The sequence below is a fragment of the Photorhabdus akhurstii genome, assembly GCF_018448925.1.
GTDB classification, from domain to species: Bacteria; Pseudomonadota; Gammaproteobacteria; order Enterobacterales; family Enterobacteriaceae; genus Photorhabdus; species Photorhabdus akhurstii.
Genome location: NZ_RCWE01000036.1, coordinates 1 through 44,663, shown reverse-complemented (window position 1 = coordinate 44,663; position 44,663 = coordinate 1). Strand labels below are relative to the sequence as shown.

Genomic DNA, 44,663 nt, shown 5'->3' with positions numbered 1-44,663 from the left:
TCAGCGGATTACATCGAGGCCCGCAGCTCTGGCTGCAATAAGGCCGGATATAGAGCTGCAACCTACCGTCGATGCCAGAGTAATTTTTGTCTTGCAAACGGGATGCGTTCATATAGAGCATAAAAAAGTCTGGGGCACTTGAGTTATTTAGCGGTAAAGTGGGCAACTCAACCGGACTATTACCCATTATCGGCCCATGAATACTTATACGTTAAAGTGGCTTCTTTAGCTGCTTTGCTACATAAATGCCCCACACTTTTTTACGCTCTCCTATTAAGTGCTTGAGTTAGTGCTTTGTAATATTTTCGAACCACGATTTTTCAACTCTGTAGTATGTTGAATCGGAATAGTTTGAACTGGTGTCACAGGATATTGATTTGATCTGCCAGATTAGCAACTGCAACTGGCTTGTACTTCACACTTTTTTGTATATGATATTGGTAATCATTATCATTTAACTGAGTGCGAGTTATGGTCAGAATGAAAGACAGAGAGAGATCGCTTTTCTGGCAGGGTATCACCAGCTTGTGGGGAATCGGTTTATCTAGCCTGGCTGGCATGCTATTCGTCATCGTCAATCCTGGAATTGAGCAGTTCAAAATTGGAATGGTATTAGCGATGTTGCTGACGCTATTTATGTTGTTAAACCAGAAGTCACGCCATTTTTTGTTGATACCATCAGGGTTTGCTGTGTTGTGTGCTTTATTGGCTGGAATGCACCGATTTGGCTGTTTTTGACGTTTTATTGAAGAAAGAATGGATGAGAAGCGCGATTATAGAAATAAAGAAAATGAACAGATTGGTGCGAAAGGAGGGACTTGAACCCTCACGTCCGTAAGGACACTAACACCTGAAGCTAGCGCGTCTACCAATTCCGCCACCCTCGCAGGTACTGTCATTTTATTTTTTTATGCCAAATTTAATCAGCGGTTGTCTGATTTGGTGCGAAGGGGGGGACTTGAACCCCCACGTCCGTAAGGACACTAACACCTGAAGCTAGCGCGTCTACCAATTCCGCCACCCTCGCAAATTCAGACACTATCAATCTGTTGATTGATAGCATGGAGGCGCATTTTAGAGGTTTTGTAGTCGGCGTCAATCATTATTTATAAGCGTTGCATGGTTGCCGTAAAAATCGTCACCCTTCTATTATGTTGTTATCAAAAATAACCTGCCCTTGAATCAAGGACAGGTTAAGTCAATTAGAATTTTTTTGTTGCCTGATAAACCTTGAATTTCCCGGTCTGGGCAATGACTTCATGACTGCCGAAAGTTTTATCCAGTAAATCGGGATAAGGCAGGAAGGCATTGGCGACAATCCGCAATTTTCCTCCGGGTTTTAGGTGGTTGGGAGCTTGGCGGATCAGATCATCGGCTGCCAGTAAACTGGTTTTTAATCCATCATGGAAAGGAGGATTAGAGATAATCCAGTCGAATTTACCTTCAATATTGGAATAAACGTTACTGACAACAACGTGGCCTTCCAGTTTATTAGCTTTTAAGGTCGCTTTACTGGAGGCAATGGCTGCTGCATTAACATCACTGAGAGTAAGTGCTAACTCAGGATTTTTCTTACCCAATACGGCTGCCAGAACACCCGCACCACAGGCGATATCCAGTAAATTGCCAGAGAGAGGTTTGTCAAAGGTAGAAAGCAATAAGCGGCTGCCAACATCCAGCTCATCCTGGCTAAATACACCCGGCAACGTATTCACTATGACATTTTCCACCTGATAACTGTTCCACCAGTTATCCTGTTCGAACTGTACTTCATGTTCTAACTGGCCGTAGAACAGGCTGCAACGACGGGCGCTGTCGATTTTTCGAAACGTTGCCATACCTTCCATCAGTTTGTCTACACTACGTACTCCGCTACGGTTCTCTCCGACAATAAAAATATTGATACCTTTTGGCAAAATAGAGAACAGGCTGCGTAATTGAAAGCGAGCTTCCTGCTTACTTTTAGGCCAGTAGTAGATTAGGGTGTCACAACCCTGGGTAAATGCTTTTTCGGCTACCAGTCCAAACCAGGCATGATCACCTAGAGTGCGGATCAGTGATTGCCAGTGATGATATTGGTTAGTGTGCACTCGCACACTGGCAGCATCAATTTGGGTTGCCAGTGTGTCCTGAATATCACCGGCGAAGAGCAGGTGATGAGAGCTAAGTTGCTCACTGTGACGCAAAATAACTTCACTGGCGGGGGTTAACGCAGACATTTGTCTATAAGCTCCTTTATGTTCTGTGTCCAAATATCAGGAAATAATAAATTTAACACCCAATATTGGCGCAGATCGTGGCCTCTGATAACATGTTACCGATTATTTTTTACAGCAGGTGGATAGATATGGTAACCCGGCGCGATAGGTTATTAGCTCAACTGGGAATTACCCAATGGACCTTACGTAACCCGACGGTTTTACAAGGTGAATTAGCTGTTCACTTACCTGATACCACCCGTCTGCTGATTATTACCAATGACCACATTGATTTAACTAATTCATTATTAATAGATATTTTCACCGCTATGGGGTTGGATAAATCTTCTGTTTACTGCATTACAGCAAATAATGTTGCAATGTTAGCGGAACAGGTTAAGTGCCCATATTGGTTGTTAGGTGTGGATATTACACTATCATGGCCGGGCATTTCTTTGAGAAGCCCGGCATTAAATGATTTATATTGTGATGGACAGGCAAAACGTTCTCTCTGGCAACAGATTTCTCAACATGAACAACATTTCTCTATTAACTCCCGCTGATCTCCCGTCCGCTTTTCTGGTTGAGAAAGCCAGTCACGCGTTCCCGTGGAGTGAGAAAACATTTTTCAGTAATCAGGGTGAGCGGTATTTGAATTATAAAATAGCGATTAATGAACAACTTATTGGCTTTGCGATAACCCAAGTGATATTGGATGAAGCAACCCTGTTTAATATCGCTATTCATCCTGACTACCAAGGTAAGGGTTATGGTAAAGGATTATTAGCGTATTTAATATCAATTCTGCCGGGTAAAGGGGTGAATACCTTATGGCTTGAAGTCAGGCAATCGAATCATTCCGCTATTGGATTGTATGAACAATCAGGGTTTAACCAAGTCTCTGTGCGTAAGCGTTACTATCCTACCGCGACAGGTAAAGAAGATGCCATCATCATGGCGTTGCCGCTGTTTGCCTGATAAGTGCTATAAAATTGATTGATTGTTTATAACACCAATTTCAGCGAAAATGAGCGCCAATTTTTCATTCACCCACGGGTTTGGCAACTGTTTTCCTTGCGGGGAAGCGTCTGATGTTGAATACAAGCCCGTATATAAAGCAGAAGATTGTTATTGATGTCAAATTCCCCTTTTCAGCAGGAAGTCGCTAAACGGCGAACTTTTGCTATCATTTCTCACCCTGACGCAGGGAAAACGACGATTACTGAAAAAGTGTTGCTGTTTGGACAGGCGATTCAGAAAGCCGGTACAGTGAAAGGTCGTGGCTCAAACCAGCATGCGAAATCTGACTGGATGGAAATGGAGAAACAGCGTGGTATTTCCATTACCACTTCTGTGATGCAGTTTCCTTATCAAGATTGTCTGGTTAACTTGTTGGATACGCCAGGGCATGAAGATTTCTCCGAAGATACTTATCGTACATTAACGGCGGTTGACTGTTGCTTAATGGTCATTGATGCCGCTAAAGGGGTTGAGGATCGGACACGTAAATTGATGGAAGTGACCCGTCTGCGCGATACCCCGATTCTAACATTCATGAACAAGCTTGACCGCGATATCCGTGATCCAATGGAACTGATGGATGAAGTGGAAAATGAGTTGAATATCGCTTGTTCTCCGATTACCTGGCCGATTGGATGCGGTAAGTCTTTTAAAGGGGTTTATCACCTCTATCTTGATGAAACTTACCTGTATCAGACCGGAAAGGGGCACACGATTCAGGAAGTCCGCGCAATTAAGGGGCTGAATAATCCTGAACTGGATGCCGCTATTGGTGAAGATCTGGCTGAACAACTGCGTCAGGAACTGGAACTGGTGCAGGGGGCTTCCCATGAGTTTGATCATGAGGCATTTTTGCAAGGTGAACTGACACCAGTATTTTTCGGTACTGCGCTGGGTAACTTCGGCGTTAACCACATGCTGGATGGTTTGGTGAAATGGGCGCCTGCGCCGATGCCGCGTCGGACAGATGTCCGCGCAGTCTCCGCTCAGGAAGATAAATTTACCGGGTTTATCTTTAAGATCCAGGCCAATATGGACCCTAAACACCGTGACCGCGTGGCTTTCTTGCGTGTCGTGTCGGGTAAATATGAAAAAGGCATGAAACTGCATCAGGTAAGAATTAAGAAAGATGTGGTGATTTCTGATGCGCTGACATTTATGGCGGGTGATCGTTCTCATGTGGATCATGCCTACCCGGGAGATATTATCGGTCTGCATAACCACGGGACAATTCAGATTGGTGATACCTTTACGCAAGGGGAAGATCTGAAATTTACCGGTATTCCTAACTTTGCTCCAGAATTGTTCCGTCGTATTCGCTTGCGTGATCCTCTGAAACAGAAACAGCTCTTGAAAGGATTGGTTCAATTATCTGAGGAAGGCGCTGTACAGGTATTCCGTCCACTGACAAATAACGATTTGATTGTGGGAGCCGTTGGTATTCTCCAGTTTGATGTCGTTGTGGCCCGTTTAAAAAGCGAATACAACGTTGAAGCTTTATATGAACCGGTAAACGTCTCAACGGCGCGTTGGGTTGAGTGTCATGACGCTAAGAAGCTGGAAGAGTTTAAGCGTAAGAATGAGCAAAATCTGGCGCTTGATGGCGGTGACAACCTGACCTATATTGCCCCAACGATGGTTAACCTAAATCTGACGGGTGAACGTTATCCTGACGTCAATTTCCGTAAGACGCGGGAACATTAATATTTTTAAGGCTAACAATAAGTTAGCCTTTTTCTTTACAAAAATATATGTAACACAAGAATAATTTATAATTTAGTCGGGTAAGATCGGTCTTATTTTATAGCGCTTTGCTTTATTTTCCTGTTACTATTTCCTCGGTCTTTACTGTGTTGATGTGCTTATTTCCCGATTTAGCCTCTCAGCTATTGGGAGCGATAACCTGTTTTTAATTCTAATGTGGATTGCGACTCTTTGTGTAAAGAAGCATTAGTGTAAAGACGGTTTGAATGGCTTTATAGATTCAGAAATCTAACCGGCAATTAAGGAAGGTATAGGATGAAGAATGTTAAATTGGCTCACTTGTTGATGGCTATTGCCTTGGGGACCACCTTGATTAGCAGTAGTGTATTGGCGGAAGAGTCTTTTAAAAATAAAGCGACACAAGCACTCGACAGTGCTGGTCAGAAAATCGATAGCTCAATGAAAAGCATTGATGGTTATATGGGTGATAGTGCTACCACAGCAAAGATTAAAAGTGAGCTGTTGGCGGCAAAAGGTATCAACAGTAGTGATATCTCTATCAAAACAGAGAAGAGGGTCGTTTATATTTCTGGTTTCGTGAACAGTGAGGAACAATCTAGAAAAATTATAGAGATTATCTCTCAAGTGGAAGGGGTCAAATCTATTCAAAACGGTTTGACCATAAAAAAATAATATATTTTATTAATTGAGTGGTTGTTTTCCATTCAAATGATTTTTCTTTGTAGTAACTGGATTTGTAGTAACCGGATATGCGCCCTCACCAGGGGACTTTTATCAAAATATTGACTATGTAGCACCATAATATAATGACGGATAATAACTTCCCAAGTTATGCTCTCTATCCGTCATTTATTTTCTTGGGGGCTGTGTGGGGAAACGTATACCGATAACTTTGGGGAATATCGATCTATTATCCTATAAATATAAGTCACATATTAAAACTGGAAAGGTTGCACTGGTTTGTGAAGGTGGAGGGCAACGCGGCATTTTTACTGCGGGTGTGCTGGATGAATTTATGCGCGTTGAGTTTAACCCGTTTGATCTCCTGCTTGGCACTTCGGCAGGCGCTCAGAACCTTTCAGCTTATATTTGCGGACAGCGTGGATATGCCCGGCGAGCCATCAGTCGTTATACAACTAATCCAGCCTTCTTTAACCCTTTGCGTTTTGTACGTGGTGGTCATTTAGTTGATTTAGATTGGTTTGTGCAGACCGCTTTTCAGGACCTGCCATTGGATATCCCGACAGCTTTGCGCAGATTGGAGGCCGGATGTGAATTTTATACGTGTGCATGTCGTGCGGATAATTTTGAACCTACCTATTTCCAGCCTGATGAGCACAACTGGCTGGAAGTGATTAAGGCATCAAGCGCCATTCCTGGGTTTTATCGTAATGGTGTGACGATCAATGGTGTTGTTTATTATGATGGCGGCATCAGTGACGCGATTCCGGTAGAAGAGGCGTATCGGCGAGGTGCTGACACTATAGTGGTGATCCGCACAGTCCCTTCACAGCTCTATTACACGCCTGATTGGGTGCAACGAATGGAACGTTGGTTGGGAGACAGTGGTCTGCAAAAGATGGTACGGATGCTACAACAACATGCGACAAGCTACTACCGCACCCAGAAATTTATTGAAAATCCACCTGATGATGTACAGATTTTTGAGATCTATCCGCCAGCATCCTTAACGACCAGCGCATTAGGTAGCCGTTTGCCGGCGCTGAATAGGGATTATCACCTTGGACGTCGTTGTGGGCGCTATTTCCTGGAGACAGTTGGTCACTTATTTATTGGTAATAAGTTTAGCCTTGCTAAGGATAACAACGACCGCTTAAGCGATAATATTTTGTGCCAGAACGAAGAAAATAGCCCGTTGGCGTTGCCGACTGACTTAGCTGTATTGTCAGAACAGATTGATAACGGATAGTTTGATGTTTATTGATACCCACTGCCATTTTGACTTCCCTCCATTTTGTGGTGATGAGCAGCGAAGCCTGCGACTGGCGGCACAGGTTGGTGTGGATAAAATTGTTGTCCCTGCTATTAGTAGGGACAATTTGCAACGGGTATCTGAACTGGCTCATTCTTATCCAGCGATTTATGCCGCATTGGGTTTGCATCCCCTTTATATCGATCAACATCAGGAAGCGCATCTTGCGGATCTGGAACACTTTCTGAAACAGAAACACGAAAAGTTGGTGGCGGTTGGGGAGATTGGGCTCGATCTCTATATGGCTGAATCCCAATTTGAAAAGCAGAAAGCGTTGTTATGCGCTCAATTGCGGTTAGCAAAACAGTATGAATTACCGGTTATCCTTCATTCCCGAAAAAGCCATGATCAAATGGCAGCGATCCTAAGAAGAATCAACCTTCCCCGTACCGGTGTAGTACATGGATTTGCTGGTAGCTTATCGCAGGCAGAAACTTTTATCCGTTTGGGATATTACATTGGGGTAGGGGGAACCATTACTTATGAAAGAGCGCAGAAAACACGTCGTGTGATGGCTGAACTCCCGTTAACGTCTCTTGTGTTGGAAACCGATGCCCCGGATATGCCACTTTTCGGCTTTCAGGGAGAACCTAACCGACCGGAAAGAGTTGCCGGAGTTTTTGCTTCGTTATGTGAGCTTCGTCGCGAATCTCCTGATGAAATTGCTAACCAACTTTATCATAACAGTGTTGAATTATTTGGATTTGTTATATGATTGAGAGATTAAAAAAACGGTGCCCCAACCGTGAGATTTAGTTCCCAACATTTGAGGCGCCGTTCATTTTCTAAGTCATCTTAAGGAATTTTATCTTGGTATTGCACAAATCAACGATACAGTTATTCGTAAAATCTGCTTTTACCTAAATATTAACCATACCTCCATCGATGATAATGTCAGTTCCCAACAAAAACTTAGATTCATCTGAAGCGAGGAATACGGCTACATCTGCGACATCAGCCGGGGTTCCTAGATGTCCAGTTGGAATCATAGCGCTCACTTCCTGATATACACGTTGAGTATTGTTTATCCCTAGTTTGTCGAATGCCGGAGTCATGATTGGTCCGGGGCTAATACTATTAACCCGAATCTGACGATCGACAAATTCCGCAGCCAAGGCACGTCCCATAGCTAATAAAGCCCCCTTACTTGCTGAATAAGTTGCACTTGTGCCACTTTTACCAATATGACCACTGACTGAACCGGACAAAATGACAGAAGATGGTCTGGCAAGAAGAGGGAGCATAGATTGTAAGAGGAAAAACGGCCCTTTTAAATTAATCGACATCAGGCGATCAAAACCCTCTTCACTTTCTTCTTCTAATTTATGACTCGTCACAATTCCGGCATTCAGGAACAGAGCATCAATCTGCGGCCAACGCTCTCTAATTGTATCCCTTAAGATTACTTGTGATGCCAAAGACCCGGCGTCACTGGGTATAACCCAAACATCCTTACCAAAGAATCTCTGGGCAAAATCTAATGTCTCTGGATTGTTTCCAGTAATTGCAACGTAAGCTCCTTCAGCATGAAATTTTTTTGCCGTTTCGAAACCAATACCGGTTGTTCCTCCGGTAATTAATGTATATTTCCCTGATAATCTAAACATGATTGTTTTATTCCTCTTAGAAAACGCCTACTGTAATAGGCTCTTAATGTATATCCGGCTAAATTCAAAGTTCTTCACGAACTGCAAGACCCAAGTTTTGCAACATGGGGGCATTTTCACATGCAATATAGAGAGCCTCGTCAGTGACACTGCTATTTGTATGTTGATGCCATGCCCATACAGGCACATATATTGCGTCACCGGCTTTCCATGAAATACGTTGTTCGCCAATTAATGAATATCCCTCGCCATTCACGATATAGATTATCGTTTCATAGCTATGTCGGTGTTTACGTGTGGATTCTCCAGGTTGTAATCCTCCTAATGTCATACTCAAAACTTTACTGGGCAAATTAACCATCGCCACTTTATGACGTCTTTCATTTGAGAAATTCAAATCTTGGCTAACGTCGGAATTCAATACATTTTCATGAATTAATTGCGTTGGTTTATCTTCAACTAATTCACCGGGAACTTTATTAAAGTCTCCAGAGGAGAAATAACTCTTTTTCACCATAATTACCTCTGATATCATCTCTTATCCCAAAATTTTTATTTTTTTTACTATTTTGAAATAACGTTAAAATCACTTTATTTTAAAAGTAACTTAGTCATATTTTCCGCCAAGCGTTTATCATGCTCTCTATTATCCCGGCAATACCATGCGATATGTCCATCAGGTCTGACAAGAACACAGGAGTTTTCATCAAAATGACAGCGACCATAAAAATCACCATAAATATCGTCAATTTCCTCGCCAGGGCCAATAATATATGCATTTATTTGGCAAGCATGCTCTTGGTTATATTTTTCTACTGCTGAAATCCATTTCTTCCCCGCTATTCCGGTGAACAATGAAAATTTCCCATGACCAACCAAATTAATTGAGGATATAATTTTTCCCTTTTGGCTTAACCAAACATGTGGAATTCGTGCCCCAGGTGTAAATGTAGAGTGATACATGAAAAATAGATCGTCACTTTTTTCTTCTTCGTTAGAAACTTTTTCTCTCAAAATAGCTGCCGATCTATAGCAATGGTTTAGCTCAGCTCCGTGTCCATTAAGCTCATAGTTCTTTAACCTTAATGCTTTATAAAATCTATTCCTTCTCGCTATACCAATATCATCATCAGTGGAAAGAAATTCTGCGGTAGAAATGGTAGGTTTATCCAACCCCAATGAAAGACTCAGTTCTTGGCTTTCACTTATACTCTGCATTGCTCGGGCAACGACCGCTTTTCCTACTGGAACTCTCTCTTGACTATAAGTTTCTAACAATTCCTGTCCTGCATAGTGTTTGAGAACATAGGCAAGTTTCCAACATAAATTATAAGAATCTTGAATAGAGGTATTCGATCCTAATCCATTATTCGGTGGATGCCGGTGAACAGCATCGCCAACACAAAATATTCGCTGATTAGCATATTCCTCCGCATACATACTATTTACCGTCCAGGTCGATATTGACTTAATATCTATATCCACATCATAATTACCGATAAGTTTTTTAAGAATATTGACCGCATCGTTCTTTGTAATTATGGGCGGTGGTTTAGCGATGTCGTAATTCCATACCCCTAACCACTCTTTCCACGGACGCACCATCCTTAACGCACCCAAGCCAATGCCACCAGAAATAGCCTCGTTATTGAAAATGAGAAATAATGCTCCGGGCCGATGAGAAACTAAAGCAGATAGATCAGCGTCAAAGAAAATATTTATACAGCCAGCGAGGTTCAATTCGCCTTTCATCGGTAATTGTGCATCGGAACAAACTTTACTTCTGGCGCCGTCAGCTCCAATAAGATATTTAGCCCGTATTTGATACTCCCGCTTTTCTAAACGATCAAAAGCCGTTACCGTAATCCCCTGTTTATCTTGTGTGGCTTGTATATATTCTGATGAAAATTTAACGTGTGCTCCATTTTTAATAGCACGGCCAATCAATATCGGCTCAAGGTAAGTTTGCGGTATATCACAGATACTAAATGGGCTTGCTATTTTATAGTCACTCAAACGTTCTGGATGCGCTCCCCATGATTTTATTCTGGCAATTTCGTTTCCTGCTAACGTCTCGCAGAATATACTATTGCCCATCACCTCATTTAGTACCGAACTCGCCATTAATTCATCACCAACGCCAAACTCCGATAATATTTCTATTGTTCTCTGATTTGTTATATGCGCACGAGGTGTATTAGCCAACCACCGATGTTTAGTGATGACCATTGTATTAATCCCATAAGTACTCAAAAATAAAGCTGCTGCGGAGCCAGAAGGACCGCTACCTACGATAAGAACATCTGTCTCAATCATAATATTGTGTTCCGTATTTAATTCATGTTAATACCCATATCCCCGGAAAATCATCTCTTACTTACCTATAATCTTATCCAGTATTGAACCTATATTGTTCGGCACCTTATCACCTTTCCAGGCGATATATTGGTCAGGACGTACCAAAAGGAGCCTTGCTTGATATAATTGCCAGGCATCATTACCGGAAAGATCAATAATTTTGATCGGAATTTTACGTTGATATGCCTGATCTAATAGTTCGGATATCGCTGGAAAATAAGTCCCTACCCGAAGTAAGCTAAAGCCAGTGCCTAAAATATCGAATAGCGATATTCTTGTTCCAGGAACAGGTGTGAGCCACAGGTGCGGCAATCGGCCTCCTGGCACATGACTTGGCTGATAATGAATAAAGTCATCATCCGGTATTGGCGCGCTATTAATAATATGAGGAGAATGGTCATATCGGGCGCCAAGTTCAACACCGATAGAAGAAAATTGACTGCGGAATGTATTCAGCTCAATCCCCATTTTTTTACGGGCCAAATTCCCAGCGGAATCTGCATTTTCTAGATTTGCCGGTATGGATAATGATGAAACCCGCTGCGTTAAAAAACGTGCGGCAGCGGTATTTCTCAGCGCAATTGGACGGCGCTCGCTTTCATAAGAATCCATTAACGCATTACCTGACCAACCTTTGAGAGACGCAGCAATTTTCCAGGCTAAATTACTCGTATCATCGATTCCAGTATTCATGCCAAAACCGCCGGTAGGAGAAAATAGATGAGCGGAGTCGCCCGCCAAATATATTTTGCCGTCAGAAAATCTTTCAGCGACAAGGGCAACGCCACCTTTCCATACCGAATTACTCAGAACGGATACTTCAATATCTGAGCCTATTCCTGCCTGAGCTATGCGAATTAATTCCGACTCATTGATAGCCTTTCCATGTTCACTCTGAGTCATCAGTAAAAAATCATCTTTGCCATCCAGACTGATAAATAACATTCTCAACATGGGGGAGATAATATTATACATCCAAGATTCTTTGCCTTTTAATATCCCTTGGTGAAGCTCAGGGATACGGATATAGCTGGATATCATGCCGCCAGTCAGAAAACCTATTTTGGCTTCAACCGTTCCTTCATAGGCGATACCAAGCTTGGAACGAACAAAACTTTGCCCACCATCACAGCCAATCATATAACTGGTGTGCCAGATTTCATCGGAATGTTTTCCCTTAATACACTCCGCATAAAGTTTTACTTGATCTTTAAACTGAATAAAATCTTTAACGCGCCAGCCATATCTCATGGTGATATTTGGACGACTACGGGCATGCTGTAGTAAAAACTTTTCGACATACATTTGATTGACTCGCATCAATGGTTCTGGAACCGGATCGGTCGAAATAGCATGTTTGAGTCTGGATATTTTCTGCATTCCCGACGGCATATTGATACGGGCGAGTTCCCATCGATTAAGCCGGGTAAAATATGATATATCCAGAGGAAACTCTTTTGGCAATCCTAATGCCCGAATAGACTGAGATATCCCTAAGCGACGATAATGTTCCATCGTGCGAGCATTATGGGTATTACCCTTAGGGCGCCATCGAGTTTCCTCATCTAAATTAAAAATAACGGAACGAATACCGTATAAATCCAGAAATAAAGCCAGCATTAAGCCAACGGGTCCGCCGCCGACGATGGCTACTGGTGATTCATTTTCTAAAGTCAAAATTAACCCTCCTTAACCATGACCCGTGGTAATAAACTGTTTAGATTAAAGATGTTAGCTGGAAGATTTTATATATCTGGGCATTTTCACCTTTTCCTTTTTCCTCATATAAAACAACATAGTTGTAGCCATGCTCCGAGAGTAACTCACTAAATGCGGCTTCATTGCCCTGGCTGCTAAACCCGATGAGTATCTTTCCCTGAGGATTAAGATATTTTCTTGCATCCTGAAGGAAACGTTTATGAGTTATATATCCCGGATCGTAAAATGCGTGATAAATTTCTTCTTTAAAAGTGTAATTTTCAGGAACAAACAAAAAATTAGAGTTCCAGAAAATAATATCAAAACTTTCACCGTCTTTTAATATGTCAAATAAATCTCCATGCCTGACAGAAATTAAATTATTTACCCGATGCCGGGTCACATTAAATAAGGTGTTTTTCACTGCTTCCTCACTAATATCAGAAGCAACAACGGGATAACATCCTTCTAGCGCTGCTGTAATAGCGGTTACTCCCGCACCACAGCCTAATTCTAAAAAAGAGCTATTTCGCACATAAGGAATATGCCGGGTAAAAATACCGGTGGACTGAAAATGAGTGGGTGGAAACACATTTTTATGAATATTAAATAGCCTTCCCATACATTCAAACTCAGAAATACCGGAGGATTCAGCAAGAGTCAGTTTTTGTTTTATAGCGGCGATAACCGGTTTTTCATAAAGATCTTCATTCACTGTAATTTACCTTCTTTATTATTAATGTTAATTAGTGGGTATATAGCGAGTGATTGCTAGAATTCCTTTTGGAATTTCTCTACTTGTTTTATATTTCTCAAGAATATTGGGCAGAAGATCCCTTAATCTGCGTTTCAAAACTTTACCGGTTACGCCAAGGGGAATCTGATCGAAACTATTAACAACAATAACAATATATTCTCCAATAGAGTTCTCTATTCCATTCTTTTCCTGCATGAGTTGAAGAATTTTTTCTGCAACAATATCGACATCCTCAGTTAATTTCTTACTCAATAGAATCAAGGCAAGTAATGTTATTTTTCCATTTTCAGCATAAGGTAAATTTAATCCTATAATTGTTGCATCATATACACTTTCGATTGTCTGTATCGTCTCTTCCAGTTGAAGGGTATACAGCGAGCCGTCAGGGGTATGAACAACATCAACCACACGATCAATTTGATAAAAAACATTGCCTTTGCAATATCCGATATCTCCGGTCAAGAAATATCCATTTCGCCATGTATCAGCGGTTTTTTGGTTCTGTTTCCAATAGCCAGAAGTAATTGTTGGTGAACACACCGCGAGCGCTCCGACACTTCCCTGCGGCATTTCATCACCGGAAGCCATGTCCACTATTTTGGCCGTAACGATATCAACAGGACGCCCAATTGAACGAGACGGTGCAATTCGATCAGCCGTGGATACACTTTGAAACAAAGCCATACCAAGCTCCGAACTGCCAAACGCATCGATAAAACGCGCACCCGGCGAACCCGCCAGTAAACGGCTAATGTGACTCTGATGGGCGGCATCCCCCATGCTAAACCAGCGCCGTATTGATGGGAATTCAGCATACGATACCTCGCGTTCCAGCAAAGAAACGTAGCTTTTGGGAAATGCAACAACCGTCGTAGGCGAAAAATCTTTTATCGCTTTTCTTACCGATTCCCCTTCCTGGCTACTGAGGACATAAGTTGGGAGACCATGCAATATAGCCGTTTCAAGATGGCTGATAGCAGAGGAGTGCGACTGCGGCAAAACGGTCAGCAAACGCTCATCTGGTGATTCGACAAAACGCCCAAGTCTTGCGCGTTTTCCCATAAAAAATTGACGATGTTCAAATTTTACCGCTTTAGGAACGCCTGTCGTACCAGAAGTATGGCTCAACATCAGTAATGTTGTATCCACGGGAATATACGGCCACCAAGAAGGCAAATTATATTCCACCTCGGTATTGAAATTTGAAACATTGAGAATTTCACATATATCACCGGCATTCCGTAAACTCTTTATCAGTGAATTATGATTAAGAAAAGATTCATCGGTGACGAGTTTATTAAAACCGTTCTCTTTGATATAAGAGATGCCAATATCTGACGGCATCGCCGGATTAATTAACGCGATTGTAGCGCCGATACTCGTGATTGCAATGTAATGCAGAAATGGACCAATTCCATCTTGCACACAAACAGCAACGACATCCCCGGTTTTAATCCCATTAGCCAAATACCAACCCGCAAGCTCACGTCTAATACTTACCAAGGTATTCAGGCTGAATTGTTGGATATTACGTTGACTGGCAATGGTTATAGGTTTATCTGTAAAAATAAAATCCACAGTCGGGGTACTACTTAGCGATAAACAGCGGTCAAGAAAATTACCGCTACCTAACATGTTATCATTACGCAAACAGACTAAATCACGTTCAGATAAAAGGGTCGTTACGTTCGAATTTACCCCGACGCTACTTTGATATATCTCATTTAGCATCGCCATCCGAGAATGTATTACTGCTTCACCAAAAGCCATAACTTCTGCCTTGCCGTGAGGATTTCCTGCAATCATGCGATCAATAATTTTCCTCATTACTATGGCATGCTCTTCATCCTCCTCAACATGGATTTTGAAGAAATGCAATGCGTCATCAGGCGCTTTCATTGCTCGTAATGCATCTAAAACTGGACCATAAATTAAAGGTACGATTGCCTCAGCGCCTAAGCACAGAGCAGCGAGTCCCCTTAAAGAATTATCACTTCGGCAGTGCTCAAACATAATATTAATCAATTGCTGAGTACTTTTAAGAATTGGATAACTTTTAGGAACCGCATTAATCGCCGCCATCGCCTTTTTATATAACTCTACGTGAGATATCTTTGCAGCATCGGTTCCTGTTAGCTCTTCCAGCAAATTATGAGAAAGGAGCGTAAAATCATTTTGATCAACTAAGTTTCCCATCAGCGAGCACAGATATCGGGTGAAATATTGTGAATAGTACTGGTGCTGGATCATGAATTTTCTGAGTAAATTCTGGCTGGCTTTCCCGGAGCGGCAAGTCACTAAAAATACATTGGTATTAATTTCTTCCAATAGTTCTTTAGAAAAAATGTCTTCCCATAATGGTGATAAAGAATAACTTGTTTCTTTTTTAGGTTCGTTTTGAGTATTGATAGCGAGTTCCATGATAGACCCTTTTAGTCATATTCAACTGCATGAAATCTATGATATATAGGCTTTTTTTAAGCCAAAGATATTGACTCTGAATTTATACATTCATATAAATGGTGAAGCAGGGATTGTGGGTTGAGATTTTGAAAAATATTTCTGCCAACACATAACCCGCAAGCTCCGGACGAAATAGCGGCTTTGGTATTATTAATCAGTATTTCGTCAGATGTTTTTTCTCCCCCGGCGAAGAAAATTTTAATATCAGAACCATGAAGGTCAACGATTTCTGCAATAGCGGACTCCGAATCAGGGAAGCCTATTTTTATTGCATCAGATCCCAGTTCGGTGACAATTCTTATCAGATGGTGAAGCCTTTCCATCTTTATTTCTGACGATTCGGAAACAACTTTATCATATAGCATTGTGAGTACAGGCAGCCCGGCTTCATGCGCGATATCTGTGACAGAACCCAATATAGATAAATTATGTTCGAAATTTGTTTCAGTGAAATTTACCTGTATAGAAACAGCATCCACACCAAGCTGGAGAGCGGCTTCTATACTCGCCACTAATATTTTCGTGTCCGGTGATTCTGATATTGTTGGCATGCCGCTCATATGGAGAATAATACCTGTTGAAGGGCGTAACATTCCACGCAGAATGAGCTTTTCCAATATCCCTTTATGGGCCAGAACAGCGCTTACATAGTTGCTATTGATCCACGATTCAACCGCATAAACACTTTGTAAACCAGAGATAGGCCCCATAGTTAACCCATGATCAATCGGCACTATTAATCCTCGGCTTGATTTGGGAAATAACAGTCTGCTTTCTCGTAATTTTCTTCCGATGTATCCCATAATCATCACCTACTTTTCAATAATAGATTCGTTAATTTTAATGCCAACATGACGACCCGGCTCTGTAATATAACCAAGCACCTTATCTCCAGGTTTAAGTTCAGAGATGTTTAAAGGTTTTGCTTCGCTAGAGAAAATTCTCACATGCCAATCATCTTGCATCAAAACATTCACCCGTTTTTTCCCTGGAAACTCTGCTTCAATTAATCGAAGAGGGCGTTGCTCTATTTTTACGCGACCAACCGTTATATGCCGTACTTCCCCCTTTGAATTGACTGCCATTACCGATGAGCCGGCTTTTAACTCGCTCATATAATCGGTTCGGTTATTAAAGTTATATACATAGGAGTGTATCGCTCCGGCATTAATACGGAATGGTCTCAGTTCCATATAAGGCAGAAAGAATACTTCCGGGCAGCACAACAGGGCGCCTTGGGAGGTACTGCCTACCAGCATGCCTTCGTTCTCGCTGAATAATGTGGATGTATCGATACAAGCTCGATATCCCATACCGACAGGACGACTTTCTGTAATAATTCCGACTTGTAGTTGCAGTGATTCTTTTTTGTTATATGATAAACGATCGATAAAGTCGCTCATAACATCATGTTTATTGGGTGAGAAAATAACACCTTCAGCACCATATTCCATCACACCATAAGAGACTATTGCATCATCGACATCATCAGGATCGCTAATTTCTTTTAATAAAATAGTCCCGGTAGACTGTAATGATGCAATGACCAGCTCAAGAGGAATATTAGTTGGATCACGAAAAAGAATCCAAAGAAAATTGAATTCCATTCCTTCATTGATTGTTTTAAGCAGACTATCTTGATCATCAACATAACTTTCATAGCAAGTCGCAATAGACTCTGCTTTAAGTTTCTTCAAAGTGGCTATGTCATTGGAGCAAATACATTTATTTGAGTTGGTATCAGAAGGTTTAAATAAAGCGAAATGTTCGCTCTCTTTAAATTTATTAAGCTCTTCATGGGTTTTCACTTTCAGAACTATTTGCATTCTTTTGGGTATTGCATTAATGAAAGTTGAAATATTATTTGGATATAAAACTATACCACTATAAAGAGAATTTATCACCCTGATGAAAATAGTATCGTCTGGCCTCTGGGCTGATAGTTTTGCAGTATCAAACCAAATGACTGGTCCATTTAAATCTTCACGCTTAGAATTATACTCTTTGCCTGGGCTGCTTAATCTTATAGACGCTCTTTTGGCAATCATTTCAGGCGTTTCAAAATTTCCAGACGCGATACTCACTGCCTCCTTTGGTACGCTAACGATATTTTTGCTCATATTAAAAATCCCCCGTAAAATATAAGATAATTTCTTCAATTGGTAATTTTTTTAATAAATAGTAATAAATTGTTATCATATCTTCGGTTTTTTTCATATCGATAAACACCCAAACTTTAAATTTTTATTTAATAATGTCATAAAGGTGTGTAATTATATTCTCCTGAATGTGTTGTTTGTTATTTTTCCAATGTGGGAAAGTGTGTAGGAAAACTTAATTCTGTTTGCAAGGGTAATAGATAGTGTCGGCATTTCTCCTGATGATAAAATAAAGTTTCTCAAATTACAGAATAATTAACATTTAGTGATTTTATTATTAATATCAATTGTTTTTTCTATTTACTTTCACCGTGGGATTTTACTTTACCCAATAAAATAAACACTAACATTGCGGTAATTGCCGCCGCTACTGCAAGTGCAATGAATTGATATCGAAATGCTTCTTCGTATACCTTATGGAGCAATGACTTATCTAATGAAGGGGAAATAGCGACAGCATTACTTAAATCGCTCATTGCAAGACGTGTAGATATTTCAGATAAAATATCAGCCGGAATATTGCTTAATGTACTTAAACCCGAAGATATACGAGCAGAGAGAATAGCCCCTACCACCGCTAAGGCGATACCATCTCCGGCTAAACGGACAGCATTGAAAATCCCAGTCGCCATACCCGCTCGTTCTTTAGGTACGACACTCACCGCCAAACCGTCCATCAATCCCCAAGGCAGGCCAATTCCGATGCCGATAATCAACATTGGCCATAATCTTTCAGCCGTTGTATCGCCAGAGATCCCATAACCTAGCCAGAATAAGCCACCAGCAGCGATGATAAGTCCCATACCTGAAATGATGCCGACATTAATCCAGCGAGCTAATTGACCGGCAATAAAGGGGACTATTAGCAACGGCGCGGACAAGGTAATCATCATTTGGCCCGCTTCGAATGCGCTGTACCCTTCGACACCAATAAAACGTGCCGGCAATATAACGAGCAACACAACATAAGCATAGGCTGGCGCGATGGCGAGAAGTTGCACACCGACAAAGCGCGCATTGGCAAATAACGAGAGATCTAACATGGGCCTTGAACGTTGTCGTTCAATAATAATAAATATGATGAAAATAATAATGGAACAGATCAGTGTCGCAAGTACCGTACTGTCTCCCCATCCTTTTTCAGGAGCCAGAATGATCCCATAAGTGAAGGCCGCTAAAGATGAGGTAAATGTTATTGCGCCGGGCCAATCTAGCCCTTCTGCGTTGGGATCGCGCGTTTCTCGTGCATAAAGACTCACTAATATACTGGCAACTAATGCCACTAAAGCCGGTAGCCAAAAAACCCAAGGCCATCCTAACGAATCAATAAGTAGCCCGGCCAAAAAAGGACCAAAAGCTGCTCCTGCCCCAAATGTTGTGCCAATCAGGCTGAAAATGCGTGTACGTTGATGACCATCAAATTCCTGAGTCAACGCTGCCATTGAACCGGCAAAGGCTGCCGCCGCTCCCAACCCCTGTATGAGCCGTAAAATATCAACCCAAAAAACGGATGGCATATAAGGTATCGCCGCAGTAACAACAGCAAAGAGAAATAAACCGAATAGCCAGAGTTTCTTGCGCCCATGAGTATCGGCTAAGCTACCCGCAGCCATTGTTGCACTGCCGTAAGTAAGAATGTAAGCATTAATTACCCAACTGAGTTCCACCGCGCTTCCACCAAGGGCTTTGTTGATCGAAGGCACCACGACGGCAGGTCCTGCAATGCTCAAAGGAATCACAGCGGCGGTAAGACAGGCAGTCAAGACCAGCGGCGCTTTATTTGCGCTTGATCCAATATTTATTTGAGATTTCATCACCATTTCGATTTTCTGCCCTGAGTACGTATGGCTTGTCGCTGTATAGCAGCTAGAGCAAGATGTATTTTATTTCATACTACAGATTCACTAATGGCAGATAAATAGGCTTATAATCATTTCTGAAGTGACTATTTTGTCATTAATCGTGATGTAAAAAAGCCCAGGAAACCCAGATGAATAGTTTGAGTAGATTCATGATTTTCATTCGTGTAGCCGAAGCTCGTAGCTTCACTGCCGTAGCCAATCAACTTGGGCTATCCCCTTCGTCCATCAGTAAAAGCATCTCCCGGTTAGAAGAGAAGTTAGGTGTACGCTTGCTCCAACGCAGCACTCGTAGCGTCAGTTTAACGACAGAAGGCACTCTATTCCTTGAACGTTGCAAACGCATCTTGGACGAAATCACCTCGGCGGAAAACGAATTATTGAGTTCTATCTCTGCGCCTCAAGGCCGCTTGCGGGTGAGTCTGCCGCTAGTCAGCAGCTTGATGCTGCCCGTATTGTCAGCCTTTACTATGCGTTATCCACAAATAGAATTGGATTTGGACTTTAGTGATCGACTTGTGGATGTCATTGATGAAGGGTTTGATGCCGTGGTGCGAACAGGAGAACTCAATGATTCACGACTGATGAACAAACGTATCGGATCTAGCCGTTTTTTATACGTTGGCGCTCCCAGTTACTTTGCACAATATGGTAAGCCATCACAACCTAAAGATTTACTCCATCATGCATGCTTGATGCACCGGTTTCCAACAACCAATCTTTTGGAAAAATGGCCGCTATGCTTAGGAGCATCCGGGGTAGATATACATCTTCAAGCAAAGATGACCTGCAATCATGTCGAAACACTACTTTACATGACACTTCAAGGTCACGGCATCGCCTGTTTGCCTGATTTTACCGTTAAACAAGCATTAGCCAACGGTACATTGTTGGCCGTGTTGGATAAATGGTCTGATACTTCGAGTACTTTCCGTGTCCTATGGCCATCTAACCGCTGGGTACTCCCCAAAGTCAAAGCTTTTGTCGATTTCATGGCAGATAACTTATTCCCACAAGGGCGATAGAAATATTGATTAAAAAATTAATCCATTAAATCAAGTCGCCTTTAATTTCGCTTGAGAGTTTGCTCAAAAAATCAACCAAATATTGGGCGTTCGATTGTGCGATCTTCTTGCCTTCGGTGGTGTTCATCTTTTCCGGGAGCTTCAATAGCTTGGTCTGAAAGTGATCGATTGCATAGGATTTATCATCCAAGGGGCGATTAAGCGCAAAGGGATCATCATGATGAAAAAGCCCGTGGCCGAGCATACCTGCTACATAAAATACTCTGGCGAGTCCGATGGCTCCTAGCGCATCTAATCGGTCTGCATCTTGGAGTATCTTCGCTTCTATTGTTTCTGGAGTTAAGGCTGCGCTATAGCTGTGGGTTAGAATGGCATGTTTTACCGCATCATAAAGTTCTTTTGGGAACTCTGGAAATTCAGTAGACAGAATTCTGGCGGCTTCCTGTGCTGCAAGCTTTGAGGACTGTTTTTTCTCTGGATGATTCTTTGGTAATGACACGATGTCATGTAAGTAACTTGAGGCAATAATGATTAAAGGCTCACCTCCTTCTTTCTCCATAATCCTTTTCGCATTATTTGCGACACGGATCAGATGCCCAATATCATGAGCATTATCATTAGAGTTTGCGAGTCGATATTTTAGAAATGCTCTTAAGCGCTCTTCTAGTATATTGGCTTTCATTATTTTCACTTACCTAAAGATATTGAATTAATTTTTATTATACAACCGTTTGATTGTTATTCAAAAAAATAAATTGTTATCTCCATAGAGGAATCACTCGTAATTTAAATATGGGCTTATTTCCTTAGAGTTATCTTTGGAACATTGCTTCGTTTGCTTATCTATGGATGTGAATATTATGTCAGAGTTGTTGTCTGAGGATTATAACCGCTACACTTTAATTGCGCTTACCTGATAATTATTCCTTAATTGTCGATTATTTTGCCATTCCGAGATTAGATTATCTATTGCAGATTATTTTTGTAATTTATGTGATTCGTATCACATTTATCATTTTTTTATTGCTTTTTTCAGTAGATATTTGTGATGTCAATAGCTTGTTCATTCCGATGACTGAGTATAATCAGCGCCGACTCATCGTCAGTGAATGATTTACATTCAACTGGCATATTTAATTTATTATTAAGTGAACAGGGATTCTTCCAATGCAACTCCTTATGAGCCTGGTCGGGATGGCAGTGCTGATCTTGATCGCAGTACTCTTTTCCAGTAATTATCGTGCCATTAAACTTCGTACTGTCCTTGGGGCCTTTTTGATTCAGGTCGCTATCGGTGCTTTCGTACTTTATGTTCCCGCAGGTAAGAAAATATTAATGGGTATGTCTGAGGGAGTTTCCAGTGTTATCCAGTATGGTCAGAAAGGAATGGATTTTATTTTTGGTGGATTAGTTTCCCCCAAAATGTTTGAACTGTTTGGTGGCGGGGGATTTGTTTTCGCCCTGCGTGTACTGCCTATTATTGTTTTCTTCTCTTCATTGATCGCTGTGTTGTACTACATTGGCGTTATGCAGCTAGTTATCAAAATATTGGGTGGTGGTCTGCAAAAAATTCTCGGCACTTCACGTACAGAATCTTTGTCTGCGACAGCCAATATTTTCGTGGGCCAAACTGAGGCGCCGCTGGTTGTTCGCCCTTATATTGCTACCATGACTCAATCTGAACTGTTTGCGGTAATGTGTGGTGGTCTGGCATCCGTTGCGGGTTCGGTACTGGCGGGTTATGCATCAATGGGTGTTCCTTTGGAATATCTGATTGCGGCTTCCTTTATGGCGGCGCCAGGCGGCCTGTTGTTCGCTAAATTGATGGTGCCTGAAACTGAAAAAACATCTGATACCGTTGATGCAATGTCTTTGGTTTCGGAAGAGGAACGTCCTGCTAACATCATCGATGCCGCCGCCTCTGGCGCCGCTTCTGGTATGCAATTGGCATTGAACGTCGGTGCAATGTTGTTGGCGTTTGTGGCCTTGATTGCATTGTTAAATGGTATTCTCGGTGGTATCGGTGGTTTGTTTAAATATCCACAACTTTCTCTTGAACTGATGTTGGGTTGGGTTTGTGCGCCGATTGCTTACCTGATTGGTGTTCCGTGGAATGAAGCAACCGTTGCGGGTTCTTTCATCGGTCAAAAACTGGTTGTGAACGAATTTGTTGCCTTTATGAACTTCGGTGAATATTTGAAACCGGATGATGTGGTTGCGGCCGCTGGTTTGCAGGTGCTGTCAGATCACACCAAAGCAATTATTTCCTTCGCATTGTGTGGCTTCGCTAACCTTTCTTCCGTTGCTATCCTGCTAGGTGGTTTGGGCGGTATGGCGCCGAGCCGCCGCGGAGATGTTGCTCGTTTGGGAATGAAAGCCATTATAGCGGGCACATTATCCAACTTAATGAGTGCAACTATCGCAGGCTTTTTCCTGGCTCTATAACGTTGTTGAAATAGGCAGGTGGGATAATCCCGCCTGCAATCTATTTTCCTACCGGTTTATTCTTAATTCGTGAGTTATATTTTTTGTCGTGTATTATTTGACGATAAGTAAGTTGGATTTGCTGGTAAATCCCATGATAAATATAGTTTTATGTGATAAAAATCACATTTGAAATTATTATCTTGCAAATTACATGTAGTTAGTGTGATTGTTAGCACAATTTTTTGAACGTTGAAATGTTCAAATATAAGATATGCCAAATTTCAAGGATCAAGGCGAGGCTCGCATTAAGGACCATAAGCCGAAGAGAGCATAGTGCGGTGAAAAGGAATTCAATCGTCGTGGTAGGCATACTATCGCGACATCTTTAGGGAACAAGTCCGCTCGCCAACAAACAATCGTTTAACAGAATGTGTGGTTCTAGCAGAAGCTGGCCGCGATAATAACGTTGGAGAGTTTTATGACCGATTTAACCGCAGCAGCGCAGCGTGCGCTGAGTTTGATGGATTTAACGACACTCAATGATAATGATACCGATGAAAAAGTGACGGCGCTTTGTCATCAGGCGAAAAGCCCGGCGGGTAATACCGCAGCTATCTGTATCTACCCTCGTTTTATTCCTGTGGCGCGTAAGGTATTACGTGAACAGGGCACACCTGAAATCCGCATTGCAACAGTGACAAACTTCCCACACGGCAATGACGATATTGATATCGCTTTAGCCGAAACCCAAGCGGCTATCGCTTATGGCGCTGATGAAGTCGATGTGGTTTTTCCATACCGTGCATTGATGGCCGGTAATGAACAAGTCGGTTTTGACATGGTAAAAGCGTGTAAAGCCGCCTGCGCAGAAGCGGGGGTGTTGCTAAAAGTTATTATTGAAACCGGTGAGCTGAAAGAAGCATCCCTGATCCGTAAGGCGTCTGAAATTTCAATCAACGCGGGTGCTGATTTTATCAAAACGTCTACGGGTAAAGTGCCGGTTAACGCCACTCTGGCAAGCGCTGAAATCATGATGAAGGTGATTCATGAGATGGGAGTGGGTGAAATAGTTGGTTTCAAACCGGCTGGTGGCGTGCGTACCGCGGAAGAGGCTGCACAATATCTGGCATTAGCTGATCATATTATGGGTGGCAAATGGGCTGATGCCCGTCATTTCCGGTTTGGGGCTTCCAGCTTGTTGGGCAGTTTGCTAACCACTCTGGGGCATCAGAATCAAGAACAAAGCAGCAATTATTGATAATCGAGTACCGCGTCAATCAGTGCGTAACCACTGAGTTTTTCCCGATTTTAATCATGATTAGGAGAATGCTTTGTTTCTGGCACAGGAAATTATCCGTAAAAAGCGTGATGGATATCCACTGAGCGAAGAAGAGATCCGCTTCTTCATCAATGGCGTGCGTGACAATACCGTTTCCGAAGGACAAATTGCCGCGCTGGCGATGGTTATCCACTTTCAGGATATGGTGATGGAAGAACGTGTCGCCCTGACGTTGGCTATGCGTGACTCCGGTACCGTGTTGAACTGGCAAAGCCTGAATCTGAACGGCCCGATTGTGGATAAACATTCGACCGGCGGTGTTGGTGATGTGACCTCCCTGATGCTTGGCCCGATGGTGGCGGCCTGCGGTGGTTATGTTCCGATGATTTCCGGTCGTGGTTTAGGCCATACCGGGGGAACGCTGGACAAACTGGAAGCGATTCCGGGGTTTGATATTTTTCCTGATGAGCGGCGTTTTCGTGACATTATTCAGGATGTTGGCGTGGCGATTATCGGCCAGACTAATTCATTGGCGCCGGCAGACAAACGCTTCTATACAACTCGCGATATTACCGCGACGGTGGATTCTATTCCCTTGATCACCGCCTCTATCCTTGGCAAAAAACTGGCTGAGGGGCTGGACGCATTGGTAATGGATGTCAAAGTTGGCTCTGGTGCGTTTATGTCAACGTATGAAGCGTCACAGCAACTGGCGGAATCAATTGTTAGCGTGGCTAACGGCGCAGGTTGTAAAACTACCGCGCTGTTGACGGATATGAATCAGGTTCTGGCATCCAGCGCGGGTAATGCGCTTGAAGTTCGTGAAGCTGTTCGATTTCTAACGGGGGAAAATCGCAATCCACGTTTACTTGAAGTGACAATGGCGCTAGGTGTTGAAATGTTGGTATCCGGTCATTTGGCAACAGGCCGTGAAGACGCTCGCAATAAACTCCAGTCTGTCTTAGATAACGGCAAAGCAGTCGAAATCTTTGGTCGCATGGTCGCGGCACAACAAGGTCCGACCGATTTCGTCGAGCGTTACAACAGCTACTTGCCAACCGCTGTTTTCACTAAACCCGTATTGGCTGAACAGCATGGATTTATTACACATATGGATACCCGTGCTTTAGGGATGTCTGTAGTTTCCCTTGGAGGAGGGCGCCGTAAGGCCGCAGATCCCATTAATTACAGCGTGGGGCTGAGTAATATCGTTGCTCTGGGTTCAGAAGTTAATATCGGTACACCCTTAGCTATTATTCATGCCAACAATGAGAATGAGTGGCAGGAAGCGGCGGAGGCAGTACGTAAAGCTATCGTTCTGGGTACAGAAGCCAAACCAGCCACACCGATGGTTTATCGCCAAATTGGCGAATAATAACCATACTTATTATTAGATAATGGTGGCATTTTCGCATTTTTAGTGTGATTTGACGCAGGAGAAAATTTATGAAACGAACATTCATCATGGTATTGGATTCTTTTGGCATTGGCGCCAGTGAAGATGCCGAAAAATTTGGTGATAAAGGATCTAACACTTTGGGGCACATCGCGGAAGCGTGCGCCCGTGGTGATGCTGATGTCGGTCGCAAAGGGCCTCTGTATTTGCCGAACTTAAGCCGTTTAGGTTTGGGTAAAGCGACTGAGGAGTCCTGTGGAACTTTCCCTGTAGGTTTGGATAAAGACGCGGACATTATTGGCGCTTACGCTTACGCCAGTGAACTCTCTTCCGGTAAAGATACACCGTCAGGTCACTGGGAAATTGCCGGAGTCCCGGTGCTGTTTGACTGGGGTTACTTCAAAGATGAAGAGAACAGCTTTCCGCAGGCATTGTTAGATAAACTGGTAGAACGCGCAAATCTGCCCGGTTATCTCGGTAACTGCCACTCTTCTGGTACGGTTATTCTGGATAAACTGGGTGAAGAGCATATGAAAACGGGTAAACCGATTTTCTATACCTCTGCTGACTCGGTATTCCAGATTGCTTGTCACGAAGAGACTTTCGGTTTGGATCGTCTGTACGAACTGTGTGAAATCGCCCGTGAAGAATTGACTGATGGCGGTTACAATATCGGTCGGGTGATTGCGCGCCCATTTGTTGGAGACAAGGCGGGTAACTTCCAGCGTACCGGTAATCGTCATGACTTAGCTGTAGAGCCGCCTGCTCCTACCATACTGAAAAAATTGGTCGATGAGAAAAATGGCGAGGTCGTTTCTATTGGTAAAATTGCCGACATTTATGCGAATGTCGGCATTACGCAAAAAGTAAAAGCGACCGGCATCGATGCACTATTTGACGCGACGCTGGTGGAAATGGAAAAAGCGGGTGACAACACCATCGTATTTACTAACTTTGTCGATTTCGACTCTTCTTATGGTCATCGTCGTGATGTTCCGGGTTATGCGGCGGCCTTGGAACTGTTTGACCGTCGTCTGCCTGAAATGCTGAAACTGGTGAAAGATGATGACATGTTAATCCTGACTGCCGACCACGGTTGTGATCCAACGTGGTCTGGTACTGACCATACTCGTGAGCACATTCCGGTGCTGATTTATGGACCAAAAGTGCAACCTGGTTCATTGGGGCACCGCGAAACTTTTGCTGATATTGGACAGACAGTCGCTGAATATTTCGAACTGTCGCCAATGGAATATGGCAAATCAATGCTCTGAACCTACTTACTGGCTGCTTTTGGGCAGCCATATATTACTAAAATAACCATTAAATAAAAAAATAAGGAATTTAATTATGGCCACGCCTCATATTAATGCTGAGATGGGTGATTTTGCAGACGTTGTTCTGATGCCTGGCGATCCATTACGTGCGAAATATATTGCTGAAACTTTTCTGGAAAATGTGCGGCAGGTAAACGACGTACGTGGCATGTTGGGGTTTACCGGTACTTATAAAGGCCGCCCGATTTCTGTGATGGGGCATGGTATGGGTATCCCATCCTGCTCTATCTATGCGAAAGAACTGATCACCGATTTCGGCGCTAAAGTCCTTATCCGTGTAGGTTCCTGTGGTTCAGTACGTCAAGATGTTCAGCTGCGTGACGTAATTATTGGTATGGGGGCATGTACTGATTCTAAAGTTAACCGTATACGTTTTAAAGATCACGATTTTGCGGCAATTGCTGATTTCGATCTGGTCCGTAACGCGGTTGATGCTGCTAAAGCAAAAAACATCAATGTGCGTGTAGGTAACATCTTCTCGGTAGAGCTGTTCTATACACCTGATCCACAACTGTTTGATGTAATGGAACAATATGGCATTCTGGGCGTAGAAATGGAAGCCGCGGGTTTTTACGGTGTTGCGGCTGAATATGGCGCAAAAGCGCTGACTATCTGTACCGTTTCTGACCACATCCGTACTCATGAAAAACTGACCGCCGAGGAACGCCAGACAACTTTCAATGAAATGATTGAAATCGCCCTGGAGTCTGTTCTGTTGGGTGATAAATAATCCGGTTCTACATTTGCTTTTGATTGCATAAAAAGAGCCGCTTTTTATTTAAATGCCAGCCAGTTGAAAAAATTGGCTGGCATTGCTCTTTTATTGAGCGGCTTTTTCCAACGCTTGAGCTAAATCGGCGATGAGATCCTCTGCATCCTCTATACCTACAGAAATACGTATCAACTGTGGCGTAATCCCGGAAGCAAGGCGTTTTTCTAATGGAATAGAAGCGTGGGTCATACTAAATGGTTGGCCGATCAGACTCTCCACTCCACCCAGACTTTCTGCCAATGTAAATAGCTTTAGCTCTTGAATTAACCGGCGGGCATAATCATCATCACCTTTTAAGTGAACAGAAATCATACCGCCAAAACCCTTCATTTGACGTTTCGCCAGTTCATGCTGTGGATGGGAAACGAGGCCGGGATAGAAGACGGTTTCGATCTGAGGCTGCTGTTCCAGCCAGTGTGCGATCTTTGATGCACTGTCGATGTGACGCTGCATACGCAGCGCAAGAGTCCGCATGCCGCGCAGTACCAGGAAACTACTAAATGGATCGAGCACGCCGCCGACAGAGTTTTGCAGGAAACCAAGTTTTTCTGCTAATTCTGCATCTTTTCCGACAACTGCCAGTCCTGCGATCACATCGGAGTGGCCGTTTAAATATTTAGTAGCGGAGTGCACAACGATATCAAATCCCAGATCAAGTGGGCGCTGGAGATACGGCGAGGCGAAAGTGTTATCCGCCACACTAATAATACCGTGCCGTTGCGCTATTTGTGCGATAGCCGCCAGATCAGCCAGTTTCAGCAACGGATTGGTGGGCGTCTCCACCCAAATCATTTTTGTGTCGGGACGAATGGCTGCTTCAAGGCCGGTAATATCATGGGCTTCCACGTAAGTGACACGCAAACCGGCAGTGCGGCTACGTACTTTTTCGAGTAGCCGATAGGTGCCGCCGTACAGATCATCGACGGCCACCACATGGCTATCCTTATCCAACAATTCTAGCACTGTGGAACTGGCAGCCAGCCCTGAACTAAAAGCGTAGCCTCGGCTACCGTTTTCCAGTTCGGCTATCGCGCTTTCCAGAGCGTCACGTGTCGGATTGCCGCTGCGGGAATATTCATAACCCGTGTGTTGGCCGGGGGCGGATTGGGCATAAGTCGAAGTGGCATAAATTGCCGGCATTATTGCGCCAGTGTGATCCGGTGTATAGCCAGCGTGAACAGTTTTAGTATCAAACTTGGTCATAGAATCATTCCTAAAAATCAATTAAGTTGCTGACGCCATGCATTCAGCACATCTGTGCGAGTTACCAGCCCAAGAAAGCGGCCATTATCGACGATCAGCGCCACATGTCCGGCGTCGAAAGTTGCCATCAATTGTTGCAGAGAAGCGCTCTTATCCAGCGTTTTCACCTGATGAGTCATAGCGTGACTAACGGGCAGGCTAAAATTATGTGGATCAGCCTGAACGGTATGCATTAAATCCCACTCGTCGATAATACCGACCACTTGCTCCTCTTTCAGCACCGGTAATTGTGAAATTTCATATAAGCGCATGCGGGTATGCGCGGTCCTTAACGTATCTTCTGGCGATATAAAAACCGTAGCGCCATCCTGATAGCGATAAGTAATATAGTCGCTGAGATCGTGCTGCGGCATACGTGATTGAAATCCCTGCTCTAGCATCCAATAATCGTTAAACATTTTTGACAGATACTTATTTCCACTGTCACATGCTAGCGTAACCACACGTTTGGGAGTGGTCTGCGCACGGCAGTAGCGCAGTGCGGCGGCGAGCAAGGTACCGCTGGAAGAGCCTGCCAGCACACCTTCCTTTAATAACAGATCACGGGCACGGGAAAAAGCTTCTGCATCACTGACACGGTATGCGTGGCGCACGCGACTAAAATCGCCCAGAGGAGGGATAAAATCCTCGCCGATGCCTTCTACCTGCCAGCTTCCGGCTTCACCATATTTGCCGTGTTCAATATAGTCCACCAAAATAGAACCATTTGGGTCTGCCAGAACAAACTCAGTTTCCGGCGAAACTTGAGCGAAATAGTGACTCAAGCCGCCAAGCGTACCGCCGGACCCGACACCGATCACCACTGCATCGACATTGTGGTCCATTTGCTGCCAGATTTCCGGTCCGGTAGTGGTCGTGTGCGCTGCTGAGTTAGCTGGATTGTTGAACTGATCGATATAATAAGCGCCGGGGATCTCTCGCGCCAGACGCAGGGCGTAATCTTGATAATACTCTGGATGACCTTTGCTGACATCAGAACGGGTAAGACGTACATCGGTGCCCAGTGCACGCAGATGAAACACCTTCTCCCGGCTCATCTTATCTGGAACGACCAGAATCAATTTATAGCCTTTCAGAGCGGCGACTAGCGCTAATCCAATGCCGGTATTACCGGCAGTAGCTTCGATAATCGTACCACCGGGTTGAAGTAACCCTTGTTCTTCCGCCTGCTCGATCATGGAAAGAGCGACGCGATCTTTAATAGAGCCACCGGGATTTTGATTCTCCAGCTTAATAAATAATTGACACGGACCGGTATTCAGATGCGTTAACTCCAGCAATGGGGTATTGCCAATCATATCGAGAACAGAGCGTGATGTGGTCATATCATATCCAGATAATCCGTTGTATTCAGATAGTTATGGAGGATAACTCTGTATATGTATTTGTTTGAAAGAATGAATAGCAACCATATATAGCCAAAAGGAATATATTAGTTTTATTTTAGATGTTAAGAAGTATAGACGTTTAGATTTCCCGATTTATTAAAGAGTGAGGTAAATAAAATCATTTAATTTACAGTCGGGAGCTAATCAGAATAAAAACGATGATTTTTATCAGCAATTTATACTTCGATAACTTAGTTATTAATCTAAGAAGTATTCAGGTTTTAAAAATATTCCATAAATAAGATGATAGCTATTTTCATCTTATTTACTTTTAGACTCTGTTATGATTTTAAAATAACATCCTCCTGTTTTCTTCTGTCCTCTGTATTTACTCTGGAAAATCATATGCATTTTGTGTAGAGTTTGATCGTACAAAAATAAAACAGAAGAGACTTCATGAATGAGGTGGTCTGAAACCTTAAAAGAAAAACTTTTTGATATTGCGTATGAGAAATTGGAATTATTTAAAAGATTAGATGGTGTTATTGATGAACATACTGAGATCTTGGAGGATATCAGACAAGATCTTAAACATGATGAGGCGACAGCTATTGCAATTATGTTTGAGCTTGCAAAGATGGGATTCCTATATCAAAGAAGTAGAGATAAGGCACGCAAAGTCGCTTTGCCGATGAAAGACAAAACAGCTTCTAAAGACGATTTTACATTATGTGTATCTTATAAAACGTTAACAAAGAGAGATAAAGAGGCGTTTTTAGAAGCTAATCAACTTTTTGCAGCGGGATGGTTGGTAAATGATGTTGTTGCTCACTTTTCGCAGCAATTAAATCGATCGGAAAGAAACATTATACAAGAATTGTATCGCCAAAAATTGATTATTCTCTTAGATGGGGAATATCAGCCATATGGCATGGTTCATCAGTTAGAACAATCTAGCCTTGCTAATTATTTAGCGAATAAGAGAGCGCCACAGCATCTTAAAGATGACATTAATGTACTGAGATCTCAATTATCTGAGTTGTATAACGTATATCAAAATAATCACCCAACACTGGTATTTTCAAATGACGGAACGGGTTTTGGTAAGAGTTATGGAGTACTTAATCGTTACATTGAATCGGTTACTGTTAATGCGAAAGACAGTGATTTTACCAATTTTTTATTTGTTACTCCCCAGAAATCACAGATTGATTTTGACAAAAAGTTGATTAAAAAGGCGAAGAAAAAAGGCATTGAATTTCTTGGTCTTTACAGCCAAGAAGATCTGAGAGACTTGAACTTTGTAAACTGGGTTGAAGATTGCAATGGAGAAATTATTGAGAATAGAAAACGTTATTTAACATGGGAAAAAAGGGCGAAAAACTCACCGCTAGCATCGAAAGCCAGTAATTTAGCTATTGTTGTTAGAGCGATAGAGAGTATTGAAAAGCAAATTCTAATACAAAAACAGCAAGGTGATGACGTTGATCTTATTCAGGATTATGAAGATCAGCTTAAAAAGTGTAAATCTAATTTAACGAGGGTGCTTGATGAGTTATCTGAGGCTGCTTTAAACCAACAAGAGTCGGCCGTTAATCTACCTGCTATTATGGGAGCAGAGAACAAGATTGAACTGTTGCGTAAAGAAATTATCTTTCATTGTATACCAATGGCGGCTGCGATGGTTTCGCCCTGTATTCTGCTAGCAACGACTAGTAAATTTGACAAGCCGATTAAAATGCCACGGATAAATAGGGGAGGTAAATATATTGTAAAATCGATACCTTTTGATTACTTAATTGGTGGAAAAAAGAAACTTACAAACAATACATTAAGTGCTTTTTTAGAATCCCCTGTTGCAGAACAAATTGAACATTTAAAGACAGATTTTTTTAAGATCGACGACGAAAACTATTTTAGAAAACACAATATCAGTTTTACATTAGTGATTGATGAAGAACATGAGGCTTACCGAATTTTTTCAAATTCGCGTAGTGTGAATTTAATTGATGATAAAGTACAACTTGTTCATGTTTTTGCGGTAACTTACCGTCTATTACAACAAGTGAAAGATATTGATGTTGCTAAGATGTCATATTTACCTTTTCTCTCTGAGAAAAATGAATTTATTAATGATATCAAGGCGTATTTGGAAAAGAATTGCGAGCTATCTTTAGAAGGCACTATTGAACAAAACTTGGAGTCTTTACTTAAACTTTTTTCTGGTAATATCGATTTTGTTCAAATTAAGGGTGATGATATTGAACAAGTCATTAATATTACCAGAAATGTATTTAGTTTTTCTCCTAAACGTTTTTTTAATGAAGAGTCACTAAAGAAAGTGAAAATTGAATTTGTGCATAGAGGAAGTGGTTGTCAATTATATTATTCTACGGATAGTCGAGATAAAAATCCTTCTCTTCACGATACTTATCAACTTGCGATAGTAGTATTGGCTGCTGCCGCGAAGATTTCGAGCCGTTCACAATTTGCGAAATCACTTAAACAGGCGGGGGATAGTAGTCAAAACTTTTTGATGTATAAATTTATACAGAAAGCAGGAAAAATCAGGAATGAACTGAAACAAATGTTTGAACATCCTGCGTCGGAAGAAATGTTGATTTCTCACTTTTATACATATTTTCAGTCTAAAACCGTATTTACCATAGAGCGGATGAAAGAGTTAGAGTTTCAAGACGAGACATTAAGTCATCTCACGTATATAAATTTTACTCTTGATCTTATTAAAGAGCAGCCCGAAGTGGCTTTGTTCCGTAGCCTCTATAACACAAGAAATAGCGTAATTTGTCTCAGTGCGACGACAGGTTTTGCTGAAACCTATTCAGGGCAATATAATCGTAATTTCTTACGACGATTTTGCTCTGGTAAACCAAATAACTTAGCTATTCAAATCATTGAGCGAGGTGGTACTGATATTGCGTTATTGGCTTCTCTACGGGATAAACGAGCGGAATTGAGAACTATTGACTTTAGTGTATTTAATTCAGATCTTCCTTTATTTGATTTTTGCCAGGATTTTGATGAGAGTTTTAAAATAAAATTTAATTTTCTTAGGAACGAGCTTTACGGTTTGGATAGAAATTTTAAAAAGAGTTTAAATAATTACCAAAAAATAGAGTTCGAACGCCAGCTTTGTTCTATGCTCCTTGCTGCTTATCAAGGTAAGCATACGATGAGTTTGGCATTGAGTAATCGTTTTCAGCGCAAATTGAAAAAATATTTTTCCAGAGCAGAAGTAAAAATTAAGAATATCAAAAAAGTGCATAATTCATGGAAAATATTTGAGTATTTACCTTTTGCAAATAAACCTAAGATACGTGTGATTTTATTTGATGCGGAATTACGTAAAGAGTGTAATATTAGAGACTTCATCCATATAAAGGATAAAAATACGAAAATTGTATTACTCTCCTCTTATAAAAGTGCCGGTACAGGGTTAAATTATTTTCTTACTTATCCAGAAGAAGGTGGGGATTTATTTGAGGAAGATTTTGAGCGTTTAGTATTAACGAGTTCGCCATTCTGGAGTGCAATCATTAAGGATGAAAAAACAAATGATAGGACACTCCACTCATTACAAAACTATCTGCTGTTAATGAAACAATGTTCTGATTCAGATGAGGAAAAATTTCTAAAGGATTTTGATATCAATTTATCAAGTGGTGAAGATTACCAGTTCTTAATGCGTGAACATAGGATCTCTAAACTAAAAGATTTAATGCAAGCTATTGGTCGTGTTGAGCGTAAAGATACGAAGATAAATACAGAGATATTTATTCCAGATAGTGCTGTAGAGGATGGAATAGTTCTGTTTAATCAATTTACTCGAATTAAAAGAAATCGTCCGATATTAGAGAGTATGTCTTTATTAAATCATCATTTTATGCGGCTATGCGAAAAAGAAAGAATGATGTGTAGTTTTAAATCATGTGAAGAGAGAGAATTATTTGAGGAAAAAATAGCTAGAAATTCGGCTTTACTTAAAGAGTTTTTTGAAGATTTTGTTCCAGAGGTGCTCTCCGTTGCAAGGAAAGATAATGCCGAAGCGATTATATTCAATGAACATCTTAGATCTATTGAAAGTTTGATATCGCCATCAAGTTATGTAAAAAGACTGAAATCAAATCCCCATGTCAAAAAATACCAGGCAATGATGGAGGCGGTTGATGCATTATATATTGATATATCTACTACTCCACAGTTGAAGTTAAGTATTAAAAATCTTGAAGATGGGATAGTAACGTTAACTGATATTGAACATGGTTATTCAATATATCATCCTAAAGAATGGATATTTTCAGGTATTGGTAATCGAATTGATGGTAGAAAAGATGAACATGTCACACATCTTTTAAAAGAAATTGCAATTATAAGCAAGAATGTGTTTAAAGATTGTATTCCACATCCTTTTTTCATTCCATTGCTCAAAGGGAATATTGGTGAGTATTTATTTACCCTACTTTTAGATAGGCAACATAATTGTCAGCCAATAGATCCTAAATTATTGAGTGAAAAAATAGGAAAAAAAGCTTATGAATTGTTTGATTTTTATATTGAGGCGGATAAACATTTAATTTGTGTTGATACAAAGAATTGGTCATCTACTTTAGATAAAAGATACCAATCATTAAAAACGCATAATAATGCTCAAGGAAAAGCTGAAACTATTTTAAGTTATATTGATAATAAATATGAATCAGTTAAGTTCGTATATTTAAATACTCGCATGGAAAATAATCCATTAAATCTTGAGCAAGAAATATCTCCGGATAGTAAAATTTATTATCTTAACTTATTTAAAGAATACTTTGGGTATGAAAATAAAAAGCAAGATTATGACCAAGATTTTCGTATAGGTCCAGGAAGTAAGTTAGTTAAAGAAGTTCGTATTAATAAACAAATTTTAAATTTATTGCAAGGTGATTGATAATGATAAAGTTAGCTGATATTGCTAAAGATTGTTCTGACGTTTCTCCTGTAGCTAAAACTAACATTTTAGACATTGACGGGAGTATTTCTGGTAATATAGAGAAGCTATTTGAAGTAGATGATGGTAGTGGATTATATATTACTCATGGTCAAAAGAGCTTTGTTAAAGAAAAGGGAGAAAGAGACAAAGACTTCTATGCTAAAGTAGATAAGGAAATACAAAAAATCATAAGGAAAAAACTAAATTTAAATCCATCAGAAAAAGTGTTTTACGATAGTTTTTGGAGTAGTAAAGCAGTTCACTTTTTTTATCTTTCCGACCAGGAATATGACATAAAAGGGTTTATTGATAAATTTGAAGAAAATAGCAAATTTTTATGCAATGTTTTTTCTGCGATTGTGGGATTGCATATTAAAATAATTTTTCTAAAAGAGCTTGAAGAGAATTATGAAATAGAACCTGAATTTTATAATTCACGAATTTATTTATCAGCAGAAAAACGTGGTAATATAATTGATTCTTTTTATCCGCGTTTTCATTTCTTTATTCAAAAGGAGTTAGTCGTAAATTTACATAGAAAGGCTTTTAGAATTGAAAAAAAAGTGGATTCATACAATGTGGGTTCATACAACACAGAAGAAATTCAATTGTTATTTAGAACTAAAGAAAATAATTTTCAGGTCATAGATAACATCAATACCAATGAACACTCTAAGAAAAAATTCATGCGATTCATGAAAGGATATCGAAATAGTAAAAATTATGTTCAAAACTTGATTATACAAAAAATAAAAGAACTACTAAATCATGCTGAGATCTCTTTTAGTGAAAGATACTTTAAAGCTGATTATATCCTTCATGACTTTATCACGGTTAATAAAAATTTATTACATCCTCTGGTATTAATAGATGCCAGAATTACAAAGCATTCTGCTGATAATAAATCAAAAATGTTCTTGGAAAAAGAGATTAAGGAAGTATTTGAACTACAAGAATTAACTGATTCTCCTGTTCAAGATTTTAATTTATTGGATAAAAATAAAAACTATTTGGTTCTTAATTCATTGGATGATGGAGCTAAAACCAGTATATTGGTCAAAGGTGAAATTAAAAACACGACATGGGATGCATTTAAGCATATTGGAGAAAAGGAAATAGAAGATGCTGAATTGGATTACTATTCGAAATTGAAACGCTATAGGTTTGAAGCGCAAGGTGAAACAGTTATTCAGGGTATAGATTTAGATAATAATATTGTGGAAAACGATAAGGAGACTGGCCTGGAAAAACTAAGCAATAAAATACGTACAAAGATACAAAAGATCAAGAGTGAACTTTGGCTAAAAGAGAGAGTTTTTAAAGAGAAAAAAATTGAAAATATTGACCTTCCAGATTTAAAGATAACTCTTGTTTATATTAGGATTCCAGAAGAATATAAGAAAAATAAGGAAATATTGGCTTCAATAGTTGATGTTAATATTCATAATAAAACGATTTTCATCAATGGACATTCACTTTTAAAGAGTCATACGGCCCTTAAGGAAAAATGCGAATTTATGAAGAAAATATCAAGTCTTTATAATGATTCTTTTTATTTGATTGATAATGTTGAAGAAGTTATTCTTAGTCGATATCACTCAGATAGAATTCCTAGAATCGTCGGTAATCAGAAAATAGATAATATTGAATATGCTTTGGAAGATGAAAATTTAGTAAATAGAGTATGTAATCCGATTGAAACAGTTTTGCCCTATTACTTAGCGCCTAAACAGAATAGTCAGTATGAACATATTTATCTTCAACCGAGGGGAGATGACTTATTGTATTTTGTATCACCCTGTAATTCACCTAATCAAACGATTGCAAAAGAGAACTTAATTTACAATATTTTGACTATGGATAAAGAGGGCAAACAGATAAATGCTATGGAACAAAATATCACATCTATTTTCCTACGTTCTTTTACCAACGATATATTAAGGTTAAGGGAAGTTAGTAAAAGCTCTTTATTTGAGAAAATAGCTAAGATATACATTGAAAACTAAGTGGAAATTAAAAGATTTTCTCCGAAAAAGCGGAAGGATTACACCGGCGGCACCGAGGCTATGCTAAAAGTCACGGTGCCAAATAAAGTTGCCTGCTAATTCTCCCAGGGATTGATCACGTTCACACCAGCTGCCTCGAACAGGCTAACATCTCGTGTGGCAACTATCATGCCATTTGCGGCGGCAGTTGCAGCGATATATCCATCTGCCACGCTGATTGCCAAACCGGCGATCCGGGCTTTTGCCATAAGTTCACTATAAGATTGTGACGCTGACATGTCGAATGATAATACACGTCCGGTGAACAAGGGTAATACCTGCTTTTCCAGGTTCTCCTGCAATTTATCGCGGCGTTTCCCTATGGGCAGTGAAGCCAAACCAAAGCGCAGTTCGGCTACGGTTATTGCCGACAGATATAGGGTTTCAATCGGTTGTGCGTCTAGCCACTTAATGACACGTGATTCAGGAGCCTGACGCAGTGGTTCCGAAATCACGTTAGTATCCAGTATAATCATTCAAAATTCATCGGGTTAGCAGGAATTTTGTCACGTATTTGCTCAATGGCTGTAAACTCCTCATCGGTTAACTTGGATTGGCGGCCAATTTCAGCTAGCATCGATCCTAACTTGATCCGACCTTCGGCTTTTACGGATTCTTCCAGAATGGCGCGTACTTCGGCTTCAGCACTGCGGCCATGAATAGCAGCACGTACTCGTAAAGCACGGTGTACTTCATCAGGGATGTTCCTGACAGTCATCATTGCCATAATTCATCTCCTATATTTGCATACAATGCATTCAATATAATAAAATGAATACAGATTGGCAAGCAACCTCATAGATAAACGGGAGAGGGCCTTCGAGTTAAACGGAAACGTGTTTTATTCACATAGTTTATGAAGTTTTTCCTGTTTTCTGTGACTTTCATTTAATTAAGGAAAAAACATAATGAACTATTCTCAAAAGGATTTTTAACATCATCAGCTAATCTTTGAAAAACCTTAGTGTTTACATATCCCTGAACTGATTCAAAACATTTAACAGGATTAACCGGATTTTAAAAATGATTTAAAAAATGGGTTTTGATCTTAATACCATCAGTTGATCTGTTACCTTCTATGGTTTTAAACCTGAAAAATAAAATACAGGAAAAGGAAAAACGAGAAAACTGAATGACAATTTAATGAAAACGGGGAGGGTAAATAGGGGCTATAAAACGTAAATACCATTCATTAAATCTTTTCTAGCGATCGTAAAATCCTTTTTATCGGTGATTAATCAGCTAAGGGGTAAAAAAACAGGTACTCTATTAATGCCAGATTTTTAAAAGGCATAGAGTGATTACGGCCATAACCATTTGAAAATACGAATGCGGATAGATTAGAGGTATTATATAACATATTGATTTAAAGTGATAAATTCCACTTTTTGGCAGAATGGTTAATGACATTTAATCGAAATCCATTAACCATTAACGGAAAGTTAAAAAGAAATCAGCACGATAGGGAAAGTTTTTTAATGAACTGAAAGTTAAATGTTTTATCACCGTCATTTTAAGACTTAAGCTATAAAATAATGCAATAAAAAAGAGATAAAACGGTTAATTGGGTAGGATTTAAGCTTTTTTAAGAAAGAGGGTTTATCCGAGAAAACATCAAGGGGTATCTTTAATGTCGTCAGGCTATTTACTGGTTGGTTTATAAAAAACACTCAGGATTACCAGTAAAACAGAGCTAGTAAAAATAAAATGCGGAAAGGATAAAAATAATGGTTAAAACCTTGTGCCGATTAAAACCGGAGATTAAAAAAATGACTTTTAATAGTAGTTTAAAACCTGCCCATCATAAATATTTCAGTGAAAAACAAGAAAGAATGGGTTTTATTAATATTCATATTCCTAGAAAAAAGGAAGGTAATCATATGAATAATTTAATCAGACAATCTATTTTCCCAAAGGAATGGATTTTAATAACGTTTTTAAATGGTATAAACTTTGCCATAAACCAGTTAAATAGCCGGTTATAAAAAAGTTCAAGTGAATGATTTAACAGAATACAAGTCTGGTTAATTGCGGTGTTATTGTTTTTAATTTATTATGTAAAGCTGTAAAATACTCTGGATTAAACGGCTTTAATCAGTATAGTCTACGATTTGATTTAAACTATTCTGTTTTTTATGTCTTTAATGTGATCTAGGGTTAAAATCAATTCATACCGTTACCTTCCAAACTGTTTTCGTGCTCTGGTAATACTTAAATACCTCTCCAACTGTTATCACCTTTCTGGCTGATTAATCTACCAGACCTTTTATCCTTGTTTATATAATGATAATACTCCGTATTTTAAATAGGTTTGTCAGCAACTGAGATTCTTGCTCAAAATTAAATGGCCTGATTCTAGTGAAGTTACTGACTCCGGTATCATTAGCCGCGTAGTATAAACTGTCCAACTTTATGAGTCACTTCATATTGGTTAGGATTCCATTTCAATTTGCTATAAATTGCATATTATCTGCAATCTGTTATACCTATTTTTATACTCTCTCCATCAGAGATATTCCGTATTTGCAGAGCAAAATTAGCTCTAATTCTCATGGCTTCAAATGATCGGGATAAATGAAGATTTCCCAATTCATATTCTCCGCCAGCAACGAAGGGAGTTTTAGGTATTAAACGATAACCAGATTGAATAGGGCCATTAATTTTTTGCCAAGAATGCGCTAAAGAATACCCAGTTAGGACTTCATAATCTTCCAATATAATTCCACACCATTCATTTATGCTTTCAGCCAACTTATCAAATAAACCTGTTTCAGGATCGAATGCATAGATGTAATTATCTTTTAAACAAAACTGATTTCCAAAGATATCTTCTGCAAAAAAAAGAGCGTCTTTAGCCATATCTTCATATGAGTCAATCCATAGTTCATTGTTATTCCAGTCTATTAGGCCAATTTCTTCGTTCACTGTTTCATATGGAAAAACTCGTAAAGCTGACTCGAACCCATAAAATCCATTTTTTTTCGTTAATAGACAACTTAATTCATCTACTAATGATGGCCCATAAACAGAAGTAATGTATTTTTCTGACTTAACAGAAGAAATATCGTTACTACAAATAGATAATAACTTATCAGTTAAAGGCCACATTTTTTCATTTCTCTGTCTTTTTGACATGCAAAAGGGTATCTCTCCTCGCAGGGTAGAAGCGCTGGTGATACCCCGGCCCTGAATTTGTCCACCGAGGTTAGTGATGCCCTGTTGGGCGGTTAAATCCACTTTGTCCACTCTGAATAAAGCGTAAGCATCTGGTTATCTCATCTGGCGGTAGAAAGATAATATTGAGCGATTTTGCACTTAAATAAATGCTTACTGTAATTCTCCATACAGAACTTCCCCCTACTTGTTGGGTGTCCAACTTTCGGGGGCGATTTATAAGGCCGGGATCTGTATTTTTATTTACTCTGAGTACATTCGCGTGAAATAGGTATTGATAAGATCATTATCCAGTAAACGATCAACAGTAAAATCTACTGTATCAGATACCGCAATGCCTCGGTGTAACTCTTTGGGAAAGTCATCGATTGATGCATAAACCGTTGGCATTAGATACCTAAAATAGTCTCCCATTTTGGTTTCATCATCATAGCCTATTGGATAGTCTTCCCCTGCATAACTACCCTCCACACCATGATAAACAAAAAAACCTTTATTAACAGGTAAATTAGTTTCACTGTAATGACCTGATTCAACTAAACTATTCTTAAGATTTTCAACAATATCTGCTTTGGACTGGTTATCTCTGTTACGCCAAGATGAATATAAATCAACCGAAAAATGCCCATTTTTATTTTGAGGATAATTAGTAAAACATGATGATTCTTCCCACATATATTCCGTTAATTGATCAAGAAGTGACTCTGCATCGCTAATTGATAATATTTTTTTAGGTAAATCGCCAAAACAATTATTAACCATCACGGCAATTCTTCCATTCTTATCCATTGCGAACCAAGTAAATATTGTTCCAAATTCTGGCTTCCAGTTTTCATTCAATATTGTCATGTCTATTTTCCTTTTGGCCAACTTACCGCACAGTTTGCACACGGTGGGATGATAGCATCAGAAGGAATATTGTCTTTCCTCCAGACATCTCTGGGCCTTAGTGCATCAGTAAATTTAATTCTAGATGGATTTACACCTTGTCTGACTAATTGATCCGCAGCAGAAACTTCAGCACAAGCACCCGCTTTGTTTTTACAAAAACTTGTGAATTCTTCAATCTTAACATTTAATTGTTTTTCAATGTATTTAACAGTGTCCGGATGTAATGCTTCTGCTGTTATTTTAGAGTTGCTACTACCTGTAGCTATTTTTCCTGTCACTGGATCATATGCACCAACCATTGTTGCGTTCTTAACTTGCCTGTGACTTAGATGTAAATCCATTAATTTAAGAGATTTTGCTGTGCTTGAGCGGCTATCTTATCAGATTGAGCAGCGCTAATCCCTTTATTAACATTAGGCACAGACTTCCCATCAAACTTACCCGTCGGATGCTCAACATTCGTCACCGTTCCCTGATTCTTCTGACTGTATTGCCCTTCACCGGCTTTCCAATTAGTGCCTTGGCTATTTGCCGTGACTTTCGAAGATGATGGTGAAGATTTCGCTCCTCTGGTTCCCTCAACCACAATCGGTAATGTCATCGCCATTGCCTGGGCCGTTTCAGGACTCATGCCCATCGCCTCAAAGCGTTTTGTCCAGCCGAGTTCGCCTGTGGCGACCTGACTTAACGTATTCACCGCAGGTAGGTAGTTTTTGAACTCATTGGGTAACGTACCATCCCGGTCCATATTTTTGAGGGTACGTTCAAACACCGGCCACTGATCAACCAGATAACCATACTTCTGTGCACACTGGGTCGGGCTGCTGTTGCAGAAATTCATCATTTCTTGCTGATTACGGATATTGGTATCAACCATCTCTTTGATCACCTGTTCGTCCCCCCGAATTGTGCATCCTTATCCTTTGCAGCGCTTTTACGCCAAACACCCGAGGTAGGAGCCGGATGCGTTAGTAGCGCACGTCCAGATCTGTGCGGGGGGTAGCCGGTAACGGCTATTCCTACCGCGACTATATCCCGTGGAACGGGGGCAGTTGATTATCCGGCTGGTTGATAATGGCTGACGGCTAAAAAGGAAGATCCCAGCACTTGGCTGGGATCTGGCGTTAACAAGGCAATTGAGTGAGTAATGAATTTACCTGATCTGCATCTTCTGGATGTAATTGAAGATATTTTTCACATGCCATTCTGACATACTCAAAACCGACTGACTCAGGAACGATAATTTCCCCACTATAAACACTGAACATAATTCCTTCAAAATGGTATGCGGGATCTGAGTCTTCTAAATCTGGAAAAGTGCAATCAGTTTCATTAACACAACATCCACATTTTTTCACAATAAATGGTAAAGCCCATAAAAATTTACGTTGTAAATATATAGAATTAAAAAATTCTTTCATCACCCACTCAGGGTCATTGTTATAGTCTACTTTTCCGAAAAGTTGTTTATTCATCATTTCCCATTCAGAATCATTGTCGTAATCATTTTTTTCGAAAAGTTGTTTATTGTTCATTTCTTATTTCTCCGCTGGGAAAAAGTTCATAACCCTACCTGTTTCTTGATCCAGATAGACTTGGAATGTCACACCACCTGCTGTTGATTTATATTCTCTTCGACCTTGGGAAATGGCTTGCTTATAACCACTAGAAGCAGCTTGTTGACCTAGTTCTAGCATTTTTTGATCAGAGAAAACTTTCGGGTCATATACTGTTTTCGTTAACGGTTTACCACCTTTGTACTCACCCTCAATAATTTTTCCAGTTCTATCTTTCTTTGGCAATTGATACGAAATATCAGTGATACCTTTCATACTTGTTGGAGTCTGACTAAGGATTTTGATGCCATTTTCAGATGCCGCTTGGATAAACAAATCTGCATTATGTGTTCCATACACTCCTTTGTTAGTTATCCCATCAAACGTAGTCAGATGTTTCTTCTGTTCTAAAGCAAAATGAATTCCATCTGCAAAAATTGTTTCTTTTTCATAAGGTAGTGACTTACCATCAAACTTACCTGTCGGATGCTCAACATTTGTCACCGTACCCGTTTCTTTCGAGCTGAATTTCCCTTCTCCAGCAGCCCATTGAGGAAGCGAGTTTTCAGTTTTGCTGACAACGACCGGGACTTTATCCAGCGTAGGCGATTTCTTCGTCATGACACTGACAAGAATGCTGCCCATCGCTTCTAACGCTCTCTGGTCACCCTCACTTGCTTTTTTAGCCGTTTCCTTGATGGCCTGCCAGCTCTCACCATTCATTAACGACTTCACACTTCCGGCGACAGCCTGATTTTTGCCCTCAACATCATTTAAGGCCGTCTGACAATAGTTGCTACCTGTTGCACAACTGGCAAGTGCCATAGCGCCATCAAGCGCATAGTCCCCGCCAGCCATCACAAAATCACCGGTATCACCAACCGCATTCAGTGCACCATTGATCATCTGTGATGTGGTGCCTTCACCCAATTTTTCTCTGATCTGCGCTTGCCACCATTCCTTGCTTTCTTTGACGGATTGACGGGCTTTGTCACCTGCCAGTGAGTTATTCTCCACCGCATTCTTCCCGGCCTGGGCACCGGTGACGGCGCTCCCGGTGGAGTCACCGGCAATGCCGCCTGCCAGCCCTGCCGCCAGGGTGGAGAGGGTGCTGATGGTCTGTTTTTCCTCTTCACTTAAGTCGCTGACTTTAGCATTTTCGCCGTGAATATGCTTCATCAGTTCTCGCGCGGCCAGTTCACCGCCCGCCGCTCCTGCCGCGCCCGCCAGCGCATTGTTACCACTGACTTCGGCGGCCACTGCCCCCAGAATTGCATGGGCCAGAGTATTGGTGACGACATCGACTTGATGGGTTTTCGGGTCGGTAGTCAGGTCTTTAATCA

General features: G+C 40.8%; 37 protein-coding genes and 2 tRNA genes. 16 read left to right on the top strand and 23 right to left on the bottom strand.

Annotation, left to right across the window (positions count from 1 at the left end):
- The first annotated feature begins 480 nt into the window (after positions 1–480).
- A complete protein-coding gene (locus EAE93_RS22145) occupies positions 481–738 on the top strand; it encodes a DUF1435 family protein (RefSeq protein WP_250151149.1) in 258 nt (85 codons plus the stop codon).
- 62 nt (positions 739–800) lie between these two features.
- On the opposite strand, the gene EAE93_RS22140 is transcribed toward EAE93_RS22145, so the two are convergent.
- From EAE93_RS22140 to rsmC, 3 genes are all read right to left on the bottom strand, one after another.
- A tRNA-Leu gene (locus tag EAE93_RS22140) sits at positions 801–887 on the bottom strand.
- Between the two features lie 53 nt (positions 888–940).
- Positions 941–1,027, bottom strand: a tRNA-Leu gene (locus tag EAE93_RS22135).
- Between the two features lie 175 nt (positions 1,028–1,202).
- A complete protein-coding gene (gene rsmC, locus EAE93_RS22130) occupies positions 1,203–2,219 on the bottom strand; it encodes a 16S rRNA (guanine(1207)-N(2))-methyltransferase RsmC (RefSeq protein ID WP_036811732.1) in 1,017 nt (338 codons plus the stop codon).
- A gap of 128 nt (positions 2,220–2,347) precedes the next feature.
- Here rsmC and EAE93_RS22125 point away from each other — a divergent pair, with 128 nt between their 5' ends.
- From EAE93_RS22125 to EAE93_RS22100, 6 genes are all read left to right on the top strand, one after another.
- On the top strand, positions 2,348–2,761 hold the full coding sequence (locus tag EAE93_RS22125) for a DNA polymerase III subunit psi (protein WP_105397577.1): 414 nt from the start codon (positions 2,348–2,350) through the stop codon (positions 2,759–2,761).
- On the top strand, positions 2,730–3,176 hold the full coding sequence (rimI, locus tag EAE93_RS22120; protein ID WP_036811738.1) for a ribosomal protein S18-alanine N-acetyltransferase: 447 nt from the start codon (positions 2,730–2,732) through the stop codon (positions 3,174–3,176). The genes EAE93_RS22125 and rimI overlap by 32 nt, the downstream gene beginning before the upstream one ends.
- 156 nt (positions 3,177–3,332) lie before the next feature.
- Positions 3,333–4,922 carry a peptide chain release factor 3 gene (gene prfC / locus EAE93_RS22115; RefSeq protein WP_105397578.1) on the top strand — a complete coding sequence of 530 codons (1,590 nt, stop codon included), beginning with the start codon at positions 3,333–3,335 and terminating at the stop codon, positions 4,920–4,922.
- Positions 4,923–5,237: 315 nt separating this feature from the next.
- A complete protein-coding gene (locus EAE93_RS22110; protein WP_036811743.1) occupies positions 5,238–5,615 on the top strand; it encodes a BON domain-containing protein in 378 nt (125 codons plus the stop codon).
- A 196-nt stretch (positions 5,616–5,811) separates the two neighbouring features.
- Positions 5,812–6,873 carry a patatin-like phospholipase family protein gene (locus tag EAE93_RS22105; RefSeq protein ID WP_214040591.1) on the top strand — a complete coding sequence of 354 codons (1,062 nt, stop codon included), beginning with the start codon at positions 5,812–5,814 and terminating at the stop codon, positions 6,871–6,873.
- Positions 6,874–6,877: 4 nt separating this feature from the next.
- Positions 6,878–7,651, top strand: a complete 774-nt coding sequence (locus EAE93_RS22100; RefSeq protein ID WP_214040590.1) for a TatD family hydrolase — start codon at positions 6,878–6,880, stop codon at positions 7,649–7,651.
- A gap of 145 nt (positions 7,652–7,796) precedes the next feature.
- Here the strand turns inward: EAE93_RS22100 and EAE93_RS22095 are convergent, their stop codons facing one another.
- The 9 genes from EAE93_RS22095 to EAE93_RS22055 form a co-directional block, all read right to left on the bottom strand.
- Positions 7,797–8,543, bottom strand: a complete 747-nt coding sequence (locus tag EAE93_RS22095; protein WP_036811751.1) for an SDR family oxidoreductase — start codon at positions 8,541–8,543, stop codon at positions 7,797–7,799.
- Positions 8,544–8,607: 64 nt separating this feature from the next.
- Positions 8,608–9,060, bottom strand: a complete 453-nt coding sequence (locus tag EAE93_RS22090) for a cupin domain-containing protein (protein WP_082301062.1) — start codon at positions 9,058–9,060, stop codon at positions 8,608–8,610.
- Between the two features lie 74 nt (positions 9,061–9,134).
- Positions 9,135–10,859: an FAD-dependent oxidoreductase gene (locus EAE93_RS22085; protein WP_040150428.1), complete on the bottom strand. Its 1,725-nt coding sequence runs from the start codon at positions 10,857–10,859 to the stop codon at positions 9,135–9,137.
- A gap of 57 nt (positions 10,860–10,916) precedes the next feature.
- Entirely contained in the window at positions 10,917–12,578 is a 1,662-nt protein-coding gene (locus EAE93_RS22080) for an FAD-dependent oxidoreductase (RefSeq protein WP_040150430.1), read from the bottom strand.
- A 40-nt stretch (positions 12,579–12,618) separates the two neighbouring features.
- On the bottom strand, positions 12,619–13,314 hold the full coding sequence (locus tag EAE93_RS22075; protein WP_052105823.1) for a methyltransferase: 696 nt from the start codon (positions 13,312–13,314) through the stop codon (positions 12,619–12,621).
- 27 nt (positions 13,315–13,341) lie between these two features.
- Positions 13,342–15,777: an AMP-binding protein gene (locus EAE93_RS22070; RefSeq protein ID WP_214040589.1), complete on the bottom strand. Its 2,436-nt coding sequence runs from the start codon at positions 15,775–15,777 to the stop codon at positions 13,342–13,344.
- 56 nt (positions 15,778–15,833) lie between these two features.
- Positions 15,834–16,622 (bottom strand): class I fructose-bisphosphate aldolase, encoded by a 789-nt coding sequence (locus EAE93_RS22065; protein WP_036811759.1) that lies wholly within the window; start codon positions 16,620–16,622, stop codon positions 15,834–15,836.
- A gap of 9 nt (positions 16,623–16,631) precedes the next feature.
- Complete coding sequence (locus EAE93_RS22060) at positions 16,632–17,939, bottom strand: 3-dehydroquinate synthase II domain-containing protein (protein WP_110085985.1); 1,308 nt, start codon at positions 17,937–17,939, stop codon at positions 16,632–16,634.
- Positions 17,940–18,274: 335 nt separating this feature from the next.
- Entirely contained in the window at positions 18,275–19,792 is a 1,518-nt protein-coding gene (locus EAE93_RS22055) for an MFS transporter (RefSeq protein ID WP_044467079.1), read from the bottom strand.
- Between the two features lie 176 nt (positions 19,793–19,968).
- On the opposite strand from EAE93_RS22055, the gene EAE93_RS22050 reads away from it, so the two are divergent.
- Entirely contained in the window at positions 19,969–20,862 is an 894-nt protein-coding gene (locus tag EAE93_RS22050) for a LysR family transcriptional regulator (protein ID WP_036811763.1), read from the top strand.
- Between the two features lie 25 nt (positions 20,863–20,887).
- Here the strand turns inward: EAE93_RS22050 and EAE93_RS22045 are convergent, their stop codons facing one another.
- Positions 20,888–21,544, bottom strand: coding sequence for a phosphohydrolase (locus tag EAE93_RS22045; RefSeq protein WP_036811765.1), 657 nt, complete (start codon positions 21,542–21,544; stop codon positions 20,888–20,890).
- Positions 21,545–22,041: 497 nt separating this feature from the next.
- Here EAE93_RS22045 and EAE93_RS22040 point away from each other — a divergent pair, with 497 nt between their 5' ends.
- The 5 genes from EAE93_RS22040 (at position 22,042) to deoD (ending at position 28,031) form a co-directional block, all read left to right on the top strand.
- Positions 22,042–23,307: a NupC/NupG family nucleoside CNT transporter gene (locus tag EAE93_RS22040; protein WP_181147750.1), complete on the top strand. Its 1,266-nt coding sequence runs from the start codon at positions 22,042–22,044 to the stop codon at positions 23,305–23,307.
- A gap of 460 nt (positions 23,308–23,767) precedes the next feature.
- Positions 23,768–24,547 carry a deoxyribose-phosphate aldolase gene (deoC, locus tag EAE93_RS22035; RefSeq protein ID WP_214040588.1) on the top strand — a complete coding sequence of 260 codons (780 nt, stop codon included), beginning with the start codon at positions 23,768–23,770 and terminating at the stop codon, positions 24,545–24,547.
- A gap of 73 nt (positions 24,548–24,620) precedes the next feature.
- Positions 24,621–25,943 carry a thymidine phosphorylase gene (gene deoA / locus EAE93_RS22030; RefSeq protein WP_214040587.1) on the top strand — a complete coding sequence of 441 codons (1,323 nt, stop codon included), beginning with the start codon at positions 24,621–24,623 and terminating at the stop codon, positions 25,941–25,943.
- 71 nt (positions 25,944–26,014) lie between these two features.
- The gene (gene deoB, locus EAE93_RS22025; RefSeq protein WP_214040586.1) at positions 26,015–27,238 is read left to right on the top strand and encodes a phosphopentomutase; all 1,224 of its coding nucleotides are present in this window, start codon (positions 26,015–26,017) and stop codon (positions 27,236–27,238) included.
- Positions 27,239–27,314: 76 nt separating this feature from the next.
- Positions 27,315–28,031, top strand: a complete 717-nt coding sequence (gene deoD, locus EAE93_RS22020) for a purine-nucleoside phosphorylase (RefSeq protein WP_036811781.1) — start codon at positions 27,315–27,317, stop codon at positions 28,029–28,031.
- Between the two features lie 90 nt (positions 28,032–28,121).
- On the opposite strand, the gene EAE93_RS22015 is transcribed toward deoD, so the two are convergent.
- The gene (locus EAE93_RS22015) at positions 28,122–29,276 is read right to left on the bottom strand and encodes a trans-sulfuration enzyme family protein (protein ID WP_110085980.1); all 1,155 of its coding nucleotides are present in this window, start codon (positions 29,274–29,276) and stop codon (positions 28,122–28,124) included.
- A 17-nt stretch (positions 29,277–29,293) separates the two neighbouring features.
- On the bottom strand, positions 29,294–30,661 hold the full coding sequence (locus tag EAE93_RS22010) for a pyridoxal-phosphate dependent enzyme (protein WP_214040585.1): 1,368 nt from the start codon (positions 30,659–30,661) through the stop codon (positions 29,294–29,296).
- Positions 30,662–31,124: 463 nt separating this feature from the next.
- On the opposite strand from EAE93_RS22010, the gene EAE93_RS22005 reads away from it, so the two are divergent.
- Both EAE93_RS22005 and EAE93_RS22000 read left to right on the top strand, forming a co-directional pair.
- The gene (locus EAE93_RS22005; protein ID WP_214040584.1) at positions 31,125–35,612 is read left to right on the top strand and encodes a hypothetical protein; all 4,488 of its coding nucleotides are present in this window, start codon (positions 31,125–31,127) and stop codon (positions 35,610–35,612) included.
- Positions 35,613–35,614: 2 nt separating this feature from the next.
- Positions 35,615–37,660, top strand: coding sequence for a hypothetical protein (locus tag EAE93_RS22000; protein ID WP_214040583.1), 2,046 nt, complete (start codon positions 35,615–35,617; stop codon positions 37,658–37,660).
- 95 nt (positions 37,661–37,755) lie between these two features.
- Here EAE93_RS22000 and EAE93_RS21995 read toward each other — a convergent pair whose 3' ends face one another.
- Together EAE93_RS21995 and EAE93_RS21990 are read right to left on the bottom strand one after the other, a co-directional pair.
- Positions 37,756–38,175: a type II toxin-antitoxin system VapC family toxin gene (locus EAE93_RS21995; protein ID WP_214040582.1), complete on the bottom strand. Its 420-nt coding sequence runs from the start codon at positions 38,173–38,175 to the stop codon at positions 37,756–37,758.
- Complete coding sequence (locus tag EAE93_RS21990) at positions 38,172–38,426, bottom strand: FitA-like ribbon-helix-helix domain-containing protein (RefSeq protein ID WP_040150445.1); 255 nt, start codon at positions 38,424–38,426, stop codon at positions 38,172–38,174. The genes EAE93_RS21995 and EAE93_RS21990 overlap by 4 nt, the downstream gene beginning before the upstream one ends.
- Before the next feature lie 1,000 nt (positions 38,427–39,426).
- Between EAE93_RS21990 and EAE93_RS21985 the strand changes: the two genes are divergently transcribed.
- A complete protein-coding gene (locus EAE93_RS21985; protein WP_214040581.1) occupies positions 39,427–39,684 on the top strand; it encodes a hypothetical protein in 258 nt (85 codons plus the stop codon).
- 481 nt (positions 39,685–40,165) lie between these two features.
- Here the strand turns inward: EAE93_RS21985 and EAE93_RS21980 are convergent, their stop codons facing one another.
- From EAE93_RS21980 to EAE93_RS24835, 6 genes are all read right to left on the bottom strand, one after another.
- Positions 40,166–40,936 (bottom strand): SMI1/KNR4 family protein, encoded by a 771-nt coding sequence (locus EAE93_RS21980; RefSeq protein WP_214040580.1) that lies wholly within the window; start codon positions 40,934–40,936, stop codon positions 40,166–40,168.
- 180 nt (positions 40,937–41,116) lie between these two features.
- Positions 41,117–41,722, bottom strand: a complete 606-nt coding sequence (locus tag EAE93_RS21975) for a hypothetical protein (RefSeq protein ID WP_214040579.1) — start codon at positions 41,720–41,722, stop codon at positions 41,117–41,119.
- 2 nt (positions 41,723–41,724) lie between these two features.
- Complete coding sequence (locus EAE93_RS21970) at positions 41,725–42,063, bottom strand: hypothetical protein (RefSeq protein WP_214040578.1); 339 nt, start codon at positions 42,061–42,063, stop codon at positions 41,725–41,727.
- 41 nt (positions 42,064–42,104) lie between these two features.
- Positions 42,105–42,653, bottom strand: a complete 549-nt coding sequence (locus EAE93_RS24840; RefSeq protein ID WP_250151148.1) for a hypothetical protein — start codon at positions 42,651–42,653, stop codon at positions 42,105–42,107.
- Between the two features lie 235 nt (positions 42,654–42,888).
- Entirely contained in the window at positions 42,889–43,299 is a 411-nt protein-coding gene (gene cdiI / locus EAE93_RS21960) for a ribonuclease toxin immunity protein CdiI (protein ID WP_250151147.1), read from the bottom strand.
- Positions 43,300–43,302: 3 nt separating this feature from the next.
- Positions 43,303–44,663: VENN motif pre-toxin domain-containing protein (locus EAE93_RS24835; protein ID WP_250151146.1), on the bottom strand; the 1,361-nt coding region annotated here is incomplete at its 5' end.

Excerpts from the sequence above, each read along its gene's own strand:
- EAE93_RS22145 (WP_250151149.1), top strand. The coding sequence starts at position 481 with ATGAAAGACAGAGAGAGATCGCTTTTCTGGCAGGGTATCACCAGCTTG.
- rsmC (WP_036811732.1), bottom strand. The coding sequence starts at position 2,219 with ATGTCTGCGTTAACCCCCGCCAGTGAAGTTATTTTGCGTCACAGTGAG.
- EAE93_RS22125 (WP_105397577.1), top strand. The coding sequence starts at position 2,348 with ATGGTAACCCGGCGCGATAGGTTATTAGCTCAACTGGGAATTACCCAA.
- rimI (WP_036811738.1), top strand. The coding sequence starts at position 2,730 with ATGAACAACATTTCTCTATTAACTCCCGCTGATCTCCCGTCCGCTTTT.
- prfC (WP_105397578.1), top strand. The coding sequence starts at position 3,333 with ATGTCAAATTCCCCTTTTCAGCAGGAAGTCGCTAAACGGCGAACTTTT.
- EAE93_RS22110 (WP_036811743.1), top strand. The coding sequence starts at position 5,238 with ATGAAGAATGTTAAATTGGCTCACTTGTTGATGGCTATTGCCTTGGGG.
- EAE93_RS22100 (WP_214040590.1), top strand. The coding sequence starts at position 6,878 with ATGTTTATTGATACCCACTGCCATTTTGACTTCCCTCCATTTTGTGGT.
- EAE93_RS22095 (WP_036811751.1), bottom strand. The coding sequence starts at position 8,543 with ATGTTTAGATTATCAGGGAAATATACATTAATTACCGGAGGAACAACC.
- EAE93_RS22090 (WP_082301062.1), bottom strand. The coding sequence starts at position 9,060 with ATGGTGAAAAAGAGTTATTTCTCCTCTGGAGACTTTAATAAAGTTCCC.
- EAE93_RS22085 (WP_040150428.1), bottom strand. The coding sequence starts at position 10,859 with ATGATTGAGACAGATGTTCTTATCGTAGGTAGCGGTCCTTCTGGCTCC.
- EAE93_RS22070 (WP_214040589.1), bottom strand. The coding sequence starts at position 15,777 with ATGGAACTCGCTATCAATACTCAAAACGAACCTAAAAAAGAAACAAGT.
- EAE93_RS22065 (WP_036811759.1), bottom strand. The coding sequence starts at position 16,622 with ATGGGATACATCGGAAGAAAATTACGAGAAAGCAGACTGTTATTTCCC.
- EAE93_RS22060 (WP_110085985.1), bottom strand. The coding sequence starts at position 17,939 with ATGAGCAAAAATATCGTTAGCGTACCAAAGGAGGCAGTGAGTATCGCG.
- EAE93_RS22055 (WP_044467079.1), bottom strand. The coding sequence starts at position 19,792 with ATGAAATCTCAAATAAATATTGGATCAAGCGCAAATAAAGCGCCGCTG.
- EAE93_RS22050 (WP_036811763.1), top strand. The coding sequence starts at position 19,969 with ATGAATAGTTTGAGTAGATTCATGATTTTCATTCGTGTAGCCGAAGCT.
- EAE93_RS22045 (WP_036811765.1), bottom strand. The coding sequence starts at position 21,544 with ATGAAAGCCAATATACTAGAAGAGCGCTTAAGAGCATTTCTAAAATAT.
- EAE93_RS22040 (WP_181147750.1), top strand. The coding sequence starts at position 22,042 with ATGAGCCTGGTCGGGATGGCAGTGCTGATCTTGATCGCAGTACTCTTT.
- deoC (WP_214040588.1), top strand. The coding sequence starts at position 23,768 with ATGACCGATTTAACCGCAGCAGCGCAGCGTGCGCTGAGTTTGATGGAT.
- deoB (WP_214040586.1), top strand. The coding sequence starts at position 26,015 with ATGAAACGAACATTCATCATGGTATTGGATTCTTTTGGCATTGGCGCC.
- deoD (WP_036811781.1), top strand. The coding sequence starts at position 27,315 with ATGGCCACGCCTCATATTAATGCTGAGATGGGTGATTTTGCAGACGTT.
- EAE93_RS22015 (WP_110085980.1), bottom strand. The coding sequence starts at position 29,276 with ATGACCAAGTTTGATACTAAAACTGTTCACGCTGGCTATACACCGGAT.
- EAE93_RS22010 (WP_214040585.1), bottom strand. The coding sequence starts at position 30,661 with ATGACCACATCACGCTCTGTTCTCGATATGATTGGCAATACCCCATTG.
- EAE93_RS22005 (WP_214040584.1), top strand. The coding sequence starts at position 31,125 with ATGAGGTGGTCTGAAACCTTAAAAGAAAAACTTTTTGATATTGCGTAT.
- EAE93_RS22000 (WP_214040583.1), top strand. The coding sequence starts at position 35,615 with ATGATAAAGTTAGCTGATATTGCTAAAGATTGTTCTGACGTTTCTCCT.
- EAE93_RS21995 (WP_214040582.1), bottom strand. The coding sequence starts at position 38,175 with ATGATTATACTGGATACTAACGTGATTTCGGAACCACTGCGTCAGGCT.
- EAE93_RS21990 (WP_040150445.1), bottom strand. The coding sequence starts at position 38,426 with ATGGCAATGATGACTGTCAGGAACATCCCTGATGAAGTACACCGTGCT.
- EAE93_RS21985 (WP_214040581.1), top strand. The coding sequence starts at position 39,427 with ATGGTTAAAACCTTGTGCCGATTAAAACCGGAGATTAAAAAAATGACT.
- EAE93_RS21975 (WP_214040579.1), bottom strand. The coding sequence starts at position 41,722 with ATGACAATATTGAATGAAAACTGGAAGCCAGAATTTGGAACAATATTT.
- EAE93_RS21970 (WP_214040578.1), bottom strand. The coding sequence starts at position 42,063 with ATGGTTGGTGCATATGATCCAGTGACAGGAAAAATAGCTACAGGTAGT.
- cdiI (WP_250151147.1), bottom strand. The coding sequence starts at position 43,299 with ATGAACAATAAACAACTTTTCGAAAAAAATGATTACGACAATGATTCT.